This is a genomic window from Alloyangia pacifica, assembly GCF_003111685.1.
Classification (GTDB): domain Bacteria; phylum Pseudomonadota; class Alphaproteobacteria; order Rhodobacterales; family Rhodobacteraceae; genus Salipiger; species Salipiger pacificus_A.
Map to the genome: position 1 here is coordinate 2,338,441 of NZ_CP022189.1, position 54,858 is coordinate 2,393,298.

The window sequence follows — 54,858 nt, forward strand, 5'->3', positions numbered from 1 at the left end:
GCCGGTTGTTGCCGCGCCAGTCGGGCATGGCCAGTGTGCCCGGATCGAGCTCCAGCACCACCGGGCCGTCGTCGCCGCGCGGCGAGGCATCGGTGCCCGCGGGCCCCACGGTGCTTAGCACGCAGAGTTTCGAGGCCGCGATCCACCTGCGATAGAGCGGCGTCATGCGCCGCACCACCTTTTCGATCGACGCGCCAGCCGCCGTGCCGTAGAGCGCCTCGAGCGCGTCGATGTTCTCAATCTTCCGCATGGAACCCGGCCTCCGCCATCAGGCGGTTCGAGGCCGCCTCCACATCCGCCTCGATCTTCGCAAGGAAGACCTTGCTTGGCATGCCGGGCTCGATCACCGGCAGGAATTCGATCACAGCCGTGCCTGGCTTGCGGTAGATGCCACGCTTGGGCCAGAACACGCCGACGTTGGTCGCCACCGGCACGCAGGGCTCACCGCTCTGGCTGTAGAGGATCGCCGTGCCGACCTTGTAGGGCAGCTTTACGCCTGGCGGCACGCGGGTGCCCTGCGGGTAGATAATCAGCTGGCCGGGATGCTCCTCGGCGCTCTTCTTGACGTCGGCCACCAGCTTCGAGATCGCCGCACCGCGCTTGCCGCGGTTCACCGGGATGCAGCCGATGCGGGTGGCATATTGACCGAGCACCGGGGTGAAGAGCAGCTCGCGCTTCATCACGAACTTGCCCGCAGGCACCGCGCCGAACAGCAGGATGATGTCGAAGAAGCTCTGGTGCTTGGCGGCGATCAGCAGCTCGCCCGAGGGGACTTCGCCGCGGATCTCGCTTTTGAGCCCCACCATCCAGGAGGCCGTCCAGCGCACCCAGAGGCACCACGCCCGGCAGGCTGCGCGCGCACCCCGGTCGGAGAACAGCGCCAGCGGGAAGAACAGCAGGCCAACCGCCGCCATTGCCAAGTAGACCTGTCCAACGAAGAGCAGCGAGCGGATCCATTGCAGGGCGTATAGCATTATCTCAAATCTCCAAGCACCCGCCGCGCCGCCATCGCCGTCGCCACGAAGGCCACCGCCGCGGTCAGCAACGGCACCAGTAGCGCGAAGACCCAGTGCCAGCCGACGAAGGACAGGCCGGTGAGAAAACCCGCCGTCTCGCCCGCCGAGGGCAGCAGCAGCAGCGCGCCGGCGCCGGCGAGGGCGCCCAGGGTCGCGCCGCCGAGGGCACGCAGGGTGAATCGCCGCACGAAAGCGCGGGCGATGAAGCCGTCGGTCGCCCCCACCAGCCGCAACACCGCGATGACCTGCGCATTGGCCGCCAGCGCGGCATTGGCCGCCAGCGTGACCATCGCCGCCACCGCACCGGCGATGAGCAGGATCGACACCGCCCCCAGCAGCCGCAGCTTGCCCGCAGCCGCCACCAGCGGACGCCGCCATCTCGTGTGATCGTCGAGCACCGCGCCCGGCACCTCGGCCTGCAGCCGCAGCCGCAGCCCCGCGCCGTCAAAGCCTCCGCCCTCCTCGATGATCTCGATCAGCTGCGGCACCGGCAGATCCGCCAGCGGAAGGTCCGGACCGAACCAGGGCTCGAGCAGCGCTTGCTGTTCCTCTTCGGACAGCGCCCGGGCCGAGGCAACGCCCGGCGTCTGCTGCAGCAGCCGCAGCGCCGCTTCGGTCTGCTGCGCCTGCTGCCCGGCGGGGGCCGAGATGCGCAGGGTCGAGGCACGCGCCAGTTCCTCGCCCCAGCTTGTGGCAAGCCGCCCGGCGGCCAGCGACAGCGCCAGCGCGAAGACCGCGAGGAAGGCCATGGCCCCGGCGGCAAACAGAGTGAGCGAGGCGGTGAAACCCGTGGGCGGCACCACCCGATCGGCGCCGGTGTCCGAGCCGGTGAAGGCCCCGAAGGAGTCGCGGATCAGCCTCACAGGTCGACCCCCGCCGCTTGCAGCCTGCGGTTCGAGATGCGCAGCACCCGCGCCTGCACCTGGGTCTTGGCCGAGCGGATGAGCCCGAGGTCGTGGGTGGCGATGAGGATCGTCTTGCCCATGCGGTTGAGCTCGACCAGCAGCCGCAGAAGCCGCTGCGACATCTCCCAGTCGACGTTGCCCGTGGGCTCGTCGGCCAGGATCACCTCGGGCGACATGATCACCGCGCGGGCCAGCGCCGCGCGCTGCCGCTCGCCGCCCGAAAGCTCCGGCGGCAGGGCATCGGCGCGGCTCTTCAGCCCGACCCAGGTCATCAGCTCGATGAGGTTCTGCTCGAGATCGCTGCCGCCTTCGCCCGCCACGGTGAGCGGCAGGGCGACATTCTCGGCGACCGACAGATGGTCGAGAAACTGGCAGTCCTGGTGCACCACGCCGATGCGCCGGCGGCTCAGCGCGATGGCGTCACGGTCCATGCGCCGCACGTCCTCGCCGAACAGCCGTGCGTGGCCGGCGGTGGGCACGAGCGCGCCGTAGCAGAGCTTCAGCAGCGTCGTCTTGCCGGCGCCCGAAGGCCCGGTCAGGAAGTGGAATGACCCAGGCGCAAGCCGCAGCGTGAGCCCGCTCAGCAGCTCTCCGCCACCGTAGCTGTAGGCCACATTATCCAGTTCGATCACGCCTGCGCGCCCCCGGTAAATACGTCGCCCTGTTGTGCCCGAGCCGCGGCGCAGTTGCAATCCGCCCCCCGGCCCGAAAATGGGCTTTCCCGCCGCACCCCGGCAACCTATTGTCAGCAAAGGGATGGTGGCCAGAACAGATGGAAAGCTAAGGACAATATGCGGCTGATTTGCCCCAATTGCGGCGCGCAATACGAGGTGCCGGTCGACGCGATCCCCGCGGGCGGGCGCGACGTGCAATGCTCGAGCTGCGGCCACACCTGGTTCCAACTGCACCCGCTGGATGCGCCCCTCCCCGAAGAGGCGCCCGCCGAGGCCCCGCAGGACGACGAGCTCTGGGAAGAGATGGATGAGGGTGCCTTTGCGGCGCCCGCCGAGGACGAGGACGCGCCCTTCCCCGATCCCGAGCCCGACGAGACGCCCGACTCCGAGCCACTCGGCACGCCGGTACCGCGCCGCCCGGTTCGCGCCCGCGGGCTCGATCCCTCGGTCGCCGAGGTGCTGCGCCAGGAGGCCGAACGCGAGGCCCGCCGCCGCACCGATCCCGAACCGCTCGAGAGCCAGCCTGACCTCGGCCTCGCGGAGCCCGCCGAGGAAAGCGCCGCGCACCGCGCGCGCGTCGCCCGCGCCCACATGACCCGCAGCCGTGGCGATGCCCCGCCCTCCGGAAAGCCCACACCCGAGCCCGTCGGCGCAGCCGAGCCGGCCCCCGAGGCGCCCGAGCGCGCCGAGTTCGTGACCTCTGAACCCGAGCACCCTTCCGTTGCGCCTTCGCGCCGCGACCTGCTGCCGGACATCGAGGAAATCAACCAGACGCTGCGCGTCGTCCCCGAGCCACGCCGCATGGAGACGCCGCAGGGCCGCGCGCGGGCCGCCGAGGAAGACGAACTGCAGAGCAGCGGCTTTGCCCGCGGCTTCGGCGTGGTGCTGATCTTGGCGGCGCTGGCGGTGTTGTTTTACGCGCTGGCACCGGCGCTCACCGCCGCGGTGCCCGCCCTCGCCCCGCTGCTGGATCCCTATGTCGCAACAGTAGACGGCCTGCGGCTCTGGCTCGACGCGCAGCTCACCGCTCTGCTGAGCTGAGCCGCCGCGCCCGGCCTTTTTTACAGGCAGAAGTATCTAGGGGGGGGAGCAAGGGGGCAAGCAGCCCCTTGGCGCCCCCGTCCGGCCCGCGCTCAGCCCCGGCCCTTCCAGGGCACCAGCTTGCGCTCGGCCAGCCGCATCAGCATGTCGATGCCGAAGCCGATTACGCCGATCAAGATGATCCCCATGATCACGATGTCGGTGAGCTGGAATTTCGAAGCGACCATGATCATCATCCCCGCGCCCTTCTCGGCGGCGACAAGCTCGGCGGCCACCACGGTGCCCCAGCAGACACCCATGGCAACCCGCGCGCCGGTGAAGATGTCGGGCAGCGAGTTGGGGATGATCACGTGGCGCAGGATCTGCACCTTCGAGGCGCCCAGCGAATAGGCCGCGTGCACCTTGGAGATCTTGACCCCCGAGACTCCGGAACGCGCCGCGATGGCCATGATCCAAAGCGCGGCGAGAAACAGCAGGATGATCTTGCCGGTCTCGCCGATGCCCGCCCAGAGGATCACCAGCGGAATGAGCGCCAGCGGCGGCACAGGGCGCATGAACTCGACGATGGGATCGAACCAGCCGCGGAACCAGTCCGACAGGCCCATGGCGTAGCCAAGCGGAATGCCGATCAGCGCGCCGAAGAAGAACCCCGCGATGACCCGGAAGAGCGACCAGCCAAGGTGCTCCCAGAGCGTGCTGCCGCGGTAGCCGTCGCGCGAGATCTCGGCAAGCCGGGCAAGCACAGCCTCGGGCGCGGGCAGCCAGATCGGCTCCATCTGCCAGCCCTTGGCGGGCTCGAAGGTGAGCGTGCCCTTGGGCGACATGCCGACGCGGCCATGGTCGGTGATGACCTCGCCCCCCGGCTCGATCGGCTGACCGTTGACGGCGAGGACCCTGTGCCCCTCGTCGCGCCCATGCGCGTCGTTCTGATCGACCCGCACCAATCCCGAGCGCCAGGCCCCGACGCTGGCGCTGTCGTTCTTCGCCCAGCCATCCCCGGGGTCGACCTCGGGGTCTTCGGTCTCCTCGCCCACCGGGAAGACCCGCACAATCACCGTCGCCTCGTCGGGCGCGACGCCCTCCGCCTCGGCGGTATAGGTGAAGCTGGCATCCCCAACGAAGGGCCCGGGCGCGTGCAGGAACTTCGGCACCCAGGTCGAGCCGGTGAAGGCCCCCCAGAGCAGGAAGATGGTCAGGATCGACACCACGCTGGCGATACGGCTCGGGCGCACCGCGCTTTCGTCGCCGAAGGTGACGGTCTTGCGGGCGGTGAAATCGTTCAGCGCGCGGTGCACCAGCAGCTTCACCAGCAGCCAGCTTGCCACGAAGATGGCGATATAGAGTCCAAAGACGATCATGACGCGGCCCCCGCGGTTTCGCTGCGGCCCATGATCTCTTCCTCCATGTCCCAGATCATCCCGAGGATCTCCTCGCGCGTTGTCGCGAAATCGGGATGCTTCTTCACCGCGCGCAAGTCCTGCCCGGCGCCGAGATCGGCAAAGGGCAGACGGTACTCGCGGTGGATGCGGCCCGGGCGCGGCGCCATGACCAGCAGCCGCTCGCCCAAAAGCAGCGCCTCCTCGACCGAGTGGGTGATGAGGACGATGGTCTTGCCTGTTTCCTTCCAGAGCTTCAGCACGAGGCTCTGCATCTTCTCGCGCGTGAGCGCGTCGAGCGCCCCCAGCGGCTCGTCCATGAGGATCACGTCGGGATCATTGGCAAGGCAGCGGGCCAGGGCCACGCGCTGCTGCATCCCGCCCGAGAGCTCGTAGACCGCCTTTTCTTTGAAGTCGCGCAGGCCCACCACCTCGAGCAGGTGATCAACGCTCGCGCCGTAGTCCTTCTCACGCTTCCCGGCCATGCGCGGGCCGAAACTGACATTGTCGCGCACGTTCATCCACTCGAAAAGCGCGCCCTGCTGGAACACCATGCCGCGTTCGGCAGCGGGGCCGCGCACCTCGCGACCGCCCAAGATGATCTTGCCCTCGGTCGGCGCGAGAAAGCCCGCGACGATGTTGAGCAGCGTGGTCTTGCCGCAGCCCGACGGACCCAGTACCGACAAGAGCTCGCCCTGCGCGAGGTCCAGAGAGACGTCCTTCAGCGCCTGCACCGAGCTGCCGTTGGGCAGGTCGAAGCGCATCGACAGGTTCTGGATGGTTAATCCGCTCATGATGTGCCTTTCGCGGCCCGTCGCCGCGGTTCGGGGGGTTCCGCCCCCAACATGTCGTTCTGATGCGAAGGTCCCGGCGGCAGCCCCCCGACGCCGGGACAAGTGGCCCGAAGGCCTTACATCGAGCCTGCCGACGCGAGCGGCCCGGTGTTCACATGGTCGGCGTAGCTGTCGAGCGCCGCGTCGATCGAGCCCGCCTCGACGAAGACGTCGGCAACGCCCTTCATGAAGTCGGCCGCGCCGCCGCCCAGCCACTTGGCCGAGAGCTGGTCTTCTGCTGTCGGGAAAACGAAGGTGGCCATGGTCTCGGCGGTGGCTGCCTCGTCCATGCCCGCGTCCTTGGCGATGACCGGCAGCATCTTGGACTGATTGGCCTCATCCGCCCACATGGCATTGGCCTCGGCGGTTACCTTCAGGAAGGCGGCGACAAGATCCGAATTCTCTGCCACCCAGCCCGCGGGGCCGGAGGTCACGTCGAAGACGAGGATGCCCAGCTCTTCCTTCTCGGCGCCGGTGAGCAGCACGTTGCCATGCTCTTTCATGCGGCGCAGCGAGCCGCCCCAGCCGCAGGCCATGTCGACCGCGCCCTGCGCGATGGCAGCCGCGCCGTCCGGCGGCGCCATGTCGACGATCTCAAGGCTCTCGAGCGGCACCCCGAAGTGGCCCATCTGTTTCAGGAAGCCGTAGTGGGCGGCGGTGCCGAGCGGCACGGCGACCTTCTTGCCTTCGAGTTCCCCGGCGCTGTCCTTGTCGATTTCCAACTCCGAGCGGACCACGCAGTTGTCGTTGTCGGCGTAGCTCACCGCCACGTCGAGTGCCTGCAGGTCCTGCCCCGCCGAGGCGGCGACCACGAAGGGCGGCACGCCCTGGCTGACCGAGAGCTGCACATCGCCAGAGGCCATCGCTGCCGACATGGCGGTGCCGGTGTCGAAGCTCACCCAGTTGATGTCGACGCCCATGGCCTCTTCGTACATGCCTTCGGCCTTGGCATATTCGAAGGGCATCGGCCATTCGAGGAAATAGCCCACGGTGATGCTTTCGGCGCTTGCGGCACCGGCCAGCAGCGCCACGGCAGCCGCCGCGCCCATCAGGCGTTTCTTGATCGTCATCTTGTCTCTCCCGTTCTGCTGCCCCGTCATGGTCTGCGGAGCTTTTGCTTGGCCGTCACGTCAGGCGCCCGGCTCGCCGTCGATCGGAGCGGAAAAGACACGTTCCAGCAATGGGCGATGCCTGCGGATGCAGCAGGTACACGGGGGGCAGTGGGGTAAGCTGCACAATTCGCGGGCACTGCGCCGCGAGAAAATCCCGTTATCCTTGGCCTGTTTCCCGTGCGGCGCGCGGGATCCGGAAATCTGGCTCTATATCAACCGCAAATCTGGCGCTACGACTTCCCGCCTCTTCTGGCACATGTGCTAACATCCCGCATCGCGGAGTCACGCTTTCGCGCCCGCTGCGGCGCCCGGAATTCAGGAGAGCTTCCATGGACGGCACCCTCACCCAGAACGACCTCAGCCACGTCGTCGAAGCCGACAAGGCCCACGTCTGGCACCACCTCGTGCAGCACAAGCAGTTCGAGACCAGCGATCCCAAGATCATCGTCGAGGGCAAGGGCATGCGCGTCTGGGACCAGACCGGGCGCGAGCAGCTCGACGCGGTGTCGGGCGCGGTCTGGACGGTGAACGTGGGCTACGGCCGCAAGACCATCGTCGATGCGATCTCCGAGCAGCTGATGAAGCTGAACTACTATGCCGGCGCCGCGGGCTCGATCCCCGGCGCGCTGTTTGCCGAAGAGCTGATCGACAAGATGCCGGGCATGAGCCGCGTCTACTACTGCAACTCGGGCTCCGAGGCGAACGAGAAGGCCTTCAAGATGGTCCGCCAGATCGCGCACAAGCGCTACGGCGGCAAGAAGCACAAGATCCTCTACCGCGAGCGCGATTACCACGGCACCACCATCGCCGCGCTCTCCGCAGGCGGGCAGGAAGAGCGCAACGCGCAATACGGCCCCTTCGCGCCGGGCTTCGTGGCGGTGCCGCATTGCCTCGAGTACCGCGCCGGGGATCAGGGCTGGGGCGACCTGTCGGGCGAGGCATATGGCCAGCGCGCCGCCGATGCCATCGAAGAGGTGATCCTGCGCGAAGGCCCCGACACCGTCGGCGCGCTCTGCCTCGAGCCGGTGACCGCGGGCGGCGGCGTGATCGTGCCGCCGGCGGGCTACTGGCAGCGCGTGCAGGAAATCTGCCGCAAGTACGACGTGCTGCTGCACATCGACGAGGTGGTCTGCGGCGTGGGGCGCACCGGCACCTGGTTCGGCTATCAGCACTATGGCGTCGAGCCCGACTTCGTGACCATGGCCAAGGGCGTTGCCTCGGGATACGCCGCGATTGCCTGCTGCGTCACCAACGAGCGCGTCTTTGACCTGTTCAAGGACGACGCCTCGGACCCGATGAACTACTTCCGCGACATCTCGACCTTCGGCGGCTGCACCGCCGGCCCCGCCGCGGCGCTCGAGAACATGCGCATCATCGAAGACGAGGGCCTGCTCGAGAACACCACGGCGATGGGCGAGTACATGCTCGGCCAGCTCGAGACGCTGAAGGACAAGCACGCCGTCGTCGGAGAGGCGCGCGGCAAGGGTCTGTTCCTCGGTGCCGAGCTGGTGACCGACCGCACCACCCGCGAGCCGATGGACGAAAAGCGCGTGGCCGCCGTCGTCGCCGAGGTGAACAAGCGCGGTGTCATCATCGGCATGACCAACCGCTCGATCCCCGGCTACAACAACACGCTGTGCTTCGCCCCGGCGCTGATCGCCACCAAGGACGACATCGACCAGATTGTCGAGGCTGTGGATGGCGCTCTCGGGACGGTCTTCGGCTGAGATGACGGATCATCGCACGAACGACCACGGGCAGCCCATCGGGCTGCCCGTCGAAGGATCGTTTCCCCGCCCCTTCCCGCCGAACGCGCCGATGACGGGACGCTTCGTGAGGCTCGAGCAGACGCGCTCGGAGCACGCCCCGGCGCTCTATGAGGCCTTCGCCCGGGACGACGGCGGCGCGAACTGGACCTACCTGCCCGGCGCGCCGCTGCGCGATCTGGCCGAAGCGCAGGCCTGGATCGAAAGCTGCGCAAAGAGCACGGACCCCCTCTTCCAAACGATCTGCAGGCTGGACGGCACGCCGGTGGGAATCGCCTCCTATCTGCGGATCGACCAGGCCAATGGCGTGATCGAGGTCGGGCACATCCACTTCAGCCCCCTGTTGCAGCGCAGCCCGGCGGCGACCGAAGCCATGTACCTGATGATGAAGCGCGCCTTCGACGAGCTCGGCTACCGCCGCTACGAATGGAAATGCGACGCGCTCAACGGCCCCTCGCGCCGCGCGGCCGAGCGGCTCGGCTTCAGCTACGAGGGCACGTTCCGGCAGGCTGTGGTGACCAAGGGCCGCAACCGCGACACAGCGTGGTTCTCAGTCATCGACAGCGAATGGCCGACCCTGCGCGCGCGCTTCGAAGCTTGGCTCGATCCGTCGAACTTCGATGCGGAAGGGCAGCAGATCGTGCGCCTTCAGGACCTTTAAATAACTGAAAATCAATAAAAAAGGGCCGCGAAACCGCGGCCCTGATGCTCAGTCGAGCAGGAAAGATCAGCCGTTGACGCTGTCCTTCAGCGCCTTCGCGATGGTCATCTTGACCACCTTGTCGGCCTCTTTCTTGAACTGCTCGCCGGTGGCGGGGTTGCGCACCATGCGCTCGGGACGCTCACGGCAGTAGATCTTGCCAACGCCCGGGAGGGTCACGGCGCCGCCGCCTGCAACTTCCTTGGTGATGATGTCGGTGATCGCTTCCAGAGCGGTCGACGCGGTCTTCTTGTCTGCGCCCATCTCTTCTGCCAGTGCAGCCACGAGTTGGGTTTTGGTCATCGGCTTCGCCATTTCATGGTCTCCTTGAACTGCCCGAGTACTTGGGCCCCATTGAGGTCACTTAACTCTATGTAGAGTCGAAACACAACGAATAGTGGCTGTTTGCAAGAGAAATCTACGCGTTTCGAGCTGCAAACCGCCAGATCACAGGAAGGCTGTTTCGTCGAAGCTACGCAATTTACGGCTGTGAATCCGTTCGAGCGGCATCGAACGGAGATGCTCCATGGCTCTTATCCCGATCATCAGGTGGCGCGCCACCTGTGTCTTGTAGAAATCGGACGCCATTCCGGGCAGTTTCAGCTCGCCGTGCAGCGGTTTGTCGCTGACGCAAAGCAAGGTGCCATAGGGCACCCGGAAGCGGAAGCCGTTGGCAGCGATGGTCGCACTTTCCATGTCGAGCGCCACGGCGCGGCACTGGCTCAGCCGCTGCACAGGGCCGCGCTGGTCGCGCAACTCCCAGTTGCGGTTGTCCACCGAGGCGACTGTGCCGGTGCGCATCACCCGCTTAAGATCATAGCCCGAGAGCTGCGTCTCCTCCTCGACCGCATCTTCCAGCGCCACCTGAATCTCGGCCAGCGCCGGGATCGGCACCCAGACCGGCAGGTCGTCGTCGAGCACCTTGTCCTCGCGCAGATAGGCGTGGGCCAGCACGAAATCTCCAAGGCTCTGCGAATTGCGCAGCCCGGCGCAGTGGCCGACCATCAGCCATGCGTGCGGGCGCAGCACGGCGATGTGGTCGGTGGCGGTCTTGGCGTTCGACGGGCCGACACCGATGTTGACCAGGGTGATCCCCGAGCCGTCCTTGCGCTTGAGGTGGTAGGTCGGCATCTGCGGCATCTTCGCGGTGAGCGGGATCTCGGTCTCGGCATCGGTAATCTCGACGTTCCCGGTCGAGACGAAGGAGATGTAACCGCTCTCGGGGTCGGCGAGCTGCTTGCGGGCATAGGCCTCGAACTCGCTGACGTAGAACTGGTAGTTGGTGAACAGCACGTGGTTCTGGAAATGCGCGGGGTCGGTGGCGGTGTAATGCGCCAGCCGGGCCAGCGAGTAATCCACCCGCTGCGCGGTGAAGGGGGCCAGCGGCTCGGTGCCGTCGGGCGCCGGGCGTGCCACGCCGTTGACGATGTCGTCGTTGGTGGTGCTCAGGTCCGGCACGTCGAAGACGTCGCGCAGGATGAACTGACCCGCCCCTTCCTGTGGCACCGTCAGCTCGGGGAAATTGGCGACCGCGAAATGAACCGGCATCGGGGTGTCCGACAGGCCCACCTGCACCTTCACGCCGTGGTTTTCGATCAAAAGCCCGATCTGCTGCTTCAGGTACTGCCGGAACAGGTCCGGCCGGGTGATCGAGGTGGCATGGGTGCCCGGCGCCGAGACGTGGCCGAAGCTGAGGCGGCTGTCGACCTTGGCGAAGCTGGTCGTGGTGATCCGCACCTCGGGATAGAAGGCGCGGTAGCGGACGCCCGGATGCCCCTCGGCCATGGAGGACAGAAAGTGCTCTTTCAGGAACTCCGAGGCCTGAGCGTAAAGCATGCAGAGCCGCTCGACCGCCGCCTCGGCTTCGTCAAAGAGCTCCGGCTCCGGGGCCTCGGGGGAAACGATCTGCAATTTCGCCTGCATGTCCTGCATCTGCGGCTCCTTCCGCTATTTTTCAAGCCAGCGTGGCAGGAAGAGGTGACGGGTTCAAGACGTCGCGATCAGCCTGCGGAACCGGCGTACCGCGCGCGGCGTTCGCAGGCATGACCCCGCGCCTCGATCTCATCTACTACCCCGACAGCCAGCCCGGCATCCTGCGCCGGCGCTGCGGGCGCGGCTTCAGCTATATCGCCCCCGACGGCACACGGATCGACGCCGCCGAGGAACGCGCCCGGATCAGGGCGCTGGCGGTGCCCCCGGCCTACGAACAGGTGTGGATCTGCCCGCGCGCCAACGGCCACCTGCAGGCCACCGGCCGCGACGCGCGGGACCGCAAGCAATACCGCTATCACCCTGACTGGACGGCATTTCGGTCGGAGCGAAAATATGGGCATCTCGCCGAGTTCGGTGCTGCCCTGCCTGGCCTCAGACGCAGCATACTCGGCCAGCTCCGCGCCCGCGATCCCGGCGACAGGGAGTTCGCTCTGGCCGCCACTCTGGCACTTCTGGATCGCGCCGGGCTGCGCGTCGGCAATGCCGATTACGCGATGGAGAACGGCAGCTACGGGGCGACCACGCTGCGCGGCACGCACCTGCGGCTCGACGGCGCCACGCTGCACCTGCGCTTCCCCGGCAAGGGCGGCAAGCGCGTCCACAAGCAACTGAAGGACCGCACTCTGCAGCGCGCCCTCACCGCGCTCGGCGACCTGCCCGGCAAGGAGCTGATCGCCTGGCTCGACGAGGATGGCCAGCCGCACGGATTGCGCTCCGACGAGATCAACCGCTGGCTGGCCGAGCGCACCGGCAACCCGGCGCTCACCGCCAAGACCTTCCGTACCTGGAACGGCAGCGTCGCGGCGCTGGAGGCGGCGCGGAGCGCGGAGCGGGTCAGCATCAAGGCGATGGCCGAGGCGGCGGCCGAGCGGCTGGCCAATACGCCGACCGTGGCGCGCAACTCCTACATCCATCCGGAGGTGATCGCCCTTGCCGAGACCGGCCTGCCGAAGGCTCTGGATCGCGCGCCAGATCGCCCGGGGCTGCGCCGGTCCGAGGCGCAGCTGCTCGCCCTTTTGGAACGCTGAGGCTCAGCCCCGGCGCAGGCCGGTCGCGACCAGCATGCCGCGCCGCTTGGCCTCGTAGTAATAGCCCTTGGCATAGAGCCCGATGGCCGCGTCGGGATTGCCATCCGACAGCAACCAGGCGCCGCGCAGGTATTTCACGCCGTATTCGAGGTTGGTGTCCGCATCGAGCAGCTCGCGCGGCTTTCCCTGAAAGCCCATGGTGCGCGCTGTGGCGGGGAGGATCTGCAGCAGGCCGTAATAGGGACCATTGCGCGCCTCGGGGGTATGGGTGCTCTCGCGGATCGCGAGACGGTGCACCAAACGTCGGGGCACTTCGTAATAGTCGGACCACTTGTTGATCGATGCGCGCAACTCGGGGGTCTCGTTGGGATAGAGCGGCGGGTCGAAGCGCGTCACCTCGGGCGTCTCCTCCTGCTGCACGGCGCAGGCAGAGAGCGGCGCCACCAGCGGCACGAGCACAAGCGACAGCCAGGCGCGCCGGGTCATTTCGGTCTTTCGGGACATTCCGAATTCCACGTAGCCTCAGATACGCCCTGATACCTCCATTGCGCGCCTTGGCCTATCCCGCGCGATGCCGCATGAGCGGAAGGGCGCCTGCACGCACGGGGCTTGCCAAGCGCCCCACCTCGCCGCAGGTTGCCGCCCATGACACGCACGCTTCTCACTCTCGGGCACGGCTATTCCGCCGCCGCCCTCACCCGCCACCTGATCCCTCAAGGCTGGCGCGTGCTCGGCACTCACCGCGACCCCTCCAAGGCATCCGACCTTAAGGCGCAGGGCGTCGAGCCCGTGCTCTGGCAGCGCGACGCGCTCGAGGCGGCGCTGGCGCAGGCCAGCCATGTGCTCGTGTCCGCCGGCCCGCGCGATGGCGGCGATCCCGCGCTGGACGAGATCGGTGCCGCCATCGCCCAACGCGCCCCGACGCTCGACTGGCTGGGCTACCTCTCGACCACTGGCGTCTACGGCGATCACGGCGGCGACTGGGTGGACGAGGACACACCCCTCGCCCCCACCACGGCGCGCGGCGAGGCCCGCGCCGAGGCCGAGGCGGCCTGGCAGGCCATCGACGGGTTGCCCCTGCACATCTTCCGGCTTGCAGGCATCTATGGCCCCGGCCGCGGCCCCTTCGAAAAGGTCCGCCAAGGCACGGCACGGCGCATCGTCAAGCCGGGACAGGTGTTCAGCCGCATCCACGTCGAGGACATCGCGCAGGCGCTCGAGGCCTCGATCCGTCAGCCCCGCCCCGGCGCCATCTACAACCTCTGCGACGACGACCCCGCCCCGCCCGAGGCTGTGCTGCAGCATGCCGCCGCCCTGCTCGGCCTGCCGCCACCACCCGAGGTCGCCTTCGACGCGGCGGAGATGAGCCCCATGGCGCGCAGCTTCTACGCCGAGAACAAGCGGGTAAGGAACGACCGCATCAAGCATGAGCTGGGTGTCACGCTGCTCTACCCGGATTACCGGGCGGGTCTCGCAGCGCTGCTCGCTGAGGAGCGCTGAGGCCCGGTCCTCTCAGCCCCGCCCGCGATAGGGCGGCACGCCCTGGTCGGGGATCCACACCCCCTCGGGCATCGGCCCGGTCTGGTAGAAGACGTCGATCGGGATGCCGCCACGCGGATACCAGTAGCCGCCGATGCGCAGCCATTGCGGCTCGAGGAAGTCCACCAGCCGCCGGGCGATGGAAATGGTGCAATCCTCGTGGAAGGCGCCATGGTTGCGGAAGGCGCCAAGGTAGAGCTTCAGCGCCTTGCTTTCGACCAGCCAGGCCCCCGGCACGTAGTCAATCACCAGATGCGCGAAATCGGGCTGGCCGGTCATCGGGCAGAGCGAAGTGAACTCCGGCGCGGTGAAGCGCACGTTGTAGGGGACGTCGGCCTGCGGGTTCGGGACGCGCTCGAGCTCTGCCTCCTCGGGCGAGGCGGGCAGTACCGTGGCACCTCCGAGTTGCTTGAGGTTGCTGTAGATGCTGTCGGTCATTTCGGGATCTCCGGAAATGGGAAGTCAGACGCCGCGCTTGTTGCCCCAGAGGAGCACATGCAGCTGCGGCAAAATGCGGGCGGCGAACCATCCGTCGGCGGTGGCCGTCTCGGTGAGCCACAGAAGCCTTTCGGCAAGGCCCTGCGGATCGACCGGCACTTGCGGATCGACCTCGGGGTTGCCGGGCTGCAGGTAGAGCGGCAGCTCGGGATGGCGGGCGTGGGCATCCTTCGCCCAGACGTAGTCAGCAGCGTCGAAGATCACGATCTTCATCACCACTTGCCGCGCGCCCTGCCCCGCAGCGACGCAGGCGGCAAAGATGTCCCAGTCCACCGTCTCACCGCTCGAGGGTGGCTTGGGGCTGAGCACCAGCGTGTCGAGGCGCGCGAACCACGGGCGCGCCACCGAGCCCTGCGTCTCGCAGGCGAAGCGGTAGCCCTCTGCCCGGCCCATCTCGATCACCGGGCCGAAGTCCTGGATCGCCGGGTTGCCGCCGCTCAGCGAGACGGTGATCGGCCGCCCGCCCGACAGGCGCGTGACTTCGGCCCAGACCTCGTCATCGCTCATCGGGGTCCAAGTGTGGCGCCAGGCGCTGTCGACCGCGTGCAGACTGTCGCACCAGCTGCAGCGGTAGTCGCAGCCGCCTGCGCGGACAAAGACGGTGGGCTCGCCGATCAGCGCGCCCTCGCCCTGGATCGTCGGGCCGAAAATCTCGGCAATGCGCAGCACCATGTCAGGCCGCCAGCGGCGCGGGCCGGTACTCGGCCCAGGTTTTCGGCGTCTCGCTGACCTTGACCGAGGCGGTTTCGGGCCAGCGCGCGGCGCACCATTCGTAGAAATGCAGCGCGAGGTTCTCGGCGGTGGAGGCCACGTTCAGCACGTCGTTGAGATGCCGGTGATCGAAGCACTCGTCGATATAGGCCTTGAGCGGCGCCAGCTCGTGATAGTCGCGCACGAAGCCGTCCGCATTGAGCGCGCGCGCCGCCAACTCGACGACGACGATGTAGTTGTGGCCGTGCATCCGGGCGCATTGGTGATCGCTCGGCAGATGCGTCAGCTGGTGCGAGGCAGAGAAGTGGAACTCCTTGCTGATCCGGAACATCACGCCTCCTCCCGGCTGGCGACGGCCCGGACCCAGAAGTCGGGGTCGGCGTAGATGGTCGGATCCTCGATCCCCGCAAGGTGGAACGCCTCGCGCCGCTCGACGCAGGTGCCGCAGCAGCCGCAATGCACCTCGCCGCCCTTGTAGCAGGACCAAGTCTCGGCGAAGGGGGTGCCGCACCTTGCCCCCTCGGTGACGATGTCCGCCTTGCTGCGCTCGACGAAGGGCGTGTAGAGCTGCACATCCGCGTAGCCGTCGAGCGCCGCGCGCTGCATCGCCTCGAAGGCGCGGGTGAAGCCGGGGCGGCAGTCGGGATAGATGAAGTGATCCCCGCCATGCACGGCGGTGGCAACCGCCTCGTCGCCATTGGCCGCGGCGACGCCGAAGGCGATGGCGAGCATGATGGCGTTGCGGTTGGGGACCACGGTGATGCGCATGGTCTCCTCGGCGTAATGCCCGTCGGGCACGTCGATGTCCGAGGTCAGCGCCGAACCGGTGAGCGCCGCGCCGATGCCGCGCATGTCAATGCGCTGGAACGGAACACCGAGCCGCGCGGCGGCGGCCTTGGCGAAGTCGAGTTCCTTGGCGTGTCGCTGGCCGTAGTCGAAGGAGACGAGGCGCGTGAGGTCGCCGTTTGCGGCAACCATGTGGGCGAGCGAGACGGAATCCAGCCCGCCGGAGCAGATGACGATAGTCTTCATTTGTGAACCCTTGTTTTGATGACCGGGTAGGCTGCGACCGGTGTGGGGCGCGTCCTAACGGGTCGCCCTGATCGGGGCAAGGGTTTTGGGCCCGGCGACACGCAAGCGTGTCCAGGCCGGCAAAGCGAAGCCAGAGTGGGGGCGCCGCCCCCCGCCCCACGGGCTCACCCCCTGGGGTATCTTCTCGGTAGAAGAAAGGCGGAGGTGCCCGCCCGGGCTGCGGTCAGGCGCGCTTGTTGAGGACGTCGACGCCGAGAGTGGTGAGGACCTTTTCCTCGATCTGTTCGGCATTGAGACCGGCCGTCGCATACATGTCGGCGGGGCTGGAGTGGTCGATGAAGGTGTCGGGCAGCACCATCGAGCGGAACTTCAGTCCGTGGTCGAAGACGCCCTCGTCCGACAGCAGCTGCGCAACGTGGCTGCCGAAACCGCCGACCGCCCCCTCCTCAATGGTGAACAGCGCCTCGTGGTCCTGCGCCAATTGCAGGATCAGCTCGCGGTCGAGCGGCTTGGCGAAGCGGGCGTCGGCGACCGTGGGAGAGATGCCCCGCGCCTCGAGTTTCTCGCAGGCCTTGAGCACCTCCTGCAGCCGAGTGCCAAAGCTGAGGATCGCCACCCTGCTTCCGCTCCGGATCATCCGGCCCTTGCCAATGGGAAGGATCTGCGGGGTCTCGGGCATCTCGACGCCCACGCCTTCGCCGCGCGGGTAGCGGAACGCGATGGGCCCCTCGTCATGCGCGGCGGCGGTGGCGACCATATTGACCAGTTCGGACTCGTCGGCGGCGGCCATGACCACCATGCCCGGCAAGTTGGCCATGAAGGCGACGTCATACGCGCCCGCGTGGGTGGCGCCGTCGGCGCCCACCAGCCCTGCGCGGTCGATGGCGAAGCGCACCGGCAGGCGCTGGATCGCCACGTCGTGCACCACCTGATCGTAGCCCCGCTGCAGGAAGGTCGAATACATGGCGCAGAAGGGTTTCATCCCGCCCGCCGCGAGACCCGCGGAGAAGGTCACCCCGTGCTGCTCGGCGATGCCCACGTCGAAAACGCGGTCCGGGAAGCGCTCGGCCATCAGGTCGAGCCCCGTGCCGTCGGGCATGGCGGCGGTCACCGCACAGATCCGCGGATCCGCGGCGGCGAGCTGCGTGAGGGCTCTGGCGAAGACCTTGGTGTAGGCTGGCGCATTGGAGGGTGCCTTCTTCTGCTCGCCGGTGACCACGTCGAACTTGGCGCGGGCATGGCCGCGGTCGGCCGAGCCCTCGGCCGGGGCATAGCCCTTGCCCTTTTTGGTCAGCACGTGGATCAGGATCGGTCCGGTGGCCCGCGCCTTGACCGCGCGCAGCACCGGCAGCAGCTGGTCGAGGTCGTGCCCGTCGATCGGGCCGAGATAGGAAAAGCCCAACTCCTCGAAGAGCGTGCCGCCCACCGTCATCGACTTCAGCAAGTCCTTGGCGCGCTTGGCACCCTCGCGGAAGGGCGGCGGCAGCAGGCTCACAGCACCCTTGGCGGCGGCCTTGAGATCGTGGAACGGCGCCTCTGCATAGAGCCGGCTGAGGTAGGACGACATGGCGCCGGTCGGCGGCGCGATGGACATCTCGTTGTCGTTGAGGATGACGATCAGCCGCTTGCCGAGGTGGCCAGCGTTGTTCATCGCCTCGAAGGCCATGCCCGCCGACATCGAGCCGTCGCCGATCACCGCGATGGCATCGCCAAGCCCGGTCTCGCAGGAACCGCCGAGCTCGCGCGCCATGGCAAATCCGAGCGCGGCACTGATCGAGGTCGAGCTGTGGCCGGCGCCGAAGGGGTCATAGGGGCTCTCGGAGCGTTTCGCGAAGCCCGACAGCCCATCCTTCATGCGCAGCGTGCGGATGCGGTCGCGGCGGCCGGTGAGGATCTTGTGCGGGTAGCACTGGTGCGAGACGTCCCAGATCAGCTTGTCTCGCGGCGTGTCGAAGACCGCGTGCAATGCCACCGTCAGCTCCACCACGCCGAGCCCGGCCCCAAGGTGACCACCCGTTTCGGAGACAGCCGAAATGGTTTCGGAACGCAACTCGTGGGCAAGCCGGATCAGCTCGTCATCCGAGAGCCGCTTGAGATCGGCGGGCGTGGTCACACGGTCGAGCATGGGAGTCTCGGGGCGGGAGGACATAGGGTGCACCTCTGGCGTCAGTTGCTGCGGGAGATAACGAAGCGGGCTGCGGCCCGCAAGTTTTCCGCCCGGTCTGCATAGGGAGATAGTGCGTCGCAGGCCTCGTCCACCAGTTGCTGCGCGCGCAGCTTGGCGGCGTCGAGTCCCAGCAGCGAGACGAAGGTGGCCTTGCCGCGCCCGGCATCCTTGCCCACGGCCTTGCCCATCATCGCCGCATCGCCTTCGACGTCGAGGATGTCGTCGGCGATCTGGAAGGCAAGACCGAGCCGGTCCGCGTAGGCGGTGAGCGGCGCCGGGTCGACCTCGGCCAGCCGCGCGCCGGCCTCTGCAGACCAGCGGATCAAAGCACCGGTCTTACCTGCCTGCAGCGCGGTGATCTGCGCCAGGTCCAGCGGCACGTCGGTGGCCTCGGCGGCCATGTCGAGCGCCTGCCCCATGACCATGCCGCGCGCGCCCGCGGCGCGGGCCAGCGACAGCGCCAGATCGGCGCGCACCGCGCCCGAGGGATGGCAACGCGGGTGGCTCACCAGCTCGAAGCCGAGCGCCTGCAGCGCATCCCCGGCGAGGACCGCCGTCGCCTCGTCCCACTTGCGGTGCACCGTGGGCAGACCCCGGCGCAGGTCGTCATTGTCCATGCAAGGCAGATCGTCATGCACCAGCGAATAGGCGTGCACGGCTTCGATGGCGCAGGCGGACCAGATCGCGTGGCCCTCGGGCACCCCGTGCAGCCGGGCGGATTCCAGCACCAGATAACCGCGCAGCGCCTTGCCGCCGCGGGTGGCATAGCCCATGGCCTCGACCACCGGCAGTGCCTCGTGCTCGTCCAGGACACTTTCGAGGTGGGCGGCGACTGCCGCCGCCGCACCGACCAGGGATTGTGCGAACATGGAGGGTCAGAGCCCCTCGACCGGCTTGGTGCCCGTGGGCTCGCCGTTCGCGTCGAGGGTGATCGCGGCGACCTTCTCCTCGGCCGCCTTGAGCTTGGTCTCGCAGTGCTTCCGCAACTCGCTGCCGCGCTGGTAGAGCGCAATCGACTCCTCGAGCGGCACCTCGCCGCGTTCGAGCTGGGTCACCACCTGCTCGAGCTCCGCCATTGCCTGTTCAAAGCTCATCTCTGCGACGGGGGTGTCAGTCATCTGCCTGCCTCGATCAATTCTTCTACGTGCACCCGGGCCGAGTCCGCGAGCGCGCGCAGATCATAACCACCTTCGAGAAGCGAGACCACCCGCCCCTGCGCGGTGCCCTGCGCGATCCGGCAAAGCTCGCGGGTGAGCCATTCGAAGTCCTCCTCGCGCCAGTTGAGCTCGGCCAGCGGGTCGTCGGCATGGGCGTCGAAGCCGGCCGAAATGATGACGAGCTCGGGACGGAAGGCCTCGAGCCGCGGGAAGGCCTGTGCCGCGTAGGCGGCGCGCATCTCCGCGCCTCCGCTGCCCGGCGGCAGGGGGAGGTTGAGCACATTGTGGTGCCCGCCGGTCTCGTCGGCCGCGCCGGTGCCGGGCCAGAGCGGGTATTGCTGCGAGGTGACAACCAAAGCGCGCGGCTCATCCCAGAGAAGGGCCTGCGTGCCGTTGCCGTGGTGCACGTCAAAGTCGACGATGGCGACGCGCTCCAGCCCGTGGTGGTCGAGCGCGTGTTTCGCCGCGATCGCCGCATTGCCGAAGAGGCAGAAGCCCATGGGCGTCTCGGCCTCGGCGTGGTGGCCAGGCGGACGGGTGGCGCAGAAGGCGGTCTTTACCTCCCCCGCCAGAACTGCATCCACCGCCCGCACCGCTCCGCCGACCGCGCGCCGCGCGGCCTCCAGCGAACGCGGCGAGAGCCAGGTGTCCTCGTCGAGCGGGATCAGCCCTTCGCCGGGCAGCGCCCCGCTCAGCCGGTCGAGATAGGCCTGAGGGTGCACCCGCAGGATGTCGCGATCCTCGCAGCGCGGCGCAGCTAAGCGCAACAGATCAAGCCCCTGCAAGGCGTGCAGCACGTGGTCGAGCCGGGCCACCTGTTCGGGGTGGCCGTCGGGTGTCAGGTGGTCGAGACAGTCGGCATGGGTGATCAGCGCGCAGCCCATTGTGGCCCTCCTCCGGTTGTGGGTCCGAGGCAGCAGAGCGTGATTCCTCTGCAGGGACAAGGGCAGGTACGCCGGCAGGCGGACCCCCTCCTGCTGCGGTCAATCAGGCGCCAGCATGTATCCCGCGCCGCGCACGGTCTGCAGATAGCGCGGTTGCTTGGGATCGCTCTCGATTTTACGGCGCAGGCGGGTGATCTGCACGTCGACCGCGCGCTCCTGCGCCTGACCCTTGTCGCGGCCCAGTTCCTCGACCAGCCGCGTGCGGCTCAGCGCCTCGCCGGGCTTGGCCGAGAAGATGCGCATCAGCTGGCTCTCGGTCGCGGTCAGCCGCACCAGGTCGTCGCCGTGCCACATCTCGCCGCGCTCGATGTCGTAGCGGATCGGGCCGAGGGTCAGCAGCTTGGGCTGGATCGCGTCGGCGGCGGGGCTCTCGGGCATGCGGCGCAGGATCGCGTTGATCCGCAGCAACAGCTCCTTGGGCTCGAAGGGCTTGGCCAGGTAGTCGTCCGCCCCGGCCTCGAGCCCGGCAATCCGGTCCTCGGTCTCGCCCCGGGCGGTGAGCAGCATGATCGGCGTGTGGCGGGTCTCGCGAAGCGCGCGGGTGAGGCTGATGCCGTCCTCACCGGGCATCATCACGTCGAGCACGATCAGGTCGAAATCGAGCCCCGCGAGAAGCCGCCGCGCATGCGCCGCGTCGCGCGCCGCGCTGACAAGAAAGCCGTGGCGGATCAGGAACTTCTGCAGTAGGCTCCGGATGCGTTCATCGTCGTCGACGATCAGCAGATGCGCGTCTGGATCGCTCATCCGCGGTTCTCCCGGAGCCGCTGGTACTGGCGCTGCATCTCGGGGTCCATCATCGCCTCGAGCACCTGCTTGAAGCCCGCCACCGCCTCGGGTCCGACCTGCCGGTACGCCGCCCGCATCCGCGCGCGCTGCGCGTCTGAGAGCTGCTTTTCCAGCGCGTCCCCGGCCTCGGTCAGGTAAAGATGGCGCTCGCGCTTGTCGGCGCGGCCAACCCGGCTTTCGACCAGCCCGTCCTCGACCAGCGTGCGCAGCACCCGGTTGAGCGATTGCTTGGTGACCCCGAGAATATTGAGCAGGTTGTTGACCGTGGTGCCCGGCGCGCAATGGATGAAATGGATCGCGCGATGGTGGGCCCGACCGTAGCTGAGCCCCTGCAGGATGCGGTCCGGGTCGGCGGTGAACCCGCGATAGGCGAAGAACATCGCCTCGATCCCCTGCCGCAGCTGCTCATCCGTCAGAAAGAGCAGCGACTCACCGCCCAGAACCTGACTTGCCGACGCCTCTGCCATGAAACCCTCTGCGTTCGTTTTCTGCACTTTAAGTCAGCGTTGTTGACATTCCAAGAGCGAACTGTTAGCGAGTCGCAGTTTTTGCGCAACATTATGTCCGAGGCGGACCTAAAGAACGCAACTAATGCAAAGCGCCTGTGTGAAGGAGATGACCCATGGACGGAGCTTTCGACGACCGCGACGGCAAGATCTGGATGGATGGCCAGATGGTGGAATGGCGAGATGCCAAGGTTCACGTCCTGACGCATGCGCTGCATTACGCGAGCTCGGTCTTCGAGGGCGAGCGGGCCTACAACGGCAAGATCTTCCTCGGCCACGAGCATTCCAAGCGGCTGCATTTCTCGGCCGGCGAGCTCGATTTCCAGATCCCCTATTCCGTTGAAGAAATCGACGCGGCCAAGGACGCGGTGCTGAAAGCCAACGGCTTCACCGATGCCTACGTGCGCGCTGTCGCATGGCGTGGCGCGGGTCAGGACATGGGCGTCGCCTCGGCGCGCAACCCCGTGCGCCTGGCGATCGCGGCATGGGCTTGGGGCAACTACTACGGCGACGCCAAGATGAAGGGCGCCAAGCTCGACATCGCGAAATGGAAGCGCCCGAGCCCGGAGACGATCCCCGTGCACGCCAAGGCAGCGGGCCTCTACATGATCTGCACCACCTCCAAACACGCCGCCGAAGCCAAGGGCTGCTCGGACGCGCTCTTCATGGACTACCGCGGCTACGTGGCCGAGGCGACCGGCGCCAACATCTTCTTCGTGAAGGATGGCGAGGTCCACACGCCGACGCCCGACTGCTTCCTCAACGGCCTGACCCGTCAGACGGTGATCAAGCTTCTGAAGGAAAAGGGCATCACGGTGCACGAGCGCCACATCCTGCCCGAGGAGATGGAACGCTTCGAGCAGTGCTGGCTGACCGGCACTGCCGCCGAGGTGACCCCGGTCGGACAGATTGGCGATTACACATTCGAGGTTGGCGCGCTGACCCGCGACATCGCCGAGACCTACGAAAAGCTGGTCCGCTCGTAAGCGGCCGCTCAGGGGGGATCACCCCCGCCCCCGGGTTTCGCATCCCGACAACGGCCCGCGCCCCGCGCGGGCCGTTTGCCTGTGCGACGGTCGCCGGAATGCGTTAGGTCAACTCATCGCGCGCAGCATCGCCGTATTTGACTGGATAACCGTGTTCAGCTCGACGATCCGGGCGAGCCGCGCCTCGATTTCATCCTGCCCCGCGTCGAGTTGGTCGACGATCCCGGCCAGAGAGTCCCCGGTGCCGCTGAGCGCCGCGCTCTCGATCTTGCACATCATGCGCGTGGAGCTGAGCCCGGTGACATAGCGCTTCATGTCCAGCACCGACCGCCCGAGCCGCGTCGCCTCGATCTCGACGACCTTGAGCGCGTCGATCGCCGCCTTCTGAAAGACGATCTCCTCGGCGATCAGGGTTTCCTTGTCCCGGATGACGTCCTCTTTCGCGCTGGCATGGCGCACATCCTCCTGGAAGATCGCCGACATCTCGGCCTGCAGGCTGCCGGCATAAACGAGAAACTGGCCCTGCTGAATCGTCGTCAGCATGCGCATGTAGGTGCTGTCCTCCCCCTCGACGAAGCCGCGCACCCAAGCCGCCATTTCGTCGAGCATCGAGCCGTAGTTGACCGAGATGGCGCTGATCGGCCCACCAGCGTTTTCCAGCCGCGAGGCGAGGATGCGCATGTTCATCGGCACCGTGCGGATCGCCTTGATGATCTCGGTCATCCGGTCGGTTTCCTCGCGGATTTGTAGGATGGTCTTGGCCATGGTCATGAAGCGCAACTGCCGGGGGCCGAGCTTGGTGCCCATGCGCTGCGCCCGGGCCTCCAGCTCCTGCGCGAGCGCGGCGGTCATGAATCCCTCGTAGGACGTGTAGCCAAGCTCCGCGACCTCGGCCAGCAGCATGTCCTTGCTGCGGGCCGGGGTGGCCCCCTGTTCGGTCTCCGCTTCGCGCAGGCGAGAATAGATTTCCTTCACCCGGTCGAGAAGACCGCAGCAGGGTTTGACCCGGACCGAGATATACCCCCCCGCGATCGGCCAGGCCACGGCAAGCACCCAGTAATAGCGCCCGTCCTTGGACTTGTTCTTCACGTAGGCGGCGACGTAATCCCCTGCCTTCAGCTTGTCCCAGTAGAGCTGGAACACGCCCTTGGGCATGTCGGGATGGCGCACGAGCTTGTGCGGCGCGCCTTTCAACTCCTCCCACATGTAGCCCGAGATCTTCCGGAACACGCTGTTGCCGTGAATGATCACGCCGCGTTCGTCGGTGCGCGAGAAGAACAGGTCCTTCAGATCGAAGGGCACCTCGCCAACGGCGCTGTTGCGGGTTTGCGCGATAAGCTGGGAATCGTGTTGGGTCATGGGGGCCACGCGACTGGGAGTGAATCTCCGCGCAGCTTGCCCCGGCACCGGTTTCCGAAACGTGAAGAGCCGCGGTGATCCGCGGCTCTCCAGCGTTCTTTCGCCTGTACCAGCGCTCAGCCCGGCGACATGCCCCGCAGGCGCTCGGAGCGGCGGCGCAGCATCTCGACCGTCGCCAGCAGCAGGATCGAGATCGCCACCAGCACCGTCGCCGCCGCGAGGATGGTCGGCGAGAGCTGCTCGCGCAGGCCGGTGAACATCTGCCACGGCAGGGTCTGGAGCTCGGCCGAGCCGATGAACAGCACCACCACCACCTCGTCGAAGGAGGTGATGAAGGCAAAGAGCGCGCCCGAGATCACCCCGGGCAGGATCAGCGGCATCTGCACCCGGAAGAAGGTGGTCACCGGGTTCGCGCCCATGTTTGCCGCCGCCCGCACGAGGCTCCGGTCGAAGCCGACCAGCGTCGCTGTGACGGTGATGATCACAAAGGGAATGCCCAGCACCGCATGCGCCAGAACCACGCCCCAGAGCGTGCCGACGATATTGATCTTCGAGTAGAAGAAATACATGCCGGTGGCCGAGATGATCAGCGGCACGATCATCGGCGAGATCAAGATGGCCATGATCGCGCGCTTGCCCGGAACGTGACTTTGCGACAGGCCGATGGCCGCCAACGTGCCAAGGCTCACCGAGATGATCGTCGCCAGCGGCGCGATGATCAGCGAGTTCTTCACCGCGCCGGTCCATTCGGGATTGGTGAAGAAGTCCCGGTAGTGTTTCAGCGAGTAGCCCGCCGGATCGAAGCGCAGCATCTCGGGGGTGAAGGTGAAGAAGTCCTCCGCGTTGAACGAAAGCGGCATGACCACCAGGATCGGCGTGATCAGGAAGACGAAGATCGCGCCGCAGATGACGCGGAAGCTGTAATGCCAGAGCACCTGTCCCGACGACAGATAGGGCACCAGCGGCACCCGGTAGCGCCCAAAGCCGATCCAGTAGGTGAACCAGCCGAAGAACCAGCCGAAGAGCACTCCGACAAGGCCGCCCGAGACGCCCCCGCTGAGAAAGCCCAGCAGCGCGAAGACGACGATGATGCCCCAGCGCAACGGCTTTTCCAGCTCCTTCGACAGCGACATGGCGGCAAAGGCGAAGCCGGCCATGACCAGCGCGCCGAGCAGGATGCCGAGCAGCACCGAGCCGTTGGCCGCGCCGATGAAGACCCCGGCGAAGGCCCCCGCCGCGGCGAGCACCGGTAGGGTCAGCGACAGGGGTTTCTTGATGGCGGGCGTGAGAATGACGTTGCTCATGGCCGTTACCCCAGCTTCACGTTGTCGATGCCGACGATGCGGTCGTAGGCCCAGTAGAGGATCAGGACCACCGCCAGCAGGATCGAGCCGAGCGCGGCCGCGAGGCCCCAGTTCAGCGACGTCGAGATATGATAGGCGATCCGGTTCGAGATGAAGGTACCGGTGGTGCCGCCGACGATCTCGGGGGTGATGTAGTAGCCGATGGCGAGGATGAACACGAGGATCGACCCCGCGCCGATGCCCGGCACCGATTGCGGGAAATAGACCCGCCAGAAGGTCGTCCAGTCGGTCGCGCCCAGCGATTTCGACGCCCGGACATAGGTCTTGGGGATCGTCGACATCACCGAGTACATCGGCAGGATCATGAAGGGCAGCAGGATGTGGGTCATCGCCACGATCGTGCCGAACTGGTTGTTGATCATCGTCAGGCGACCGTCATCGGCAACCAGTCCGATCCACACCAGCACATCGTTGATGACGCCCTGCTGCTGCAGCATGATCTTCCAGGCCGAGGTTCGCACCAGAAGCGAGGTCCAGAACGGCAGCAGCACGAGGATCATCAGCAGGTTCGCCTTGCGCGCCGGCAGGTTCGACAGGATGTAGGCCACCGGGTAGCCCAGCAGGATGCAGCTGCAGGTGATCACCAGGCTCATAAACAGCGTGCGCTTGAAGAGCATGATGTAGATGCGCTCGTTCTCCGGGCGCGCCTCGGCACCGTCCGGCGTGAGTTTCATGTCCACCGAGTTGAGGAAATAGCCCGAGGTGTAATCGGGCGCGTAGAGCTTCAGCGTCCGCCAGATCTGCGGCTCGAGCCAGTCCTTGTCGATCTCGCCGAAGCCGTCCTTGAAGCTGACGGTCTCGAAATCGGGGCTGGCCACCAGCGCGGCGGCGGCCTTGAGCATGTCGGCGTGGGGGCCGGCGTAGCCCGACACGTCCTGCGTCGAGAGGTCCTGGTAGAGGGCGGTGTGCACCGCCGACCAGGGCTCTTCGTCGAGCAGGGAGTCCCCCTCTTCGCGGTGGGTGTAATTCGCGAAGATCTCATATTGCTCGGCGGTGCGCGGCAGCAGCTCCTCGACGCCGTCACGCAGCGCGAATTTCGGCAGGCGCTCGCCTTTCTCCCAGGCGGCTTCCTTGGCGAGCCAGTCCTCGGAGCCCATCATCTCGGCCCAAGTCTGCGCGTCGTCCCAATTCTCGTCGAGATCCTCGAACTGATCCTGATAGAGCTCACCGATGTCGTCGAGCCCACGGCCCGACTTGCGGAAGAGCGACGATGCGCCTGTCTGTTCGTAGTTCAGGCGCGAACCGAGGCGGGTGTGCTCCTTGCGTTCGGCGGCCACAAACAGATCGTAATAGGCATCTTCGAACACCTGGTCGGGCGGCAGGCCCGTGCCGTCCCAGTCGTAGAGCGCCCTGGTGGTCGTGGGCATCGTGTTCGAAACAATCTGGTTCTCAACCGAGCGGAACAGCATGTCCCCGATCGGCGCGATGAAGGTGACCAGAACGAAGATCAGCAGTGGAGCGATGAGCGCGAGGGCTCGCAACTTCTGCACGCGCAACGCCCGAGACAGGCTCTTTTTTAGCGGCGTGCCATCCGCGGCCAGCATGGGCCCGTTGGCACCTTTCTCCGGGACATCGGTCGAAGCTGTCATCCTACCCCCTGCGGGTCTGTTTTTATTAGATTATGGGTCTTTGAGTGCAGAGAGGGGCCATGCGGCCCCCCTCCATGTCGCGTCTGCGCTTATTGCGCGAGCCAGGCCTGGAACTTCGCGTCGATGTCGTCGCGATAGTCCGCCCAGAACTCGTAGTTGTAGAGCAGCGTGTTCGTCGCGTTTGCCGGATCGGTCGGCATATGCGGCGCCATGTCGATGCCCAGGTCGGCGTGCTGACCGACAAGCGGAGCGGACGACTGGCGTGCCGGACCATAGGAGATGTAGGCGGCCTGATCGGCCAGACGCTGGGTGTCGGTGGCGAACTTCACGAAGTCCTTCACGCGCGCCAGAGCGGCGTCGTCAAGGCCTTCGGGGATGATCCAGCCGTCGAGATCGAACACCTGCATGTCCCACATCATGGCGACCGGCTGGTCCTGCTCCTCGATCACCGAGAACAGGCGGCCATTGTAGGTCGAGCCCATGAAGACTTCGCCGTCCGCCAGAAGCTGCGGTGTGTCGGCACCAGCGGACCACCACACGACGCTGTCCTTGATGGTGTCGAGCTTGGCGAGCGCCTGGTCCTGGCCTTCCGGGGTAGCCAGAACGTCGTAGATCTCGTCCTTGGCCACGCCGTCGCAGTACAGCGCCCATTCCATGTTGTTGATCGGGCGCTTCTCGAGCGAGCGCTTGCCCGGGTAGGTCTCGAGATCAAAGATCGAGCAGATGTCCGACGGCGCATCCGCGCCCTCGGGCACCATGTCGGTGCGGTAACCGAAGGTGGTCGAATAGACGATCTGCGGGATGAAGCAGTCGGAGACGATCATGTCGCCGAAGTCGTCCTCGGCCGAGGTGCCGTCATCTGCCTCGGCGAGCAGCTCGTCGGGATCGTATTCCATGGCGAGGCCTTCGTCGCACAGGCGGATGGCGTCAGAGGCCACGACGTCGACGAGGTCCCAAGTGATGTTGCCGGCCTCGTTCATCGCGCGCAGCTTTGCCACGGCTTCGGCCGAGCTTTCATCCCAGGAGATGTTCACCTCGGGGTGCATTTCCTTGTAGGGGTCGGCATAGGCCTTGATCTGGCTCGTCTGATACGCGCCGCCCCACGACACGAGGGTCATGTCGTTGGCCATTTCCTGCGCGGAGACGGCGCCTGCGGCAACCGTGAGCGCGGTGGTGGCCAGGAGGGTCTTGGTCCGTTTCATCTGTAACTCCCTTAGATAGCCCGTTGTGTATTGTGGGTTCCAGGACACGGGCAAACCGCCGGAACCTTTCCGGTCCGCACCGCCCGCCCACTGCAAGGGGGACAGCGCGGGCAGAGTCTCGTCAGTTGGCGTCGAGCGCTCGGCAATCCTCGGGCAACCAGCCGATCTCGATCTCGGTGCCCGGGGTCAGGCGTACCTGGTCGGGCGCGTTGCGTGTCTTGATGACGAAGTCGCGGTTGCCGGCCACTTCGAGCCGAGTGCGGAAGATGTCGCCCATGTAGATGAACTCGAGCACCTTGGCCTTGAGCGTGTGGGCGCCTTCTTGCAGGCGGTCCTTGTTGTATTCGACGCGCTCGGGGCGGATCGAAACACGAGTACGCTCGCCGACCTTGGTCACGTTGACCGGCTTGGCGTCGATCACCTCGCCCCCGTCCAGCTTGACCACGCAATTGTCGCCCCTGATCTCGGCGATGGTGCCCTCGAGTGTGTTGTTCTCGCCGATGAACTGCGCCACGAAGCTGTTCTCGGGCTGCTCGTAGAGCTGATCCGGCGGGGCGAGCTGTTGGATGCGCCCGTCGTTGAAGACGGCGACGCGGTCAGACATGGTCAGCGCCTCGGTCTGGTCGTGCGTCACGTAGACCACGGTGATCCCCAGTCGGTGCGCCAGGTCGGTGATCTCGAACTGCATCTTCTCGCGCAGCTGTTTGTCGAGCGCGCCGAGCGGCTCGTCCATCAGCACCAGTTCGGGCTCAAACACCAGTGCGCGCGCCAGCGCGATCCGCTGTTGCTGGCCGCCCGAGAGCTGCGCCGGGCGGCGGCCGCCGAAGGCCCCCATTTCGACCATGTCGAGGGCCCGCTTGACCTTGGCCTCGCGGTCCGACTTGCCGATCTTGCGCACCTCGAGCGGGAAGCTGAGGTTCTCGGCAACGGTCATGTGCGGGAAAAGGGCGTAATTCTGGAAGACCATACCGATGCCCCGCTTGTGCGGCGGGATATTGTTGATCGACACGCCGTCGAGCTTGATCTCGCCATGGGTGGCGGTCTCGAAACCGGCGAGCATCATCAGGCAGGTGGTCTTGCCTGAACCCGACGGTCCCAGCATGGTCAAAAACTCGCCCTTGGGCAGGCTCAGGTTCAGATCTTTGACGACAAGGGTCTCGCCATCATAGCTTTTCTGCACGCGCTCAAAGGCGACAAAAGCGTCGCTTGTCCCGGTATCTGGCAAATCCGGCTCCCCGTTTTGTGTTCCGCGGATTTTTCTCCGCTGTCTTGCGTAGGATAAGAGCGCGTCCAGACCCATGTTGCAACCGTGTTGCCGGGAACGCGAAGAGATTCGCGTCTTTGCAGGACCATCGGGCACAAATGCGTCCCTTCGCAGCAAAAAATCGTCATGACACATTGCTCAGCAGGCCGATTACCTCCGGCTTCCGCGGGGTCACGAATGGCGCCTGAACCGAAATTTCGATGAAAATCAGCGCAGAATCGCCGTGACCTCCGGCGTAGCGGCCCCGCAACCGCACATTTCAAGAGCAAAAGGCGAGAAAAACGCCATATCTTCGTGTCCTTCCGAGCAGAGCGAAACGCCGGCCTCTGCGTCCCCTGAAACGCCCCCGGTACACACAAGGGATTGGGCGCCTTCTTCCTCTTCGCGGGTCGCAAGAGGTTTGACCGGGCGTCCGTCCCTGCTAAGCCTTCGGTCATGAGCCATCTTCTGCCCGCCACCGAGGAGCACCTGAAGCACCTCATCGCCTGCCCGACCGTCTCGAGCGAGAGCAATCTCGCGATGATGGCCATGATGGGCGATCACCTCGAGCACCTCGGTGCAAAGGTCGAGATTTTCCGCGACGCGACCGGCACCAAGGCCAATATGTTTGCCACGCTCGGCCCGGACATCCCCGGCGGCGTGGTGGTCTCGGGGCATTCCGATGTGGTGCCGGTGACCGATCAGGACTGGAGCAGCGACCCCTTCACCTTGACCCTGCGCGACGATCACCTCTACGGCCGTGGTACCTGCGACATGAAGGGCTTCATCGCCGCCGCGCTGGCCTTGGCCGAGCCGGTCTCGAAGATGACGCTGCGCCGCCCTCTGCATCTTTGCTTCACCCATGACGAGGAGGTCGGCTGCCTCGGCGCCCGCGCATTGGTGCCCGAGCTACAGCGCCGCGGCCACGCGCCGCGCATGGCGATCATCGGCGAGCCCACCGGCATGCGGCTGATCGAGGGGCACAAGGGCTGCTGCGAATACACCACGCGGTTCTCGGGGCTCGAGGGCCATGGCTCCGCCCCCGACCGCGGCGTGAACGCGGTGCTCTACGCGCTGCGCTATACCCAGCGGCTGATGGAGATGGCCGAGGCGCTGAAGGCCCGCGCGCCGCACGGCAGCCGCTTCGATCCGCCTTGGACCACGGTGAACGTCGGCCGCCTCGCCGGCGGTGTCGCGCACAACGTCATTCCCGGCAAGGCCGAGGTCGATTGGGAAATGCGCCCGGTGCAGCCCGGCGACGCCGAGTTCGTCAACGAGGCGCTGGCCCATTGCATTGAGAATGAACTGCTGCCCGCCATGCGCGCCGTGCACCCCGACGCCGAGATCACCACCGAGGTGATCGGCGAGGTCGCCGGGCTGATCCCGATGGAGGACAACGCGGCGCGCGATCTGATCTCCCGCCTCACCGGCAGCAATTCCGCCGACGTGGTGCCCTTCGGCACCGAGGCCGGCCTGTTCCAGCAGATGGGTCTGTCCGTGGTGGTCTGCGGCCCCGGAGAGATCGCCCAGGCCCACAAGCCCGACGAATTCGTCACCCGCGGTCAGCTGGCGCAATGCCTCGGCCTGCTCGAAGGCATCGCCCACAGCCTCGTGGCCTGAACGGGCCCGCGGCCGCTTTCTTCGCCGGCACAAGATTTCCCATGGCGGCACGGGGTGTGCCCCCCGCTGCTGCTGCCTCAGCCCGCGCGCCAGCCGTCCAGCGGCTCGGGCACCACGAGCCGCGTGCCCGGCAGTATCCGCCCGGCAATCGCCCGCAGATCGCCCGGCGCGAAACCGACGCAGCCTGCCGTCGGATAGCCCGGCCGCCGCCACTGGTGCAGGAAGATCGCCGAACCGCGGCCCGGTTCGGCCTCGGGCCAGTTCCAGTCGGTGATCAGCACGAGATCGTAGAGCGGATCGGCCCGTCGCAGGGTTTCGTGGCTGGGTGCGAAAGGTGCCTGCACCAGCTGGTTATAGGCCGGCGAGCCACTGTCGTCGCACCAGAGATCGCGCAGCCGGATCGGCTCTGCCCAGAAAGCGGGCCGCGCCATGCGGTCGGGCCGGTAGAGCATGGCGACCACGCGGTGGACGCCGACCGGCGTCGCCCCGTCGCCCTCACGCTTGCAGGCCCGCACGCCGCCGCGCCCGATAACGCAGGGCCACGTCCGCCCCGCGAAACGCAGACCGGCGCGGGTCAGCACCAGGTCGTTCGCCCCCACACGCACGCCCGCGCCGCTCACAGCAGGTGCCCCGACTTCTCGGCCTTGGTGGCAAGATAGCGTTCGTTGTAGGTGTTCAGCCCCACCTTCAGCGGCACGCGCTCGGCGACGGTGATGCCGCAGCGCTCCATCATCGCCATCTTGTTTGGGTTGTTGGTCAGCAGCCGCACCGCGCCGAAGCCCATCTTGCGCAGGATCTCCGCGCCGAGGCGGAAGTCGCGCTCGTCATCCTCGAAGCCCAGCCGATGGTTCGCCTCGACCGTGTCGAAGCCCTGATCCTGCAGCGCGTAGGCGCGCATCTTGTTGGCCAGCCCGATGCCCCGCCCCTCCTGGTTGAGATAGAGCAGAACCCCTGCCCCCTCCTCTCCCATCTGCGCCAGCGCCGCATTGAGTTGCGGGCCGCAGTCGCATTTCAGCGAGCCCAGAAGGTCGCCGGTGAAACAGGCGGAATGCAGTCGCGAGAGTACCGGCTTGGAACGATCCGGGCGGCCGATCTCGATGGCGTAATGCTCGTCCGAGCCATCCTCGGGCCGGAAGATGTGCAGCCGGGCGTTCTGCGCAGCGCGCAGCGGCACCTTGGCCGAGACAACGTGATCGAGCCGCGCCAGCGTCAGCATGTAGGGGCCTGCCGGGTCGGCCTCGACGACGGTCAGCATCTCGCCCTGCGCAAAGCCTTCGGGGTCCTCAAGCGGCAGGATCAGGGCGGCGGGCAGCAGCCGCGCCGATTTCACGAGGGTGATCGCCAGCCGGTGCAGCCCGGTGTCGCCGCCCCGGCGGGTGGCGAGCGGGCCCTTCATTGGCTTGGCCAAGTCATCCGCCGGATCGGCGATCGATTGCACCCAGTCGAGCCCCGCATCGCCCGGAAGGATCACCCGCGCCAGATCGCCGTCATAGGCCCGCGCCTTCAGCGTTTCGGCCCGGCGCGCGGTAATGGTCAGGTCAAGCTCTCCCGGCAGCGCCCGCAGCACCGCCAACCGCGCCGCCGAAACCGTCTCGGCCGCGATCACCAGCGCGCCGCCTGCCCGCGCCTTCAGCACCACCGGCACCCCCATGCGCAGGTCGGCGCGGGCACGGGCGAGCAATTCTCCGAGATCGGGCGCGAGGGACATGGGCGTCTTCCTGTCTGGGCCGCGACAAGCGTGGCGGATGGTACACCCAGGCCAGCCGGCCCGGGAAGGCGTTGAAACAAAGCAGCTTCATTGCTGTAACAAAAGCCATTCTGCAACACGAGAGCGTGAGAACCCTGCAGCAAAACTTGTTTGTCCCCCCTTACGCTTACATGTGCCCCAGCAAGACAGAGACGGCACGACGGAGAGGCAAATGGCCCAGATCAAGAACATCCTTCTGGTGGACGACGACGACGACCTGCGCGAAGCGCTGGCCGAGCAGCTGGTCATGACCGAGGATTTCGAGGTGTTCGAGGCCGAGACCGGCGCCGCCGCCATGGCGCGGGTGAAGGAACAGGTCTACGACCTGCTGATCCTCGACGTCGGCCTGCCCGACACGGACGGCCGCGAGCTGTGCAAGCTGATGCGCAAGCAGGGGGTCAAGTCGCCCATCCTCATGCTCACCGGCCATGACACGGATGCCGACACCATCCTCGGCCTCGACGCTGGTGCAAACGACTATGTTACCAAGCCTTTCAAATTCCCGGTGCTGCTGGCCCGCATCCGCGCGCAGCTGCGCCAGCATGAACAGTCCGAGGACGCGGTCTTCACCGTCGGCCCCTACACCTTCAAGCCGTCGATGAAGCTGCTGGTGACCGAGGACGACCGCAAGATCCGGCTGACCGAGAAAGAGACGAACATCCTCAAGTTCCTCTACCGCTCGACCGAAGGGGTGGTGCCGCGCGAGATTCTGCTGCACGAAGTCTGGGGTTACAACGCCGGGGTGACGACGCACACGCTCGAGACCCACATCTATCGACTGCGGCAGAAAATCGAACCCGATCCCTCGAACGCACGTATTTTGGTCACAGAATCCGGGGGTTATCGGCTCGTTGCCTGACGAATCGGCGGAAATGTCACGTCATAGCGGTTTTCCGCCAATCTTCGTCTGCTCGCCCATTGGTTGACACTGTACTTGGTGATACTCTGACCTAGCCTTTCGGATAGGACTCCTCCCGTCGGTCAGGTCCCTCAACAGTTCCCGTGGCATGTGCGGGTCATCACATGCACCTCCCTGTTGGACTGGGCCGGGCCACGCGCCCGGCCTCTTTTTTGCAACGGCTCCGGCTCTTTGAAACCTGTCCGGCTCCGGGTTCGTCGACAGACCGCACATGTAAGCCCAGCGTGTTCCAGCCCAAAGCTCAACCCGCCAGCTGCCTGCGCCTCGGACCCCGAAACCCTGCGGAGTCCGAAGCGCATCCCAGCCATTGTCGTGCAAATTCCGTGAGTGGCGTCACGACGGCTTGCCCTTTCGATCTGCGTCGAAAATCGTTAAAAAAGCGCGAACGAGGGTGAGATTCCCCCGCCACGCATGGTGAATCCCCCCGCAGCTTGCCGTTGACGCACCAGATGATAGAAGCCCGGCGCTCTGGCCGGAAAGGACTCAGTTTGACCGACACGCCCCGACGTCTCGAACATCCGAACTTGAACGCGCAGCTCCTGCATTGGTGGATGCGTGACTACGATCATGTCTTCGTGGTGCTCAACCCCTTCTTCCGCGTGCCCGGCTTTACGCCGGAGACCACCGCCTGGGGTCCGCTGCGCAGTGAGGCGACGACACCGCAGGAACTCGAGGCGCTGCTCGAGAGCCTTGGCGGGCCGCAGCCCGACCAGGCCCCCGAGGCCTTCGATGAGATCATCAAGACCACCGGCCAGCCGGTGCGCTGGGACATGATCGCCCAGGCGCTTGGTGTCAGCGACTTCCGACATTTCGCACGCATGGTCTGGCTCTGGGTGATCGGGGCCGAGCCGCCGGATCTCGATGCCACGCTTGTCTCACGGATCGCGCGGCACTGCCGTCAGGAAGGGCTCTACAAGCCGGAGGAGGACTGGCTGCCGCTGGTCCTCGAGCCGATGCTTGTGCCCTATTTCGAGGCGCTCCGCCTCGACGAGGTCACCCTCTGGGACGAGACCCGCACCTCCTCGCTGGACTGCCCGGTCGAGGCGCTGCACCGCGACGAGCCGCCGGTGGCCCTGATGGATGCGCCGATTTCGGCGATCTCGGCGCCCGGGCTGCTGCTGAGCTGGTCGCAGGACCAGGTGACCGGCCTACTGGCCCTCACCGAGGAGATGCGCCAGAAAGTCGACCCTGCGCGTCACCTCGAAGGCTTCTGGGCCGGAGCGGGCACCTCGTCTCTGGTGCTGGATCAGCCTCGGGCCCCTGCCCTGCTGCACTGAAGCCGGACACGGGCGCCGCGCGCCGCGGCGAGTGCCCCCCCCCCAACAGAAACCGCCCCGACCGAAAGGCCGGGGCGGTTGTGCATTTCAGCGAGGGCCGAGGCCGCGGATCACTCCGCGGTCTCTTCCTTCTTGTCCGCTGCCAGCTCTTCGCCGGTTTCCTGGTCGACCATCTTCATGGCGAGGCGCACCTTGCCGCGATCGTCGAAGCCAAGCAGCTTCACGTAGACTTCCTGACCTTCCTTCAGCACATCCGACGGATGGTTCAGGCGGCGGTTCTCGATCTGGCTGACGTGCACGAGGCCGTCGCGCTTGCCGAAGAAGTTCACGAAGGCGCCGAAATCGACGATCTTCACGACCTTGCCCTTGTAGACGGCGCCCTCTTCCGGCTCTGCCACGATCGAGTAGATCATGTCATAGGCCTTCTGGATGGCTTCACCGTTGGCCGAGGCGATCTTGATCACGCCATCGTCGTTGATGTCGACCTTGGCGCCCGACACTTCGACGATCTCGCGGATCACCTTGCCGCCCGAGCCGATCACTTCACGGATCTTGTCGGTCGGGATCTGCATGGTCTCGATGCGCGGGGCGTGGACCGAGAAATCGCCGGCTTCGGTGAGGGCCTTGGCCATCTCGCCGAGGATGTGCATCCGGCCGTCCTTGGCCTGTGCCAGCGCCTGTTTCATGATCTCGGGGGTGATGCCCGCGACCTTGATGTCCATCTGCAGCGAGGTGATGCCGTTCTCGGTGCCTGCGACCTTGAAGTCCATGTCGCCGAGGTGGTCCTCGTCGCCAAGGATGTCGGTCAGCACCGCATACTCACCGTCGTCTTCCAGCACGAGGCCCATGGCCACACCGGCCACCGGCGCCTTCAGCGGAACGCCTGCATCCATCATCGACAGCGAGCCGCCGCAGACGGAGGCCATCGAGGACGAGCCGTTGGATTCGGTGATCTCGGACACCACGCGGATGGTGTAGGGGAAGTCGGTCGGTGCCGGCAGCACGGCCTGCAGCGCGCGCCATGCCAGCTTGCCGTGGCCGATTTCACGGCGACCCGGCGAGCCAACGCGCCCCACTTCACCCACCGAGTACGGCGGGAAGTTGTAGTGCAGCAGGAAGTTCGAGCGGAAGTTGCCGTGCAGAGCGTCGATGATCTGCTCGTCGTCGCCGGTGCCCAGCGTGGTCACGACCAGCGCCTGGGTTTCGCCACGGGTGAACAGCGACGAGCCGTGGGTCCGCGGCAGGACCGAGGTTTCCGACACGATCGGACGGACCTGGTCGAGCGCGCGGCCGTCGATGCGGCGCTTGTTCTTCACCACGTCCGAGCGCAGCACGACCGACTCGAGCTTCTTGATCGCCGAACCGAGGTTCGCGTCTTCGAGCTGCTCTTCGCTCAGCTGTGCCTTGATCTCTTCCTTGGCGGCCGACACGGCGGCGACGCGCGCCTGTTTGTCGGTGATCGCGTAGGCGGCCTTCATCTTGGCTTCGCCCAGACCCTTCACCACTTCGAAAAGCTCCGAGTAGTCGGGCGCCTGGAAGTCGAAAGGCTCTTTCGCGGCGGATTCGGCCAGATCGATGATCAGGTCGATGACGGGCTGGATCTGCGCGTGCGCAAAGGTCACGGCCCCCAGCATCTCGTCTTCGGTCAGCTCGTAGGCTTCCGATTCCACCATCATCACGGCGTCCTTGGTGCCGGCGACGACGAGGTCGAGACGCTGATCGGGGTTGTTGCGCAGCCCCTGCATGTCGTCGACGGTCGGGTTCAGCACGTACTCGCCATCGGTGTAACCGACGCGGCAGCCGGCGATCGGACCCATGAAGGGCACGCCCGAGATGGTCAGCGCGGCCGAGGCGGCGATCATCGCCACGACGTCGGGGTCGTTGACCAGATCGTGCGACAGCACGGTGCACATCACCAGCACTTCATGCTTGAAGCCGGGGACGAAGAGCGGACGGATCGGACGGTCGATCAGGCGTGCGGTCAGCGTCTCTTTCTCGGTCGGACGCGCCTCGCGCTTGAAGAAGCCACCGGGCACCTTGCCCGCGGCATAGTATTTTTCCTGGTAGTGGACGGTCAGCGGGAAGAAATCCTGGCCCGGCTTCGGTTCCTTCGCGAAGGTCACGTTGGCCATGACCGAGGTCTCGCCGAGCGTGGCGATGACGGTGCCGTCTGCCTGACGGGCAACCTTGCCGGTCTCGAGGGTGAGGGTTTCCTCGCCCCACTGCATGGATTTCGTCGTTACGTTGAACATGTAGCGTATCCTGTAAGGGAGCACTCCCGGCCCTCCGGGTCTCCCGTTCCTATGGTGGCCCCATTGCCACCGCTCCCTATCCTCTTGCATGTGCCCGGGAGCCAAAGGCGTCACGTCTCAGATGGGGCGCGCATACAGGAGAATCCGCCTTTTGGGAAGTGATAAGCGCGGCGCGCCCTCGGACAGGCCGGGGACCGCCCCCAGGGCGCAAGGCCCGAAACGCAAAACGCCCGCTCCAGAGGAGCGGGCGCTGCGACTTCCGTATCCTGCGCGGATCAGCGGCGAATGCCGAGGCGCTGGATGAGGTCGGTGTAACGTGCCTCTTCCTTGCCCTTCAGATAGTCCAGCAGCTTGCGGCGCTGAGCCACGAGCTTCAGAAGGCCACGACGCGAGTGGTTGTCCTTCTTGTGGGTCTTGAAGTGCTCGGTCAGGGTCGTGATGCGGCTGGTGAGGATGGCAACCTGGACTTCGGGCGAACCGGTGTCGCCTTCCTTGGTTGCGAATTCCTTCATCAGGCGGTTCTTTTCTTCAACGGTGATCGACATCGGGGTCTCCTTGAAGGTTTGAGGGATGGCACAAGCCGGGATGTCGTCCAGCAGGGCCCTTGGAGCGCTCCGGCCCGCATGGCCGGATGCGCGCGTATAGGGCGATTCAGGTGCGAAGGGAAGCCCGAAGTTCCCCGGCGCGGCCCATGGGGGTCACCCTGCGGCCGATCTAGCCTGCCGATGCCAGAGCCGCGGCTGCTGGCTGTAGGCAACGTAGAGCGGATGCCGCGGGTGCCCGTCCCTCGTCAGACCCAGCACATGCACGGCGCCAATGAGCTGCGCCGCGATCTGCGGCCCGCGTCCCATATGTGCACCGTGCATCCCCCAGCCGGCCAGCGTCATCCCCGCCTCGGCGTGCCAGCGCAGCAAGAGCGCGTCATTCTCCGGCCCCACCGGGGTCTCGGCGCGGCGCAATTCGGCCGGGGTCGGCGCGCGGAAGGCGAAGATATTGGCGATGCGCATGCCGCCGAAGCCCATCGCCTGCGCCCGCCGCTGGCAGCGCTCGATGGTGGGATCGTTACGCCGCTCGTCGGCCTTGGCAGGGTTGAGCATGACCCAGAGCAGAAAGGGCCCCGGCGTCTCGCGCCAGAGCCGTTCCAGCCCGTATCGATAGGTCCCGCAGTGCGAGTAGAGTGCCCGCGAGCGTGTGCCGTTGTCCTCGTGGCGCCGTTCGATCATGGCCACACTCTCACCAGCGGAGGCGCCGCCTGGCAAGCCCGTTGACTTGCCCCCCGGCCCGGCACAGGGTCTGCCCGAGACCGACAACCCGAGGATATCCCATGGACATCACCCGCATCGAGGCCGCCGCCGGGCGGCTGCAAGGCCACGCCCGCCGCACGCCGCTGCTCTCTTCGCCCTTCCTCGACGAGATCGCCGGGCGCCGCGTGCTGGTGAAGGCCGAGTGCCTGCAGCACACCGGCAGCTTCAAGTTCCGCGGCGCCTGGTCGGCGCTCTCCGCGCTCGATCCCGAGGTGCGGGCCAAGGGGGTCATCGCCTTCTCCTCGGGCAACCACGCGCAGGGCATCGCGGCGGCGGCAAAGGGCTTCGGGGTGCCCGCAGTGATCATCATGCCCGCCGACGCCCCCGCCGCGAAAGTCGCCGGCACCCGGGGGCTCGGCGCGGAGGTGGTTCCTTATGACCGCGAGAAGGAAGACCGCGACGCGCTCGGCGCCCGTCTGGCGGCGGAGCGCGGCCTCACGCTGGTCAAACCCTTCGACGAGCCCGAGGTGATCGCGGGGCAAGGCACCTGCGGGCTGGAGATCGCCGAGCAGGCTGCCGAAGAGGGGGTGACCGAAGCCGACGTGCTGGTCTGCTGCGGCGGTGGCGGGCTGACCTCGGGCATCGCTCTGGCGCTCGAGGCCAAAGCCCCCGGCCTGCGCGCCCGCCCCGCCGAGCCCGAGGGGTTTGACGACGTCAAACGCTCGCTGGCGGCGGGCACGATCCAGCGCAACACGGCCATGGGCGGCAATATCTGTGACGCCATCGTCACGCCGCAGCCGGGCAACCTCACCTTCCCCATCATGCAGCGGCTCTGCGGGCCTGGTCTGGCCGTCACGGAGGAAGAGGCGCTCAGGGCCATGCAACTCGCGGCACGACATCTCAGGATCATCGCCGAGCCCGGCGGCGCTGTGGCCCTGGCCGCGGCGCTCTTCCGCGCCAGCGAGATCGAGGGCGAGGCAGTGATCTGCACCGTCTCCGGCGGGAACGTGGATGCGGCGATCCTCGCCCGCGCGCTCGCGCTCGACATCTGAGACAGGAAAAGGCGCGGCCCCCTTCGGACCGCGCCTTGTTCTTTCAGCCGGAAACATCCCGTCGAGCGCGAGGGGCGCGCCCCTCGCTTTTCTGCGCTCAGCTGTCGAGCCGCCGGGCCTCGTCGATCAGCATCACCGGGATGCCCTCACGGATCGGGAAGGCGAGCCCCGCGCCCTTGCTGACAAGCTCCTGACGCCCGGCATCGTAGTCGAGCCCGGCATGGGTCACCGGGCAGACCAGCGCCTCGAGCATGCGGCGGTCAAAGGTGAATGTCTCTTCGCTCATTGAATCAGGTCCTCTTCTCCGCCGCGCAGGGCGAACTCGATCAGTGTCACCAGCGTCTCGCGGCGCGACTCCAGGCGCGGGGCCTCCAGCAACGCCTGCTTCTCTTCGGGCGCGAAATCCAGCAGCATCGAGAGCGAGTTGATCAGCAGCTCGTCCTCGGCATCCTTCAGCGTATCCCAGTCGGCGGAGAGGCCGCGCGCCTCGAAATACCGGTCCAAGAGCCGCAGGAAGGCGCCGCGGTCGAAGCTGTCGTCGTGGTCGGCATGCGACGTGAGATCATGTTCGAACCCCTCCCATGAGACCTTGCAGCGACGGTAGGGGGTGAAGCCGTCGACTTCCTCCATCACCCGGAAGCGCGACAGGCCCGACAGCGTGATCATGTAGCGCCCGTCCTCGGTCTCGGAGAACTGGGTGATGCGCCCGGCGCAGCCGATGCGCTGCAACGAGGGCCGCTCGTCAGAGCCGTTCGCCGCAGGCTGAACCATGCCGATGAGCCGCGCGTCGGTCTTCAGCGCGTCGTCGAGCATCGCCAGATAGCGCGGCTCGAAGATGTGCAGCGGAAGGCGCGAGCGCGGCAGCAGCAGGGCTCCGGGCAGCGGAAAGACCGGGATCATTCCGGGAAGGTCGGTTCGTCTCACCATGACCTGCGAGCTAGGGCGCATCGGCGTTCAGGCAAATATCATAGAAGTGAGTTTGCGGCGTCCGTTGAGCACCACCGGATCGTTCGGCTTGAGCGCCTCGAAGATGGTGAAGAGCTGGGTCTTGGCAGCCCCGTCGTTCCACTCGCGGTCGCGGCGGAAGAGATCGAGAAGCTGGGTCACCGCTTCTTCGGTCTGGCCATGCGCGTAAAGCGCCTGCGCGAGATCGAAGCGCGCCTGCAGGTCCGCCGGGTCCGCTTCGACCTTGGCGGTCAGCTCAGCGACGGGGCCGGCGTTGCTCGCCTGCTTGGCAAGCTCGATCTTGGCGTGTGCCGCTTCCAGCTCGGGGGCCTTGGAAATTTCCACCGGTGCGCCGTTCAGCACCGCCTCGGCCTGCTCGATCTCGCCAAGCGCGAGATAGCACGCCACCATGCCCGCGAAGGCCTTGGCGTTCTTCGGATCCTCTTCGAGCACCGCTGCGAAGACCTGTGCCGCATCGGCTGCCGCGCCCTGCTCGAGCATTTCCTCGGCAGTGGCCACGGCCTCGTCGAGCCCGCCCGAGGCGTCGCCGCCCGAGGCCTGCACCACGCGGTCGATGAAGGCCTTCAGCTCGGAGGCCGGAAGCGCGCCCTGAAAGCCGTCGATCGGCTGGCCCTTGTAGAAGGCATAGACCGTCGGGATCGACTGGATGCGCAGCTGACCGGCGATCATCTGCGCTTCGTCGACGTTGACCTTGGCCATCTTGACGGCGCCGCGCGCCTCGGTCACCGCGGCCTCGAGAGCCGGGCCGAGCTGCTTGCAGGGGCCGCACCACGGCGCCCAGAAGTCGACGATGACCGGCACCTCCTGCGAGGCGTCGACCACCTCGGCCATGAAGTCAGCTTCGCTTACGTCCTTGATGAGATCGCCCTTGGGGGCCTCGGTCTTGCCCAGTTCCAGCATATGATCCTCCGCTGCGGCGGTTAGCTTGGAGTGTTACATGGCGCAGGACATGGCGTGATGCAAGACCGGCCCCCGACACTGGCCGCAACGGGATCAGCCGCGGCGCGAGAGCTGCGCCCAGATCGGTAGGTGATCCGAGGCGCGCCGCGCTGCGCCGCCCTCCTCGACCCCTGCATCGTCGAGCGCCAGGGCGCTGCCGTAGGCGATGCCGTCCAGCGCCACGAAAGGCCGCGAGGCGTGGTAGCTTCGGCCCGGCAGCGTAAGGGTGAAATCGCGCTCCCAAGGCTCGTAGCCGCGCACGTCGGACCACTCGTTGAAATCGCCGAAGATCGCCGCCTCGGCGCGCAGCTCGCCGAGCTGGTCGCGGATCTCGGACATCTGCTTGAGCCGGTAGCGGCGCAGCAGTCCGAGGTGCGCGCCCACGACGTTCACCCCCTCGACCCGAGCCATCACCGCGCCGCGCGGCTCCAGCCCCGGCAGATCGAAGCGCCGGATGTCGGTTACCTCAAGCCCCTTTCGCACGAAAATCGCATTGCCGTGCCAGCCGAGGCTGACGTCGTTGCGGGCGAGGTTGACGACCTCGTAATCGGTTTCCTGCGCGATCAGGAAACGCGGGATGGCGGCGGGGCGCGGGCCGAGCCGCAGGTCGGCCTCCTGCAGCACCACCACATCGGCGCCGATGTGGTTGAGCACCTGCAGGATACGGGCCGGATCGCGGCGGCGGTCGATGCCCATCGCCTTGCGGATATTGTAGCTGGCGACCTTCAGCACGGTTTTCGCGGCGGCGGTCGCGGCAGGCTTGGGAGAGGCGGACAGGGGCGACATGGCGGACACCTTCACAGGATCGGGGCCAGCAACCGCGCGAAGGGCGCGGCGGCACGCACCCACCTCGGGTGCTCGTGCAGCGGCTTGTCCATCTTGTAGGCGCTGGTGAAATCGGCCTCCAGCATCTTCGCCACCCGCGACGCGAAGCCGCGGTCGAAAATCAGGGCCATTGTCTCGAAATTGAGCCGGAAAGAGCGATTGTCGAGGTTTGCCGAGCCCACTGCGGCGAAGTCGTCGTCAACCAGCACGACCTTCTGGTGGACGAAGCCGCCTTCGTAGCGCAGCACCTCGACCCCGGCGGCGCGGACCTCGTCGAAGAAGGCATGGGCGGCGAGCCACGGAAGGTAGTGGTCGATGGCATCGGGCACGAGCACCTTCACGTCGCAGCCGCGCAGCGCGGCGCCAACGAGGGCCGAAAGCACGTCCTGGTCGGGCACGAAATACGGCGTCGCGATCCACACCCTCTCGCGCGCCTCGGCCAAGGCCGAGATGAAGAAGAGCGCTCCGGTGTCCATGTCGTCGGCAGGCCCCGAGGGCAGCACAAGGCCCGAGAGGTTCTCCTCGGCACTGTCGGGCCGCCAGTTGAGCCCGCCCCCGATGCTCTCGCCGGTGGCCCAGTGCCAGTCCTCTGCGAAGACCAGCTGCAGCTGCGCCACCATCGGGCCGCGCAGGTGCAGGTGCGTGTCGCGCCAAGGGCCGAAGGTGGGGTTCTTGCCGAGGTAGTCGTCCTTGACGTTGTGGCCGCCGATGAAGCCCTCCTGCCCGTCGATGATCACCGTCTTGCGGTGGTTGCGGAAGTTGATCTGGAAGCGCTTGGTCGGACCCGGCGCATTCGCCGGATCGACCACCTGCACCCCGGCGTCGCGCAGGGCATTGAGGTAATGCGCCGGCAGTCCGTAGCTGCCCACGCCATCAAAAATCAGTCGCACCGACACGCCGCGCGCCGAGGCCGCGATCATCCGCTCGGCCATCTCGTTGCCCAGCCCATCCTCGGCGATGGTGTAGAACTGTACCAGCAGGTAATGCTCCGCCCGGTCCATCGCCTCGAAAACCGCCTCGAAAGTGGCCTTCCCGTCGACCAGGAGGTCCGCCGAGTTGCCGCCGACCGCTGGCATCGCCGCCAGTCGCTCGAAGGCGCGGTAGCGGGCCCCGTCGGCTTCGGCGGGCGGGTAGTCGGCGCAGAATGCGTCCATCTCGCGCCGCACGAGGCGGCTGCTGCGCCGGGTGATGCGGTAGCCCTTGAGCTTGTGCTGCCCGAAGAAGAGATAGGCCGGCAGCGCGAACCACGGCGCCGCGACCAGAAAGACCGTCCAGGCGACCGCCCCCTGCGGCGTGCGCGCCGTGGTGACCGCGCGCCAGACGGCGAAGGCCACCAGAAGCGGCAGGGCAACCGCCAGGAAGACGGCGAAGATCGTGGTGTTGGGGCCCATGCACGGCGCTCCGATGTTGCGTCCGGGAACCCTGTCCCGGCCCCGCCTCAACCAGAGCGCATCGCGGATTGTTCCGCAAGCGCCCGGACTTGTGCGCTGCCCGGGCGCGACTGTGGCTCAGAGGTCGAAGCTGGCGAAAACCGGCACGTGATCCGAGGGCTTCTCCCAACCGCGCGCGGCGCGCAGGATGCGCGAGCCGTGACCGGCATTCGAGATATCCGGCGTCGCCCAGACGTGATCGAGCCGCCGCCCCTTGTCCGCCGCGTCCCAGTCGCGCGCGCGGTAGGACCACCACGAATAGAGTTGCCCCTCGGGGATGTCCTGCCGGGTGATGTCGACCCACTCCCCCGCATCCTGTGCCTGCGCCAGGTGCTCGACCTCGATCGGCGTGTGCGAGACGATCTTCAGCAGCTTCTTGTGGCTCCAGACGTCATCCTCGCGCGGGGCGATGTTGAGATCGCCGACGAGGATCGACTTCTCGGGCTTGTGGGCGTGGAACCAGTCACGCATTTCGGTCAGGTAGTCGAGCTTCTGGCCGAACTTCTCGTTCACCTCGCGGTCCGGCTCGTCGCCGCCGGCGGGGACGTAGAAGTTGTGGATGGTGACGCCGTTCTCGAGCTTCGCCGCGACGTGGCGGGCGTGGCCGAGGGTGGCGAAATCCTGATCGCCGGCGTCTAGCAGCGGCAGCTTCGACAGGATGGCGACGCCGTTGTAGCCCTTCTGCCCACGCGCCACGATATGGGTGTAGCCAAGCGCCGCGAACTGCTCGAGCGGGATCTTGTCGACCGGGCTCTTGGTCTCCTGCAGACACAGCACGTCCGGCCCCTCTTCGGCGAGCAGCTTGAGGACGATGGGCTCGCGCAGGCGGACCGAGTTGATGTTCCAGGTGGCAAGGGTGAAGGACATGGGGCGGGCTCCTTTTCTGGCGCGGAAAATGTCAGCCTCCCCCGCCCGGCGCAACCCTGATCCGGCGCTCAGAGCACGAGCACGAGGATCAGCACCGACAGGCACAGGAAGCCGATGCCGGCCAGTTCGCGGCGGGTGATGCTCTCCTTGAAGACCAAAACCGAGGCCATGACCGAGAAAATCAGCTCGACCTGCCCCAGCGCCTGCACGTAGGCGGCGGTCTGTAGGGTAAAGGCGGTAAACCACGACAGGCTCCCGGCCATCGAGGTGAGGCCGAGCCAGATCGCGGTGCGACGTGCCTGCCAGACGGCGGTAATCTGCCCCGGCTCGAAGAGCCGCAGCCAGAGCGCCATGCCGAGGGCCTGCGACAGCACCACGCAGACCAGTGTCACCCCAGCGCGAAGAAAGGGCGCCTCCGAGGCGATCTCGAGCGAGGCACCGCGATAGCCGACACCGGAGATCGCAAAGAAGAACCCCGAGGCGAGGCCGAGTGCCACCGCCCGGCTGCCGATGCGGCGCAGCCAGTTGCCCGACAGGCCCGGCGTCTCGGAGAGCAGCAGGACCCCGATGAGGCCGATGAGGATCGCCCCCCAGCCCGCCGCCGAGATGTTCTCGCCCAGCACCACGAGGCCAACGAGCGCGGTCTGGATGACCTCGGTCTTCTTGAAGGTGATGCCGACGGCGAAGTTGCGCTGCCGGAACAGCGCCACGACCAAGACCGTGGCGAGAATCTGCCCCAGGGCGCCGAAGAGCGCATAGGCCCAGAAGGCGGAGCTCAGCTGCGGCCAGCCCTGCCCAGTGGCGATCAGGTAGGTCGCTACGACCAGCACGGCGGCGGGCGCGGCATAGGCAAAGCGCGCGAAGGTCGAGGAGGTTGCGGTGAGCCCGCCCGTGCTCAGCACCTTGTGCAGCATGAAGCGCAAGGTCTGGAAGAAGGCGGCGCAGAGGGTGACGGCAATCCACAAATCCATGTGGCGTGCCATGGCATGCGGCGCCGGGATTGACCATAGGTCAGAGCGCCAAAAGCGAAGCGGGCCAGAGGTCTCCCTCCGGCCCGCCTGATCCCGCGCAATTCCCTTCGATGGGAATTGCCCGGCTTCAGATCTCGCGCTTCAGCGCCTCTGCAAGATCGGTCCGCTCCCACGAGAAGCCGCCGTCCGCCTCGGGCGCGCGGCCGAAGTGGCCATAGGCCGCGGTGCGCTGGTAGATCGGCTTGTTCAGCTCGAGATGGGTGCGGATGCCGCGCGGGGTCAGGTCCATGACCTTGGGGATGGCCCGCTCGATCGCCGCGGCTTCAAGATCGCCGGTGCCGTGGGTATCGACATAGATCGACAAAGGCTTGGCGACGCCGATGGCGTAGGAGAGCTGCACGGTGCAGCGCTCGGCCAGACCTGCCGCCACGACGTTCTTGGCAAGGTAGCGCGCGGCATAGGCCGCCGAGCGGTCGACCTTGCTGGGATCCTTGCCCGAGAAGGCACCGCCGCCATGCGGCGCCGCGCCGCCGTAGGTGTCGACGATGATCTTGCGCCCGGTCAGGCCCGCGTCGCCGTCCGGCCCGCCGATGACGAACTTGCCGGTGGGGTTCACCCACCATTCGGTCTCGGGGCTGATCCAGCCCTCGGGAAGCGTGCTGCGGATGTACGGTTCGACGATGGCGCGGATATCGTCCGAAGTCTGCCCCTCGTCGCTGTGCTGGGTCGACAGCACGATCGACGTCACGCCGACTGGCTTGCCGCCCTCGTAGCGCACCGAGATCTGCGACTTGGCGTCCGGACCCAGCATCGGCTCGGCCCCGGACTTGCGCGCCTCGGCGAGCCGCTTGAGAACGGCGTGCGAATAGAGGATCGGCGCCGGCATCAGCTCGGGCGTCTCGTTGGTGGCATAGCCGAACATGATGCCTTGATCGCCCGCGCCCTCGTCGCGGTCGCCCTGCCCGGTCACGCCTTGGGCGATATGCGCCGACTGCTCGTGCAGCAGGTTGGTCACCTCGCAGGTGGCGTGGTGGAACTTGTCCTGCTCGTAGCCGATATCCTTGATGCAGGCGCGGGCGATATCGGGGATGCGCTCCATGTAGTCATGCAGCTTGTCCTGGTCGGTCAGGCCGATCTCGCCGCCGATCACCACGCGGTTGGTGGTGGCGAAGGTCTCGCAGGCGACTCGGGCCAGGGGGTCCTCTGCCAGAAGCGCGTCGAGCACGGCATCGGAAATGCGATCGCACACCTTGTCGGGGTGCCCCTCGGAAACGGATTCCGAGGTGAAGATATAGTTCTGTCGGGACATAAGCGCTCCATTAGGTACCAGCTGTCACGCCAGGAAGCCGTTGTGACAGGGATATGAACCTTCTCGCTACGCGGCAACGAAAGCGGCGTCAATCCGAATTACGTCGCGACTTGTGCAGAGCCGGGCGGAAGGCGAGCAGCATCAGCACGGCCAGAAGCCCAAGGAGGGGCAGATCGCCGGTCCGGCTGTAGAGCGTCACGCGCAGCGGCGGCGGCAGGCGGATGTCGATGAAGCCGGCCTCGCCCAGCGGCAGCGATTTCAGCACGCGACCCGCGCCGTCGATCACCGCCGACACGCCGGTGTTGGCGGCGCGCAGCATCGGCAGACCCTGCTCGATCGCCCGGATCCGGGCCTGCGCGAGGTGCTGATAGGGGCCCGAGAAATTGCCGAACCAGGCGTCGTTGGTGATCTGCAGCAGCAGCTCGGGCCGCGGAGCGCCGCGCAGGTCCTGGGGGAACACCGCCTCGTAGCAGATAAGCGGCAGCGCGTAGCCCATCTCCCCGCCCAGATCGAGCAGCTGCGGCCCCGGCCCCGCGGAGTAGCCGCCCTCCGCCCGCGCGGCGATACCGCTGACGTTGATGTGGCGGAAGAGTTCCTTGAAGGGCATGTACTCGCCGAAGGGCACCAGATGGTGCTTGTCATAGACCGCCTCGACCTTCGGGCCCTGCGTGACCAGTGCTAGGGAATTGAAGTAATCGTAGCCCTCGCTGCGCTGGATGCCGAGCACCACCCGGCCCGGCAGCGCGGCATCGGTGATCACCCGCAGCTCGCCCTCGGCGTTCTCAAGCAGCCGCGGCACCGCGGTCTCGGGCCAGACGATGAGGGCGGGGCGCGGCAGACCGTCCTGCGCCGGGGCCGCGGTGAACTCGACCTGTCGCTCGAAGAATATCGGGATATAGGCGCGGTCCCATTTCTGGGTCTGCGGCGCGTTGGGCTGGACAAGGCGGACCACCGGGCGGCCGCCCAAGTCCTGCAGCGGCGGCACCATCTGCGCCCCGCCCGCAAGCAGCCCGAGCACAAGGACAAGCCCCAGCGCCCCCGCCTGCCACGCGCCGCACAGCCCGCGGGCCACCAGCGCCGCCAATGCCAGGGTCACGAGCGTCAGCCCGAAGGAACCGGTCCAGGCCACCCATTGGATCGCGCCCGTGGGCTCCCAGAGGTAGCCGACGAGCCCCCAGGGAAAGCCAGTGAAGAGATAGCCTCGTGCCAGCTCGGCCAGCGCCCAGGTGACCGCGAGCGCGAAGAGCCTGGCCCGCGGTGCCTGTAGGGCGCCCCAGAAGGCAAGCCCCCAGAAGAGCGCCAGCCCTGCCGCCATGAACAAGAGCGCGAAGGGCGCCATCCAGGCGGTGACCGCGGCATCGACCTGAAATGGCTCGGTGAGCCAGTTGAGCGCCAGGCCGAAATAGCCCGTGCCGACGCCGCAACCGATGGCGAGCGCGGCACGAGGCCTGCGCTGCAGTGCAAAGAGCGCCATGGACAGCACGAGCCCCGCCAGCGCCACGTACCACAGGTTCCACGGCGCCTGTCCCAAGGCCATGAGCCCGCCGCAGGCAAGCGCCGGGAGAACCGCGGCACGGCCCGTCAGCAGGCGTGCGGCCCGGGCGGCAACGGGGGCCATCATCTCGCGATGGTTTTCCGCAGTTTCCGCATCGGGCCGCACCTCCGGTTCAGCCACGCGCGACCCCGGTGTCGCCGCCGCTCAGCTGGGCCGCACCCTCGGGTTTCGCCGGCGGCAGCAGCGCCGGAGGGGTGATGGACACGTCGGCGGCCGGGGCCGAAGGACGCACCCGCAGCCGCTTGATGCGGCGCGGGTCGGCGTCGACCACCTCGAAATCGATACCGTCGGGATGCGGGATCACCTCGCCGCGCGCCGGCACGTGACCGGCGAGCATGAAGACGAGGCCGCCGAGCGTGTCGATCTCCTCCTCGTCGATCTCGTCCGGGTCGGTGAGCGCAATACCGGTGGCTGCCTCGAACTCCTCGAGCGGGGTCTTGGCCAGCGCCAGCCAACTGCCCGATTTCTCGCGGAAGAAGTTGCGGCCTTCCTCGGTGTCATGCTCGTCCTCGATTTCGCCGATGACCTGTTCGATCAGATCCTCGATCGTCACGAGACCGTCGACACCGCCGTACTCGTCGATCACCAGCGCCATGTGCCGGCGTTCGGTTTGCATCTTGGTGAGCAGCACGCCGATCGGCATCGAGGGCGGCACGAAGAGCAGCGGACGCAGCATCTTCTTCATGTCGAACTCCTCGCCGTGGCCGTTGAAGCCGTGCAGCAGGGCGAAATCCTTGAGGTGCACCATGCCGACAGGCGTGTCGAGCGTGCCGGAATAGACCGGCAGACGGGTCATGCCGCTGTCGCGGAAGACCGTCACAAGCTCATCCATGGCGAGTGTATCGGGCACGGCAACAATTTCCGCCTTGGGAATCGCCACGTCCTCCACGCGCATGCGCCGGAGGTTCATCATGCCATGTACAGGCCGCTCGTAAGCGGCCACGAGACCCTGCCCCGTTTCTGTCGCAGCCTCGGTTCCGTTCACACGGCCCGAGAAGATGCGTTTGAAGAAACCCGGAGGCCGGTCAATCTGCTCGTTTTCCTGCGCGCCATGCGCTGCATTAGACGAGTCGTCAGTGTCTCCCATCGGTCCTTTTGATCCTGTGTCTCTCAGAGGTCAGACGAATATGGGTCCGCGACACCCATCTTGCCAAGTATTTCCGTCTCTAAATTTTCCATCAGCGTCGCATCGCCGTCACGCAGGTGATCATAGCCCAGAAGATGCAAGGTTCCATGAACGATCAAATGCGTCACATGGTCGGCCAGGCTCTTGCCCGCCTCCTGCGCCTCGCGGGCGCATGTCTCGAAGGCGATGGCGAGATCACCGAGCTCGGTGGCGAAGGGGCCGTCCTCGGCCTCGGGCAACTCCGGCGCCTGCCCCTCGACCGCGGCTCCGCGCTCCTCGGAGGGCCAGGAGAGCACATTGGTCGGGATCGGCTTCTCTCGGAACTCTGCGTTCAGCTCTGCGATGCGCGCGTCGTCGCAGGCAAGAACGGCGATCTCGAACCCTTCGGGATCGAGGCCGAGATGGACCAGCGCGGCACGGGCCGCGGTCTCGGCAAGGTCTTCAAGCCCGGCCTCCTCCCAACGGTCGTCCTCGATGATCGTGTCGGTGAGCTGAGCCATATGTGCAAGCCGGGGGCGGCGCCCCCGGACCCCCGGGATATCGGAACCAAGAAGAAGAAGCGGGGGCCCTCAGGCCCCGCGCTCCGCGTCCTTCTCGTAGGCCTCGATGATCTTCGCCACAAGGGGGTGTCTCACCACGTCGGCAGAGGTGAAATAGTTGAAGCTGATCTTGTCGATGTGGCTGAGCAGGCGCTCGGCGTCCTGCAGGCCCGATTGCACGCCGCGCGGCAGGTCGACCTGGCTGCGGTCGCCGGTGATCACCATGCGCGAGCCCTCGCCGAGGCGGGTGAGGAACATCTTCATCTGCATGGAGGTGGCATTCTGCGCCTCGTCGAGCACCACGAAGGCGTTCGACAGGGTCCGGCCGCGCATGAAGGCCAGCGGCGCGATCTCGATGGTCTTCTCCTCCATCATCTTGGCGAGCTGTTTGCCGGGCAGGAAGTCGTTCAGCGCGTCGTAGAGCGGCTGCATGTAGGGATCGACCTTGTCCTTCATGTCGCCAGGCAGGTAGCCGAGCTTCTCGCCCGCCTCGACCGCAGGACGGCTGAGGATGATCTTGTCGACCTGGCCGGTGATGAAGAGGTTCACGCCAACGGCGACGGCGAGATAGGTCTTGCCCGTGCCGGCCGGGCCGATGCCGAAGGCGAGCTCGTTCTCGAAAAGCGCGCGCACATAGGCTTTCTGCGCGTCCGTGCGCGGTTCAATGAGTTTCTTGCGGGTCTTGATCTCGACCTTGCCAGCCGAGAACATCTCGAGTTGGTCGCCGGGTTCCTGCTCCTCGGGGGCGAGTCGGAACTCGCGGTCGATGTCGCCGCGGCCGACCGAGCGGCCCTGTTCCAGCCGCTGGTAGAGGGCGTTGAGCACCTCGCGCGCGGCTTCCTGCGCCTCGGCCGGGCCGTGCAGCGCCAATTGGTTGCCCCGGCGCAGGATCTGCACGCCGGTTCGGGCTTCGATGTCGGTGAGGTTGCGGTCGTATTCCCCGCACAGATCGATGAGGAGGCGGTTGTCCGGGAATTCCAGGATGGCTTCGGTCAGGATGCCTGTGTTCACGCATGTCTCCTGCGCTTGAGTGCAAGCTCATGGTGCCAAGCCGCAGGGCCCGAGGTCAAGCAGCTTCGGCGCGGCACCGGTGTGAAAGAAACAAAACGGCCGCGCGGTGGGCACCGCGCGGCCGTTGGCATTTGACTGTGGGCACCCCGGTCAGAGCGGATCCCCGATCACCGAAGTGGCGCCCTGCTTGAACGGGCCGGTGGCCACGGTTGGTGGGGCGATGCCGGAGCAGACGGGTTTGCCGTATTTGTCGAGACGGCGGGCGAGATAGCCCTCGACGCCATCATCGGCGATCCAGTTGTCGCAGCCGTCCGGGTCGACCCAGACGCCCCAGCGGATCTGCGACAGGTCGTTGCGGTCGACCAGGTTAACGTCTTGGCTCTTGTCCTCGCCGATCGGCATGTCGCAGGCGGCAAGGCTCGAGACGGCAGCAAGCACGAGGGCGAGTTTTGCGAGTTTCATCTGGCCGGTCCCCCTCAGCGCACGCACAGGATTTCGACACGGCGGTTCTTCGCCATGCCCTCGACGGTGCTGTTGGTCGCCACCGGGTAGTTCTCGCCGTAGCCACGCACGTCGATGATACGGGCGCCGCTGGCGTTGGCTACCGCGGCCACCGAGTTGGCGCGGTTCAGGCTCAGCCGGTCGTTGTAGGCGTTGCTGGCGCGAGAGTCGGTGTGGCCGACGATGATGTACCCAAAGGCCGTGGAGTCGCGGAAGAATTCCTCGAGGCGGCCGCGGCTCTGCGGGTAGATCTTGTAGCTGTCAGTGGCGAAATACTGGTCTGCCTTCAGCGTGCCACAGATGTTGATCTCGTGGCAGACCGGGCGCCCGTCGCGGGTGACCCGCGAGACGGCATATCCCTCGGCACCATCGTCCATGACCCAGATTTCGCAGCCGTCCGGCGACAGCGAGATGCCCGGGATGTAGCGCTCCCCGCGGATGGTGCGGGTGTTCTGCGTGGAAATGACCGGTGTGTTCAGACCGTCTGCGGCAGCGGCTGCCGGAGCCGCGACGCCGGTCAGGGCAAGCGCGGAAACCGCCGCCACTCCCAGAATGCCGCGGAGGGTCTTGGAAAAGCGTGTCGCCACAGCCTCTGTCCCTTTCGATGTTGATACCATTGGCCCTCAGGCGCGGAACGATCCGCACCGGGCCAAACCCCTTACGCCACGGGAGACTAGCAGCAATTTCCACTCTGTGAAGAGAGAACTACCATATATTGTGTCCAAACAGCGATCACCTGCGGCGTTGGGGCCGCATTGTCGCGGCCTACGGATCAATCCCCGGCGTTTTACCCAAACCTGTGGCAAAAATACGGCGCGGCGCTTCGATCAGACCAGCTCGCCCTTCAGCGAATTGGCCCCGGACTCGAGGATGCGGACCCGGCGCAGATCGCCCACCGAAAGCCCTTCGGCCATCACGTGTACCGCGTGCAGGTAGTCGGACTTGCCGCCCATCTGCCCCGGTTGCCGGCCGGGCTTTTCGAAGAGCACGCCGACCTCGCGGCCGACCATGGCGTCCTGCAGCGCGCGCTGCTGGCGCACGAGGAGGGCCTGAAGACGCTGCAGCCGGTCGTCCTTTTCCGACTCGGAGACCTGCGCGCGTTCGGCCGCCGGGGTGCCCGGACGCTCGGAGTACTTAAACGAGTAGGCCGAGCCGTATTGCACCGCCTCGACGAGATCGAGCGTCGCCTGGAAATCCTCCTCGGTCTCTTCCGGGAAGCCGACGATGAAATCGCCCGAAAGGTGCAGGTCGGGCCGCGCCGCGCGCAGCCGCTCGACCACTTTCAGGTAGCTCTCGGCGGTGTGTTGGCGGTTCATCCGCTTGAGGATTCGGTCGGAGCCCGCCTGTACCGGCAGGTGCAGGTAGGGCATCAGCTTCTCGACTTCGCCATGCGCCGCGATCAGCGCGTCGTCCATATCGTTGGGGTGCGAGGTAGTGAAGCGAATGCGCTCGAGGCCGTCGATCTTTGCCAGATCGCGGATGATCCCGGCAAGCCCTTGCTCGTGGCCGTGGTACGCGTTGACGTTCTGGCCCAGCAGAGTGATCTCGCGCACGCCGCGCTCGACCAGATCGCGCGCCTCGGCAAGCACACGCTGGGCCGGTCGCGAGACCTCTGCACCCCGGGTATAAGGCACCACGCAGAAGGCGCAAAACTTGTCGCAGCCTTCCTGCACCGTCAGGAAGGCGGTCGGACCCCGCTTGGCCTTGGGACGCGATACCAGTTTCTCGAACTTGTCCTCCTCGGGAAAGTCCGTGTCGAGCGCCTTCACCCCCCGCCCCGCCTTTGCCTCGAGTTCGGGCAGTCGGTGGTAGCTCTGCGGGCCGACCACGAGGTCGACCAAGGGCTGGCGGCGCATGATCTCCCGGCCCTCAGCCTGGGCCACGCAGCCGGCGACGCCGATCTTCAGATCGGGCTTTTCTTCCTTGAGGTGACGGAACCTGCCCAGCTCGGAGTAGACCTTCTCGGCGGCCTTCTCGCGGATGTGGCAGGTGTTGAGCAGTATCATGTCAGCGTCGTCGGGGCTTTGGGTCTCGACGTAGCCCTGCCCGCCCAGCGCCTCGAGCATGCGTTCGCTGTCGTAGACGTTCATCTGGCACCCGTAGGTCTTGATGAAGAGCTTCTTCGGCTCGGACTTCGAGTGGGACATGTGAGCACTCCGGTTCGGCGTTTCAGGGCGTGCGCATAGCGCAATACCGCCCCGTCTTGCAATGCAATCGCTTTTCCCCGACTGTCCGGTCAAAACGCCGGGCGAAGAGCGGATGCAGTATAGCGGATTGGACGAGTTCCTGAAACGGCAGGCGGCGGAGCTGCGCAAGGCAACCGCCGCGCGGCCGCTGGCGATGATCTTCTGCGAGGATCAGGCCGAGGTCGACACCACCGCGCGCCACCACATGCAGCTTGGCTTCGCCCCCGTTCTCATGTTCATGCCGCGCCATCTGGAACTCGCCGCCGACGTCGCCGAACGCACCCATCGCATCGACTTCGATCCCCACGCGCCCGGGGCGGTGCAACGCGCGGTCTCGCGCATGGGCGGGGCGGTCCCGGGGCGCTGGATGTACTATTGCTACAACGCCGAGTTCCTCTTTTTCCCCTTTTGCGAAACCCGCAGCATCGGCGAAATGCTGGCCTATCACGCCGAGGAGCGACGCGACGCGATGCTCACCTACGTGATCGACCTCTACGCCGGCGATCTTTGCGCGGCTCCGAGCGCGGTCTCACTGGACGACGCCTGGCTGGACCGCTCGGGTTATTACGCGCAGGCCCGCCCGGACCCGGCGAACCACGATCACCCCAAGGAACGGCAGCTGGATTTCTTCGGCGGGCTGCGCTGGCGCTTCGACGAGCACGTTCCGAAGGAGCGGCGCAAGATCGACCGCATCTCCCTCTTCCGCGCAGACAAGAGCCTGAGGCTGCGCGACGATCACACCTTCAGCGACGAGGAATACAACACCTATGCCTGCCCCTGGCACAACAATCTCACGGGCGCCATCGCGTCGTTCCGGACTGCCAAGGCGCTGAAGCGCAACCCCGGCTCGAGCGCCGAGATCGCCAGCTTCCGCTGGCACAACTCCGCGCGCTTCGAATGGCATTCGCAGCAGCTACTGGACCTCGGGCTGATGGAGCCGGGGCAATGGTTCTGAGTGCCCCGACCGCTGCAGGTCAGTCGAATTCCTCAGTGACG

At 66.6% G+C, this 54,858-nt stretch carries 57 protein-coding genes and 1 riboswitch (2 of these 58 cut by a window edge); of the genes, 11 read left to right on the plus strand and 46 right to left on the minus strand.

Features of this window, described 5'->3' with window-relative positions; genetic code table 11:
• The 4 genes in view from CEW88_RS11250 to CEW88_RS11265 are tightly spaced (each overlapping or abutting the next) and all read right to left on the minus strand, a layout consistent with a single transcriptional unit that may run on beyond the window.
• On the minus strand, positions 1–250 hold the 5' portion of the coding sequence (locus CEW88_RS11250; RefSeq protein ID WP_108966842.1) for a pyridoxamine 5'-phosphate oxidase family protein. 356 nt of this gene lie to the left of the window's left edge; only the first 250 of its 606 coding nucleotides appear in the window; it begins with the start codon at positions 248–250; its stop codon lies off the left edge, out of view.
• Positions 237–974: a lysophospholipid acyltransferase family protein gene (locus CEW88_RS11255; RefSeq protein ID WP_108966844.1), complete on the minus strand. Its 738-nt coding sequence runs from the start codon at positions 972–974 to the stop codon at positions 237–239. Before CEW88_RS11255 ends, CEW88_RS11250 begins: the two co-directional genes overlap by 14 nt.
• Positions 974–1,879 (minus strand): cell division protein FtsX, encoded by a 906-nt coding sequence (locus tag CEW88_RS11260; protein ID WP_254694392.1) that lies wholly within the window; start codon positions 1,877–1,879, stop codon positions 974–976. The genes CEW88_RS11255 and CEW88_RS11260 overlap by 1 nt, the downstream gene beginning before the upstream one ends.
• The gene (locus CEW88_RS11265; protein ID WP_108966846.1) at positions 1,876–2,553 is read right to left on the minus strand and encodes a cell division ATP-binding protein FtsE; all 678 of its coding nucleotides are present in this window, start codon (positions 2,551–2,553) and stop codon (positions 1,876–1,878) included. The genes CEW88_RS11260 and CEW88_RS11265 overlap by 4 nt, the downstream gene beginning before the upstream one ends.
• 159 nt (positions 2,554–2,712) lie before the next feature.
• Here CEW88_RS11265 and CEW88_RS11270 point away from each other — a divergent pair, with 159 nt between their 5' ends.
• The gene (locus tag CEW88_RS11270; protein ID WP_108966848.1) at positions 2,713–3,636 is read left to right on the plus strand and encodes a zinc-ribbon domain-containing protein; all 924 of its coding nucleotides are present in this window, start codon (positions 2,713–2,715) and stop codon (positions 3,634–3,636) included.
• Positions 3,637–3,728: 92 nt separating this feature from the next.
• Here CEW88_RS11270 and CEW88_RS11275 read toward each other — a convergent pair whose 3' ends face one another.
• The 3 genes from CEW88_RS11275 to CEW88_RS11285 form a co-directional block, all read right to left on the minus strand.
• Positions 3,729–4,994, minus strand: a complete 1,266-nt coding sequence (locus CEW88_RS11275) for an ABC transporter permease (protein ID WP_108966851.1) — start codon at positions 4,992–4,994, stop codon at positions 3,729–3,731.
• Positions 4,991–5,806, minus strand: coding sequence for an ATP-binding cassette domain-containing protein (locus CEW88_RS11280; RefSeq protein WP_108966852.1), 816 nt, complete (start codon positions 5,804–5,806; stop codon positions 4,991–4,993). Before CEW88_RS11280 ends, CEW88_RS11275 begins: the two co-directional genes overlap by 4 nt.
• Before the next feature lie 116 nt (positions 5,807–5,922).
• Positions 5,923–6,915: a taurine ABC transporter substrate-binding protein gene (locus CEW88_RS11285; protein ID WP_108966854.1), complete on the minus strand. Its 993-nt coding sequence runs from the start codon at positions 6,913–6,915 to the stop codon at positions 5,923–5,925.
• Positions 6,916–7,286: 371 nt separating this feature from the next.
• On the opposite strand from CEW88_RS11285, the gene CEW88_RS11295 reads away from it, so the two are divergent.
• Both CEW88_RS11295 and CEW88_RS11300 read left to right on the plus strand, forming a co-directional pair.
• A complete protein-coding gene (locus CEW88_RS11295) occupies positions 7,287–8,684 on the plus strand; it encodes an aminotransferase family protein (RefSeq protein ID WP_108966858.1) in 1,398 nt (465 codons plus the stop codon).
• Between the two features lies 1 nt (position 8,685).
• Entirely contained in the window at positions 8,686–9,384 is a 699-nt protein-coding gene (locus tag CEW88_RS11300; protein WP_108967775.1) for a GNAT family N-acetyltransferase, read from the plus strand.
• Positions 9,385–9,450: 66 nt separating this feature from the next.
• On the opposite strand, the gene CEW88_RS11305 is transcribed toward CEW88_RS11300, so the two are convergent.
• Positions 9,451–9,738 (minus strand): HU family DNA-binding protein, encoded by a 288-nt coding sequence (locus CEW88_RS11305; protein ID WP_095881830.1) that lies wholly within the window; start codon positions 9,736–9,738, stop codon positions 9,451–9,453.
• 132 nt (positions 9,739–9,870) lie between these two features.
• The gene (locus tag CEW88_RS11310) at positions 9,871–11,355 is read right to left on the minus strand and encodes an AMP nucleosidase (RefSeq protein WP_108966859.1); all 1,485 of its coding nucleotides are present in this window, start codon (positions 11,353–11,355) and stop codon (positions 9,871–9,873) included.
• 110 nt (positions 11,356–11,465) lie between these two features.
• Here CEW88_RS11310 and CEW88_RS11315 point away from each other — a divergent pair, with 110 nt between their 5' ends.
• Positions 11,466–12,443 carry a DNA topoisomerase IB gene (locus CEW88_RS11315; protein ID WP_108966861.1) on the plus strand — a complete coding sequence of 326 codons (978 nt, stop codon included), beginning with the start codon at positions 11,466–11,468 and terminating at the stop codon, positions 12,441–12,443.
• A 3-nt stretch (positions 12,444–12,446) separates the two neighbouring features.
• On the opposite strand, the gene CEW88_RS11320 is transcribed toward CEW88_RS11315, so the two are convergent.
• On the minus strand, positions 12,447–12,947 hold the full coding sequence (locus CEW88_RS11320; RefSeq protein ID WP_235940019.1) for a lytic transglycosylase domain-containing protein: 501 nt from the start codon (positions 12,945–12,947) through the stop codon (positions 12,447–12,449).
• Positions 12,948–13,088: 141 nt separating this feature from the next.
• On the opposite strand from CEW88_RS11320, the gene CEW88_RS11325 reads away from it, so the two are divergent.
• A complete protein-coding gene (locus CEW88_RS11325) occupies positions 13,089–13,943 on the plus strand; it encodes an SDR family oxidoreductase (RefSeq protein WP_108966865.1) in 855 nt (284 codons plus the stop codon).
• Between the two features lie 12 nt (positions 13,944–13,955).
• Here CEW88_RS11325 and queF read toward each other — a convergent pair whose 3' ends face one another.
• The 10 genes from queF to CEW88_RS11380 form a co-directional block, all read right to left on the minus strand.
• The gene (queF, locus tag CEW88_RS11330; protein WP_108966866.1) at positions 13,956–14,420 is read right to left on the minus strand and encodes a preQ(1) synthase; all 465 of its coding nucleotides are present in this window, start codon (positions 14,418–14,420) and stop codon (positions 13,956–13,958) included.
• Positions 14,421–14,444: 24 nt separating this feature from the next.
• Positions 14,445–15,152: a 7-carboxy-7-deazaguanine synthase QueE gene (queE, locus tag CEW88_RS11335; RefSeq protein ID WP_108966868.1), complete on the minus strand. Its 708-nt coding sequence runs from the start codon at positions 15,150–15,152 to the stop codon at positions 14,445–14,447.
• A 1-nt stretch (position 15,153) separates the two neighbouring features.
• The gene (locus tag CEW88_RS11340; protein WP_108966870.1) at positions 15,154–15,522 is read right to left on the minus strand and encodes a 6-pyruvoyl trahydropterin synthase family protein; all 369 of its coding nucleotides are present in this window, start codon (positions 15,520–15,522) and stop codon (positions 15,154–15,156) included.
• The gene (gene queC / locus CEW88_RS11345; RefSeq protein WP_108966872.1) at positions 15,522–16,223 is read right to left on the minus strand and encodes a 7-cyano-7-deazaguanine synthase QueC; all 702 of its coding nucleotides are present in this window, start codon (positions 16,221–16,223) and stop codon (positions 15,522–15,524) included. The genes CEW88_RS11340 and queC overlap by 1 nt, the downstream gene beginning before the upstream one ends.
• 223 nt (positions 16,224–16,446) lie before the next feature.
• The gene (dxs, locus tag CEW88_RS11355) at positions 16,447–18,372 is read right to left on the minus strand and encodes a 1-deoxy-D-xylulose-5-phosphate synthase (protein WP_108966876.1); all 1,926 of its coding nucleotides are present in this window, start codon (positions 18,370–18,372) and stop codon (positions 16,447–16,449) included.
• A gap of 17 nt (positions 18,373–18,389) precedes the next feature.
• On the minus strand, positions 18,390–19,259 hold the full coding sequence (locus CEW88_RS11360) for a polyprenyl synthetase family protein (protein ID WP_108966878.1): 870 nt from the start codon (positions 19,257–19,259) through the stop codon (positions 18,390–18,392).
• Between the two features lie 6 nt (positions 19,260–19,265).
• The gene (locus tag CEW88_RS11365; protein WP_108966880.1) at positions 19,266–19,508 is read right to left on the minus strand and encodes an exodeoxyribonuclease VII small subunit; all 243 of its coding nucleotides are present in this window, start codon (positions 19,506–19,508) and stop codon (positions 19,266–19,268) included.
• Positions 19,505–20,431 carry a histone deacetylase family protein gene (locus CEW88_RS11370; RefSeq protein ID WP_108966882.1) on the minus strand — a complete coding sequence of 309 codons (927 nt, stop codon included), beginning with the start codon at positions 20,429–20,431 and terminating at the stop codon, positions 19,505–19,507. The genes CEW88_RS11365 and CEW88_RS11370 overlap by 4 nt, the downstream gene beginning before the upstream one ends.
• Positions 20,432–20,530: 99 nt before the next feature.
• Positions 20,531–21,235: a response regulator gene (locus CEW88_RS11375; RefSeq protein ID WP_108966884.1), complete on the minus strand. Its 705-nt coding sequence runs from the start codon at positions 21,233–21,235 to the stop codon at positions 20,531–20,533.
• Positions 21,232–21,744 carry a MarR family winged helix-turn-helix transcriptional regulator gene (locus tag CEW88_RS11380; protein WP_108966886.1) on the minus strand — a complete coding sequence of 171 codons (513 nt, stop codon included), beginning with the start codon at positions 21,742–21,744 and terminating at the stop codon, positions 21,232–21,234. Before CEW88_RS11380 ends, CEW88_RS11375 begins: the two co-directional genes overlap by 4 nt.
• A gap of 155 nt (positions 21,745–21,899) precedes the next feature.
• Between CEW88_RS11380 and CEW88_RS11385 the strand changes: the two genes are divergently transcribed.
• Complete coding sequence (locus CEW88_RS11385; RefSeq protein ID WP_108966888.1) at positions 21,900–22,769, plus strand: branched-chain amino acid aminotransferase; 870 nt, start codon at positions 21,900–21,902, stop codon at positions 22,767–22,769.
• Positions 22,770–22,877: 108 nt separating this feature from the next.
• On the opposite strand, the gene CEW88_RS11390 is transcribed toward CEW88_RS11385, so the two are convergent.
• The 5 genes from CEW88_RS11390 to CEW88_RS11410 form a co-directional block, all read right to left on the minus strand.
• Complete coding sequence (locus tag CEW88_RS11390; RefSeq protein ID WP_108966890.1) at positions 22,878–24,128, minus strand: PAS domain-containing protein; 1,251 nt, start codon at positions 24,126–24,128, stop codon at positions 22,878–22,880.
• Positions 24,129–24,244: 116 nt separating this feature from the next.
• Positions 24,245–25,432 (minus strand): ABC transporter permease, encoded by a 1,188-nt coding sequence (locus tag CEW88_RS11395; RefSeq protein WP_108966892.1) that lies wholly within the window; start codon positions 25,430–25,432, stop codon positions 24,245–24,247.
• Positions 25,433–25,437: 5 nt separating this feature from the next.
• On the minus strand, positions 25,438–27,081 hold the full coding sequence (locus tag CEW88_RS11400) for an ABC transporter permease (RefSeq protein WP_108966894.1): 1,644 nt from the start codon (positions 27,079–27,081) through the stop codon (positions 25,438–25,440).
• An 89-nt stretch (positions 27,082–27,170) separates the two neighbouring features.
• Positions 27,171–28,283 carry an extracellular solute-binding protein gene (locus tag CEW88_RS11405; protein ID WP_108966896.1) on the minus strand — a complete coding sequence of 371 codons (1,113 nt, stop codon included), beginning with the start codon at positions 28,281–28,283 and terminating at the stop codon, positions 27,171–27,173.
• 121 nt (positions 28,284–28,404) lie between these two features.
• Positions 28,405–29,508: an ABC transporter ATP-binding protein gene (locus CEW88_RS11410; protein WP_108966898.1), complete on the minus strand. Its 1,104-nt coding sequence runs from the start codon at positions 29,506–29,508 to the stop codon at positions 28,405–28,407.
• 474 nt (positions 29,509–29,982) lie between these two features.
• Here CEW88_RS11410 and argE point away from each other — a divergent pair, with 474 nt between their 5' ends.
• Positions 29,983–31,146 carry an acetylornithine deacetylase gene (gene argE, locus CEW88_RS11415; RefSeq protein WP_108966900.1) on the plus strand — a complete coding sequence of 388 codons (1,164 nt, stop codon included), beginning with the start codon at positions 29,983–29,985 and terminating at the stop codon, positions 31,144–31,146.
• A gap of 77 nt (positions 31,147–31,223) precedes the next feature.
• On the opposite strand, the gene CEW88_RS11420 is transcribed toward argE, so the two are convergent.
• Together CEW88_RS11420 and ribA are read right to left on the minus strand one after the other, a co-directional pair.
• Positions 31,224–31,730 (minus strand): L,D-transpeptidase family protein, encoded by a 507-nt coding sequence (locus CEW88_RS11420; protein ID WP_108967778.1) that lies wholly within the window; start codon positions 31,728–31,730, stop codon positions 31,224–31,226.
• A 32-nt stretch (positions 31,731–31,762) separates the two neighbouring features.
• Positions 31,763–32,854, minus strand: coding sequence for a GTP cyclohydrolase II (gene ribA / locus CEW88_RS11425; RefSeq protein WP_108966902.1), 1,092 nt, complete (start codon positions 32,852–32,854; stop codon positions 31,763–31,765).
• Positions 32,855–33,065: 211 nt separating this feature from the next.
• Between ribA and CEW88_RS11430 the strand changes: the two genes are divergently transcribed.
• Together CEW88_RS11430 and CEW88_RS11435 are read left to right on the plus strand one after the other, a co-directional pair.
• The gene (locus CEW88_RS11430; protein WP_095880623.1) at positions 33,066–33,752 is read left to right on the plus strand and encodes a response regulator transcription factor; all 687 of its coding nucleotides are present in this window, start codon (positions 33,066–33,068) and stop codon (positions 33,750–33,752) included.
• Positions 33,753–34,300: 548 nt separating this feature from the next.
• Entirely contained in the window at positions 34,301–35,089 is a 789-nt protein-coding gene (locus CEW88_RS11435) for a hypothetical protein (protein ID WP_254694393.1), read from the plus strand.
• A gap of 110 nt (positions 35,090–35,199) precedes the next feature.
• On the opposite strand, the gene pnp is transcribed toward CEW88_RS11435, so the two are convergent.
• The 3 genes from pnp to CEW88_RS11450 form a co-directional block, all read right to left on the minus strand.
• Positions 35,200–37,341: a polyribonucleotide nucleotidyltransferase gene (gene pnp, locus CEW88_RS11440; protein WP_108966906.1), complete on the minus strand. Its 2,142-nt coding sequence runs from the start codon at positions 37,339–37,341 to the stop codon at positions 35,200–35,202.
• 275 nt (positions 37,342–37,616) lie between these two features.
• Complete coding sequence (gene rpsO, locus CEW88_RS11445) at positions 37,617–37,886, minus strand: 30S ribosomal protein S15 (protein WP_108966908.1); 270 nt, start codon at positions 37,884–37,886, stop codon at positions 37,617–37,619.
• A 153-nt stretch (positions 37,887–38,039) separates the two neighbouring features.
• Positions 38,040–38,564 carry a DUF1643 domain-containing protein gene (locus CEW88_RS11450; RefSeq protein WP_108966910.1) on the minus strand — a complete coding sequence of 175 codons (525 nt, stop codon included), beginning with the start codon at positions 38,562–38,564 and terminating at the stop codon, positions 38,040–38,042.
• A 101-nt stretch (positions 38,565–38,665) separates the two neighbouring features.
• On the opposite strand from CEW88_RS11450, the gene CEW88_RS11455 reads away from it, so the two are divergent.
• Positions 38,666–39,637 (plus strand): threonine ammonia-lyase, encoded by a 972-nt coding sequence (locus CEW88_RS11455; RefSeq protein ID WP_108966912.1) that lies wholly within the window; start codon positions 38,666–38,668, stop codon positions 39,635–39,637.
• Between the two features lie 97 nt (positions 39,638–39,734).
• On the opposite strand, the gene CEW88_RS11460 is transcribed toward CEW88_RS11455, so the two are convergent.
• The 15 genes from CEW88_RS11460 to miaB form a co-directional block, all read right to left on the minus strand.
• On the minus strand, positions 39,735–39,923 hold the full coding sequence (locus tag CEW88_RS11460; RefSeq protein ID WP_108966914.1) for a Trm112 family protein: 189 nt from the start codon (positions 39,921–39,923) through the stop codon (positions 39,735–39,737).
• Positions 39,920–40,564, minus strand: coding sequence for an LON peptidase substrate-binding domain-containing protein (locus CEW88_RS11465; RefSeq protein WP_108967780.1), 645 nt, complete (start codon positions 40,562–40,564; stop codon positions 39,920–39,922). Before CEW88_RS11465 ends, CEW88_RS11460 begins: the two co-directional genes overlap by 4 nt.
• 27 nt (positions 40,565–40,591) lie before the next feature.
• The gene (locus tag CEW88_RS11470) at positions 40,592–41,503 is read right to left on the minus strand and encodes a thioredoxin family protein (protein ID WP_108966916.1); all 912 of its coding nucleotides are present in this window, start codon (positions 41,501–41,503) and stop codon (positions 40,592–40,594) included.
• A 93-nt stretch (positions 41,504–41,596) separates the two neighbouring features.
• Positions 41,597–42,328 (minus strand): endonuclease/exonuclease/phosphatase family protein, encoded by a 732-nt coding sequence (locus CEW88_RS11475; RefSeq protein WP_254694394.1) that lies wholly within the window; start codon positions 42,326–42,328, stop codon positions 41,597–41,599.
• 11 nt (positions 42,329–42,339) lie between these two features.
• Complete coding sequence (cls, locus tag CEW88_RS11480; protein WP_108966918.1) at positions 42,340–43,758, minus strand: cardiolipin synthase; 1,419 nt, start codon at positions 43,756–43,758, stop codon at positions 42,340–42,342.
• Positions 43,759–43,875: 117 nt separating this feature from the next.
• Positions 43,876–44,664 carry an exodeoxyribonuclease III gene (locus tag CEW88_RS11485; RefSeq protein ID WP_108966920.1) on the minus strand — a complete coding sequence of 263 codons (789 nt, stop codon included), beginning with the start codon at positions 44,662–44,664 and terminating at the stop codon, positions 43,876–43,878.
• Between the two features lie 68 nt (positions 44,665–44,732).
• Positions 44,733–45,635: a DMT family transporter gene (locus CEW88_RS11490; RefSeq protein WP_108966922.1), complete on the minus strand. Its 903-nt coding sequence runs from the start codon at positions 45,633–45,635 to the stop codon at positions 44,733–44,735.
• A gap of 127 nt (positions 45,636–45,762) precedes the next feature.
• Positions 45,763–46,944, minus strand: a complete 1,182-nt coding sequence (gene metK, locus CEW88_RS11495) for a methionine adenosyltransferase (RefSeq protein WP_108966924.1) — start codon at positions 46,942–46,944, stop codon at positions 45,763–45,765.
• Positions 46,945–46,947: 3 nt separating this feature from the next.
• Positions 46,948–46,996: riboswitch (SAM-SAH riboswitch) on the minus strand.
• A 36-nt stretch (positions 46,997–47,032) separates the two neighbouring features.
• The gene (gene lnt / locus CEW88_RS11500; protein WP_368074593.1) at positions 47,033–48,619 is read right to left on the minus strand and encodes an apolipoprotein N-acyltransferase; all 1,587 of its coding nucleotides are present in this window, start codon (positions 48,617–48,619) and stop codon (positions 47,033–47,035) included.
• Positions 48,612–49,586, minus strand: a complete 975-nt coding sequence (locus CEW88_RS11505; RefSeq protein ID WP_235939988.1) for a hemolysin family protein — start codon at positions 49,584–49,586, stop codon at positions 48,612–48,614. Before CEW88_RS11505 ends, lnt begins: the two co-directional genes overlap by 8 nt.
• Before the next feature lie 23 nt (positions 49,587–49,609).
• On the minus strand, positions 49,610–50,125 hold the full coding sequence (gene ybeY / locus CEW88_RS11510) for an rRNA maturation RNase YbeY (protein WP_108966926.1): 516 nt from the start codon (positions 50,123–50,125) through the stop codon (positions 49,610–49,612).
• Between the two features lie 69 nt (positions 50,126–50,194).
• Entirely contained in the window at positions 50,195–51,175 is a 981-nt protein-coding gene (locus CEW88_RS11515; protein ID WP_108966928.1) for a PhoH family protein, read from the minus strand.
• Between the two features lie 150 nt (positions 51,176–51,325).
• The gene (locus CEW88_RS11520; protein ID WP_108966930.1) at positions 51,326–51,637 is read right to left on the minus strand and encodes a hypothetical protein; all 312 of its coding nucleotides are present in this window, start codon (positions 51,635–51,637) and stop codon (positions 51,326–51,328) included.
• A gap of 14 nt (positions 51,638–51,651) precedes the next feature.
• Positions 51,652–52,263: an OmpA family protein gene (locus CEW88_RS11525; protein WP_254694395.1), complete on the minus strand. Its 612-nt coding sequence runs from the start codon at positions 52,261–52,263 to the stop codon at positions 51,652–51,654.
• A gap of 240 nt (positions 52,264–52,503) precedes the next feature.
• Positions 52,504–53,823 carry a tRNA (N6-isopentenyl adenosine(37)-C2)-methylthiotransferase MiaB gene (gene miaB, locus CEW88_RS11530; RefSeq protein WP_108966933.1) on the minus strand — a complete coding sequence of 440 codons (1,320 nt, stop codon included), beginning with the start codon at positions 53,821–53,823 and terminating at the stop codon, positions 52,504–52,506.
• Positions 53,824–53,935: 112 nt separating this feature from the next.
• Between miaB and CEW88_RS11535 the strand changes: the two genes are divergently transcribed.
• Positions 53,936–54,817: a hypothetical protein gene (locus CEW88_RS11535; RefSeq protein ID WP_193989034.1), complete on the plus strand. Its 882-nt coding sequence runs from the start codon at positions 53,936–53,938 to the stop codon at positions 54,815–54,817.
• 19 nt (positions 54,818–54,836) lie between these two features.
• Here the strand turns inward: CEW88_RS11535 and CEW88_RS11540 are convergent, their stop codons facing one another.
• Positions 54,837–54,858, minus strand: the 3' portion of a protein-coding gene (locus CEW88_RS11540; protein ID WP_108966937.1) for an FAD-binding oxidoreductase. It continues 665 nt past the right edge of the window; only the last 22 of its 687 coding nucleotides appear in the window; its start codon lies off the right edge, out of view — the gene reads right to left on this strand; it ends in the stop codon at positions 54,837–54,839.

Excerpts from the sequence above, each read along its gene's own strand:
- CEW88_RS11255 (WP_108966844.1), bottom strand. The coding sequence starts at position 974 with ATGCTATACGCCCTGCAATGGATCCGCTCGCTGCTCTTCGTTGGACAG.
- CEW88_RS11270 (WP_108966848.1), top strand. The coding sequence starts at position 2,713 with ATGCGGCTGATTTGCCCCAATTGCGGCGCGCAATACGAGGTGCCGGTC.
- CEW88_RS11275 (WP_108966851.1), bottom strand. The coding sequence starts at position 4,994 with ATGATCGTCTTTGGACTCTATATCGCCATCTTCGTGGCAAGCTGGCTG.
- CEW88_RS11280 (WP_108966852.1), bottom strand. The coding sequence starts at position 5,806 with ATGAGCGGATTAACCATCCAGAACCTGTCGATGCGCTTCGACCTGCCC.
- CEW88_RS11285 (WP_108966854.1), bottom strand. The coding sequence starts at position 6,915 with ATGACGATCAAGAAACGCCTGATGGGCGCGGCGGCTGCCGTGGCGCTG.
- CEW88_RS11295 (WP_108966858.1), top strand. The coding sequence starts at position 7,287 with ATGGACGGCACCCTCACCCAGAACGACCTCAGCCACGTCGTCGAAGCC.
- CEW88_RS11300 (WP_108967775.1), top strand. The coding sequence starts at position 8,686 with ATGACGGATCATCGCACGAACGACCACGGGCAGCCCATCGGGCTGCCC.
- CEW88_RS11305 (WP_095881830.1), bottom strand. The coding sequence starts at position 9,738 with ATGGCGAAGCCGATGACCAAAACCCAACTCGTGGCTGCACTGGCAGAA.
- CEW88_RS11310 (WP_108966859.1), bottom strand. The coding sequence starts at position 11,355 with ATGCAGGACATGCAGGCGAAATTGCAGATCGTTTCCCCCGAGGCCCCG.
- CEW88_RS11315 (WP_108966861.1), top strand. The coding sequence starts at position 11,466 with ATGACCCCGCGCCTCGATCTCATCTACTACCCCGACAGCCAGCCCGGC.
- CEW88_RS11320 (WP_235940019.1), bottom strand. The coding sequence starts at position 12,947 with ATGTCCCGAAAGACCGAAATGACCCGGCGCGCCTGGCTGTCGCTTGTG.
- CEW88_RS11325 (WP_108966865.1), top strand. The coding sequence starts at position 13,089 with ATGACACGCACGCTTCTCACTCTCGGGCACGGCTATTCCGCCGCCGCC.
- queF (WP_108966866.1), bottom strand. The coding sequence starts at position 14,420 with ATGACCGACAGCATCTACAGCAACCTCAAGCAACTCGGAGGTGCCACG.
- queE (WP_108966868.1), bottom strand. The coding sequence starts at position 15,152 with ATGGTGCTGCGCATTGCCGAGATTTTCGGCCCGACGATCCAGGGCGAG.
- CEW88_RS11340 (WP_108966870.1), bottom strand. The coding sequence starts at position 15,522 with ATGTTCCGGATCAGCAAGGAGTTCCACTTCTCTGCCTCGCACCAGCTG.
- queC (WP_108966872.1), bottom strand. The coding sequence starts at position 16,223 with ATGAAGACTATCGTCATCTGCTCCGGCGGGCTGGATTCCGTCTCGCTC.
- dxs (WP_108966876.1), bottom strand. The coding sequence starts at position 18,372 with ATGTCCTCCCGCCCCGAGACTCCCATGCTCGACCGTGTGACCACGCCC.
- CEW88_RS11360 (WP_108966878.1), bottom strand. The coding sequence starts at position 19,259 with ATGTTCGCACAATCCCTGGTCGGTGCGGCGGCGGCAGTCGCCGCCCAC.
- CEW88_RS11365 (WP_108966880.1), bottom strand. The coding sequence starts at position 19,508 with ATGACTGACACCCCCGTCGCAGAGATGAGCTTTGAACAGGCAATGGCG.
- CEW88_RS11370 (WP_108966882.1), bottom strand. The coding sequence starts at position 20,431 with ATGGGCTGCGCGCTGATCACCCATGCCGACTGTCTCGACCACCTGACA.
- CEW88_RS11375 (WP_108966884.1), bottom strand. The coding sequence starts at position 21,235 with ATGAGCGATCCAGACGCGCATCTGCTGATCGTCGACGACGATGAACGC.
- CEW88_RS11380 (WP_108966886.1), bottom strand. The coding sequence starts at position 21,744 with ATGGCAGAGGCGTCGGCAAGTCAGGTTCTGGGCGGTGAGTCGCTGCTC.
- CEW88_RS11385 (WP_108966888.1), top strand. The coding sequence starts at position 21,900 with ATGGACGGAGCTTTCGACGACCGCGACGGCAAGATCTGGATGGATGGC.
- CEW88_RS11390 (WP_108966890.1), bottom strand. The coding sequence starts at position 24,128 with ATGACCCAACACGATTCCCAGCTTATCGCGCAAACCCGCAACAGCGCC.
- CEW88_RS11395 (WP_108966892.1), bottom strand. The coding sequence starts at position 25,432 with ATGAGCAACGTCATTCTCACGCCCGCCATCAAGAAACCCCTGTCGCTG.
- CEW88_RS11400 (WP_108966894.1), bottom strand. The coding sequence starts at position 27,081 with ATGACAGCTTCGACCGATGTCCCGGAGAAAGGTGCCAACGGGCCCATG.
- CEW88_RS11405 (WP_108966896.1), bottom strand. The coding sequence starts at position 28,283 with ATGAAACGGACCAAGACCCTCCTGGCCACCACCGCGCTCACGGTTGCC.
- argE (WP_108966900.1), top strand. The coding sequence starts at position 29,983 with ATGAGCCATCTTCTGCCCGCCACCGAGGAGCACCTGAAGCACCTCATC.
- ribA (WP_108966902.1), bottom strand. The coding sequence starts at position 32,854 with ATGTCCCTCGCGCCCGATCTCGGAGAATTGCTCGCCCGTGCCCGCGCC.
- CEW88_RS11430 (WP_095880623.1), top strand. The coding sequence starts at position 33,066 with ATGGCCCAGATCAAGAACATCCTTCTGGTGGACGACGACGACGACCTG.
- pnp (WP_108966906.1), bottom strand. The coding sequence starts at position 37,341 with ATGTTCAACGTAACGACGAAATCCATGCAGTGGGGCGAGGAAACCCTC.
- rpsO (WP_108966908.1), bottom strand. The coding sequence starts at position 37,886 with ATGTCGATCACCGTTGAAGAAAAGAACCGCCTGATGAAGGAATTCGCA.
- CEW88_RS11450 (WP_108966910.1), bottom strand. The coding sequence starts at position 38,564 with ATGATCGAACGGCGCCACGAGGACAACGGCACACGCTCGCGGGCACTC.
- CEW88_RS11455 (WP_108966912.1), top strand. The coding sequence starts at position 38,666 with ATGGACATCACCCGCATCGAGGCCGCCGCCGGGCGGCTGCAAGGCCAC.
- CEW88_RS11460 (WP_108966914.1), bottom strand. The coding sequence starts at position 39,923 with ATGAGCGAAGAGACATTCACCTTTGACCGCCGCATGCTCGAGGCGCTG.
- CEW88_RS11465 (WP_108967780.1), bottom strand. The coding sequence starts at position 40,564 with ATGGTGAGACGAACCGACCTTCCCGGAATGATCCCGGTCTTTCCGCTG.
- CEW88_RS11470 (WP_108966916.1), bottom strand. The coding sequence starts at position 41,503 with ATGCTGGAACTGGGCAAGACCGAGGCCCCCAAGGGCGATCTCATCAAG.
- CEW88_RS11475 (WP_254694394.1), bottom strand. The coding sequence starts at position 42,328 with ATGTCGCCCCTGTCCGCCTCTCCCAAGCCTGCCGCGACCGCCGCCGCG.
- cls (WP_108966918.1), bottom strand. The coding sequence starts at position 43,758 with ATGGGCCCCAACACCACGATCTTCGCCGTCTTCCTGGCGGTTGCCCTG.
- CEW88_RS11485 (WP_108966920.1), bottom strand. The coding sequence starts at position 44,664 with ATGTCCTTCACCCTTGCCACCTGGAACATCAACTCGGTCCGCCTGCGC.
- CEW88_RS11490 (WP_108966922.1), bottom strand. The coding sequence starts at position 45,635 with ATGGATTTGTGGATTGCCGTCACCCTCTGCGCCGCCTTCTTCCAGACC.
- metK (WP_108966924.1), bottom strand. The coding sequence starts at position 46,944 with ATGTCCCGACAGAACTATATCTTCACCTCGGAATCCGTTTCCGAGGGG.
- CEW88_RS11505 (WP_235939988.1), bottom strand. The coding sequence starts at position 49,586 with ATGGGAGACACTGACGACTCGTCTAATGCAGCGCATGGCGCGCAGGAA.
- ybeY (WP_108966926.1), bottom strand. The coding sequence starts at position 50,125 with ATGGCTCAGCTCACCGACACGATCATCGAGGACGACCGTTGGGAGGAG.
- CEW88_RS11520 (WP_108966930.1), bottom strand. The coding sequence starts at position 51,637 with ATGAAACTCGCAAAACTCGCCCTCGTGCTTGCTGCCGTCTCGAGCCTT.
- miaB (WP_108966933.1), bottom strand. The coding sequence starts at position 53,823 with ATGTCCCACTCGAAGTCCGAGCCGAAGAAGCTCTTCATCAAGACCTAC.
- CEW88_RS11535 (WP_193989034.1), top strand. The coding sequence starts at position 53,936 with ATGCAGTATAGCGGATTGGACGAGTTCCTGAAACGGCAGGCGGCGGAG.